Below are 57,671 nucleotides of genomic sequence, written 5' to 3'. Positions count from 1 at the left end.
AGAGAAATCTGGGCTTTTTTTGTTTCCACTTAGTTTTCATCAAAACACTTCCCCTCGTATTATACTTCAACTCAGCTTTTGCAGATTTTTGAAATCAAACGTTTGCATGGGAATCGAACGGTATTGAGGGTTCACTTCCAATTGAATCGAGTAATTTTGATTATACTTGACCCAACATGAAACCAGAAATCAAGAAAATTGGTGTGCTTACCAGTGGAGGTGATGCGCCCGGAATGAATGCAGCAGTTCGTGCCGTGGTAAGAGCTTCCATCTATTATGATATAGATGTTTATGGCATTTATAAGGGCTACGATGGCCTGATCAAGGGTAATATGGAACAGCTTTATGTGCGTTCCGTCTCCAATATTCTGAGTCGTGGTGGTACATTCCTGCTATCTGCCAGAAGTAAAGAGTTCAGAACCAAAGAAGGGAGGGCTCAGGCTTATGAGCATTTTAAGTCTAATGGTCTGGATGCACTGGTAGTCATTGGTGGTGATGGTTCATTCACAGGGGCTGATATTTTTAGTCAGGAGTTTGATGTGCCAGTGATTGGTATTCCCGGTACCATTGATAATGACCTGGCAGGAACTGATTTTACCATTGGTTTCGATACAGCCTGCAATACCGCAAGAGAAGCGATAGATAAGATTCGTGATACTGCCTCTTCTCATGAGAGGCTATTCTTTGTGGAGGTAATGGGTAGAGATGCCGGTTTCATTGCTCTTAACTCCGCCATAGGTGGTGGTGCTGTGGCTATGATTGTCCCGGAACATAACTGGAGCATAGAGTCCCTGATCAACCGATTGAGAAAAGGTGCAGCAAATCAGAAGACCTCTAACGTGGTTATTGTGGCCGAAGGTTGTCACCTGGGTAGCTCATACGAAATTGCAGAAAAGGTAAAGGAGCAGATTCCTCAGTACGATATCAGAGTGAGTGTGCTTGGACACATGCAGCGAGGAGGTACACCTACCACCCTGGACAGGGTGCTGGCCAGCAGAATGGGTGTTGCTGCGGTTGAAGGGCTTAAGAATGGCCAATCGAAAGTAATGGTAGGTGTCGTCAAAAACGAAATTGTCTACACTCCGATTGGTGAAGCCATCAAAACGGTGAAGAAGCTCGATAACGAGGAATTCCGAATCGCGAAGATTCTTTCAATTTAATCGTTAACGAGCCTTTAGAGTCCGATAAGTGTCTTGGTGTTTCTCAGCAATTGGCGTCATAAGCTTGTTGGAACCAATCCTCAAGACCGTCAAGGTCATCGACAGAAGATGCTTTAATACGATGTGACACCATACCGTTCCAACTGCCGGCAGCTTCTACTTTTCCCTCTGGGTCCACGCCTTTCAGGTTAAGGCCAATGTCTACCCGTGTTTTAGTACTGGGTTGTAAAATGGCAAACTGTTTTTTAGGCGTTCTCAGGCTGATATAAGTCTTCTTATACGAGAATTCAACCTCTCCATTGACCGATTCAAACATTGACTTAGTCTTATTGAAAACCTCAGTCATATCTTCCTTGCCTTTGAGCAGTTCAGTATCCAGGTTCTCGGCAGAGGTTGTTTGAGGTTTCAATAATTCCGGCTTCAGATAAAGCTGGGCGATGGTATTCGCAAAACCATGGCTTACCCCATGATCACCTTTCAATACTTTCATTAGTTCTCCATGTTTCTGAAGGCCTGTCTTGCTCAATACGTCATGCCATTCTGTGAGAGATTTGCCAGTCTTTTCTGGCATATTAGCAATCATTGTCTGGAGCATTTCTTCTGGTGTCGCCATTATTCTGAGTTTTGTTCGATTTTCAATATAGCACGTTGCAGGTTTTCTGTCCATCAGAAGGCGTATTTTTGCCTATATTTCAACTGTGAGAGTACCTTATCTTGATTTAAAAGCCTTACACGATCCGATCCAGGATGAACTGAATGCCATTTTTCATCAGGTATTAGGAGAGTCTTACTTTGTCTATGGTCAACAAGTCACGGACTTTGAAAAGGCCTTTGCCAGGAGATTAGGGATCGATCATTGCCTGGCCGTAGGTAATTGCACCGATGCCCTCTTCATTACTTTAAAAATGATGGGGATTGGTGAAGGAGATGAGGTAATTGTACCTGCTATGACCTGGATTACCGATGCTGAAGTGGTCAGTAATCTGGGAGCTCAACCTGTTTTTGTTGATGTAGATCCGCAGACTTATACTTTGGATGTCTCTCAAATCGAAGAGAAGTTAACCTCCCGAACAAAAGCTATTATTCCTGTGCACCTGTATTGGCAAATGGCTGATATGATGGCTATAATGGAAATGGCTGAAGTTCATGATCTAAAGGTCATTGAAGACTGTGCTCAGTCTCATTTTGCTCAGTCTCATGGTAGGCTGGCAGGCACATTTGGGCATGCAGCGGTTTTTAGCTTCTATCCCACTAAAAATATGGGCGCTCTCGGAGATGCCGGATGCATGGTAACCCATGATGAAAGGCTATATCTGGATTGCAGGAAATGGGCCAACCATGGAGCGGCCGATAAGCATAGTCATGAGTTTCCCGGAGGCAATAGCCGCATGGATACACTGCAGGCGGCCGTGCTCTTACTGAAGCTGAAATATATTGATGGCTGGAATAAGGAAAGAGTCATGTTAGCTGAGAGGTATGGAAAGTCCTTTTCGGTACTCAATGATATAGAGACTCCCAAAACTGATTCAGAGAATGAACATGTTTTTCATGTCTATAATGTACTCACTAAGGAAAGAGATTCACTAAAGAAGTTCTTGAAAGAAGAGGGTATTCAAACTCAGGTTCATTATCCCAAGGCCCTGCCATTTACCAAAGCTTATGCTTATTTAGGTTCAAAAGCTTCTGATTTTCCCGTTGCTTACCGAATGCAGGAGGAGGGACTCTCATTGCCCATTTTTCCCGGAATGGAAAAGAGTCAGCAAGACTATGTCATTGAGAAGGTGATGCGCTTTTACGGGATATAACAAAAAATGTAATTCGCAGGCTCGGCAGTATAATCACCAAGCCTGCAAAGTACATCCTTGCTTATAAATCATACATAACGCTGAACAGCCAATACCTTTTTTGAATAAAGTATTCGTAAGTGCTGATCAAGCTGTCTGAGAAAGAATCTCTTCTGATCCCTGTGGTATTCATGAGGTTCATACCCTCTACTTTAAACTCCCATGGAGAACCTTCTTTTCTGTATCTCAACTCAGCATCCAGTAAGTCGAACTGCTGCGTTGGATTGGCCTGAGAAACATAGCTGTTGTACTCATAATCGGCATCCAGTGTAAACCCTTTCAGGAAGTTAATCTGAATACCAATAAACGGCTGATGATTCTCAAATTTACTGCTGGTATTTCTTCCTTCATAGTCGCTTAGGGTTACCGTATAACCGAAGTCCATGAAAAGCTTTTTGAAAAGGGTGGTTCCAATGGTTGTTTTATAAGTTTGAGTAAAGCTCACATTCTCATTAGGAGTATCACTAATAATATTGTTGCTCACGCTTCTGCTCAAGTTCGCATTTACACTTACTCTGAAGTCATTGAAACGCTTGTCAATATTGGCGTAGCCGGAAAGCATTTCATTCGCTGTATTGATATTTACAGGCGAATTAACCCTTTCAAGATTATTGAACTGCACCACATTGGTCACATCATCAAGCCTTTTTGAGTAATTCATGCCGCCATAGACGTTGAGGAAGTTGTACATGTTAAAATTCATGTAGTTCACATTCACACTATGGTATAGGCTGTTCATCAGGTTTTGATTACCCCGGAAGAGCGAGTTATAGCTTCTCACAATAAGGCCTTCAGCAAAATTCTGAATATCCGTAAAGTCTGCCGCTACGTTGTAAGTTAGATTCAGACTATGAGAACCTCTGAACTTGTACTGGGCATTTAATGCTGGCAGCAGAAGGGTTTTATCGAAACCACCTTCAGTATTATTCTGATCTGTGCTTACCCTGTAATAGTGCAGGTTCAGTGAAGGCGTTAAAATCAACTTGTCCAGTTTAGTTTTATAGAGCAATGAAGCATAGTAATCCTCAAAAGTGTAATCTACCAGGTTCACTAATTCGCTTTCACCGAAGGTATTGATGGTGCCATCACTTAGTCTTTCATACAAACTGGAGGTCAGGGTTTGACTTGAATAAGTATTTCCGACTTTCAGATTAATGTGATTGGTTTTGTTCAACACTCGGTAATAATTCAGTGCCGCTTCCTGCTTAATGGTTTCCACATCTCTCAACTGAGTTAAGTCATAAGGACTGTTGCCTGTCATTGGAATAATAGAAGCGAAAGGCTGTCCTGAGTTAATCAGGTTGTAAGTAGGGTCCTGCTTTTGAGCCTGAAATGAGCCTTCAAAAGAGAAGATGTTTCTGTCACTCTGTGCCCAGAATGCCCTGAGTTGCTGCTCTATTGAATAAGGTCGTTGGGTAGTTGTACCTCTGATGTCATTAGACAGATTACTGAATGTAGAGTTTTGTGTATCCAGATTTTGTATATCAGCCAATCTACCAAAAGCACTGTAGTCTATTTGAAGGTTATAGTTTGGTGTATACTTCAAAGCTATTTTGGCTAGTCCCGAAGAACTCTTTACCCTTTGCTCTGAAGTCAACACTTCCTGATTCAAATTGGGCTGGAGGATGTAAGTTCTGTTAGAAACTGAACCCAGCGTATTATCTACTTTCGATCCAATAGCGAAACCTGAGATGGACCACTGCTTATTCGGAGTGAAATTGTAATTCAAAGCGGCTAATTCATTCTTCAGACTTTTGGCATTATTCCTTTCCGCCATAGGGATACCTAATGAACTGGAAGTCGTTCTGAATGATGAACCAGCACTTCTTGAGAAGCTTCCAAAGCCACCGGTGAACCTGAAGTAATCATTCATGGTAAATGCCAGTTCCCCAATGTTATTGGCATCAGCAATCAGGTTAATATTGGTTTTGGCATTGTAGAAAAATGAATTCAGGTGACCCAAATATCTGTCTTCAGGTCCCCCGCCTGCACGGATATCCCCAAAGAGGATGTTCTTTTTGTCTTCCTTCAATTGAATATTGAGTGCCAGTTGTTCACTGTTATTCACCCCACTCAATGGACCAATGTTGTTGTAATTCTGAAGCACCTGTACTTTGTCTACTACATTGGCGGGAAGGTTTTTGGTAGCTAGTTTAGTGTCTCCTTCGAAGAACTCTTTGCCATCAACCAGAACTTTGTCTACGCTTTTGCCTTGAATTTTGACTCCTCCATCTTCATCAACCTCAAAGCCCGGTAGGTCTTCGAGTACTTCACCAAGCTTCCTTTCATTGCCCTGGGTGAAGACCTCCGTCTTATAGGTAATTGTATCACCCTGAATAAGCACCGGCATTTCGCTGACCACTTCCACATCACCCAGGTTGGTGGCATCGGCAGACAATTGAATTCCGAAAGGAACCTCATTAGATTCTGTAGCCTGATAGACTTTTTCAAAAGGAAGGAAGCCAATGAAGCTTACCTTGATATTGTAAACCTTGTCCTTTTCCAGAGATAGTCTGAAAAGACCCTGTTCATTGGTTACTGAGAAGGCTGCCATTTTTTTGGAAACAGTATCGATGGCAATAACATTGGCGAAGCTAAGCGCTGCCCCGGTTTCATCTCTCACTTCTCCACTAAAGGACACTTTTTGCTGAGCTTTGGCAAAGGTACTCAATGCCAGAGCCAATAGAGTAAGCAGTAAATATTTTCGCATAATGCTGAGTTTTTGACCTTTTGGGATTAATTACCGCCAATTTTGATGGTTACACCACCGCCACCTTTGCCCTGATTGAATTTCTCTGCCATCTCGGCTGTTTTGGCATCTATTTCTGCTCTCAGCTCTTCACGGGTTACTTTCTTGCCTTTGCTGGGCTGTTTAATTTTTACCTCATCTTCGGGGTTTAAGACCACTTTAGTACAGGCATAAGTGGTGGTGCCGTCAGAAACTTCTAGAATAAGGCCCGGAAGACCCCAGTAATCATCAGGACCTTGTGATACAGGTATTTGAGGAGTATACCATGCCTCAATTTTAATGGTATCGGATACTATTTTAGGCTCCATTTCATCATCAGTCTCATCACCATCAGAAGAGCTGCCGAATGAAATGGTTCTTCTTTCTCTGATGTCGGTAAAGATGGCTTTATATGCCTGATAATTACCTATGGTTTTTACCTCATCAGTCAGCTCCCATTCGCGGGATTCCAATTCATCTTTGACCAGAAATGGCTTACTAAAGACTTCAGTTTCTTGTAGGAACAGGTTCTCGGAAGTGTTTTTATAAGTAACACCTCCTCCGGCTGACATGGTAATCACCATACCGCCAGAGCTGGCGGTGGCCGGTCCACCATTCAGGCTTTCAACCTCTGACCAAACAGACTCAGTCAGATTAAACTTTAGTTCGTACTCTTTTTGGAATTGCTTTTTCATTTGTTCCTGTATCTGTTGCTCCATGGCCGGAGTCATACCCTCTCCTTTAAAAGAGAAGCCATCCATTTTTCTTGATGACTGATAAGTCGCAATGCCTTGAAAGTTTTGTGCATTGATTGAAATGACCAGGGCTACCATCAAGCCGATAACTAGTGTGATCTGTCTTTTGAGATTTTTCATTTTGAATGATTTTTATGCACTACAAATGAAAAGTGATTAGTGAAAACAATGAGTTAACCAGTGTTAACGTGTGTTAAGCTTCAAATCCACTGAATGGTAAGTCCGTATATTTGAATCGTGAATGCTCTGAAATTCAAAAGGATAATCTATATCATTGCTGCTACAGCAGTACTGACTATTGCTACTCAGGTGTACAGAAATACTCAGAACTATCAGCTGAATAAGCTGCAGTATATGAATGATGTGCAGCAAGCTCTGGACTTAAGTATAGAGTCGTACTTCGCTGATCTGGCCAGACAGGATATTCTCTTTTATACCAGTCTCAAAGACAGTGATTCCATTCGGGCAACAGGTAAATCGTTTATTTCCGGAGCCTGGTCGACCAGTAACACTTTCGAGGACTTTAATGGAGAGACCTATAGTATTATTACCAATGGAGAAAGGACTGATACCATTAGACATAAATTAAATGGTGAGCAGGGCTTAAACTTTGACTCCGTATTTTCTCTGGTAGGTTCTCATGCTGTTTCAAGGATTGATATTACTAATAACCTGGATATCCAGGACTCCATCTTCGATTTGCCAGACTTTAGGAATGAAGTAAGGTTGAATTTTACGGATTCACTGGAACGACTAAGGGGCTTTGCCAAGCAGATTATCATTTCCATGAGTTCGAACTCTCTGGATTTTGAAAGACTGGAAGGCTATCTGCAAAGTGAACTAGAGAGAAAGAATCTGGACGTCAATTACCTGCTTTTACTCTACAAAATGGGTACACCCAGGAGATTTGAGTTGAGGACTAAAGAAGCTGACAAACGCTTTGTTCAGGTTAATGCGGATAAGCCGGATACTTTATTATCAGATCCTGATGCCGAGATTTCAGATTACCCATTAGAGGTTTATTCCAAAAGTACCTACCTGTCGAATGATCAGAAACTCGGTATCAGATTTCAGAATGCGTCACTGAATATTCTAAAGAGAGGGGGGGTAGACCTTTTTATATCCCTTATGATCTCTATGGTAGTCATTGGCTCACTCATGTATCTCTACGGAATCATCAATGAACAAAAACAGCTGGCTGAGATAAAAAACGATCTCATCAGTAATATCACACATGAGTTTAAGACCCCAATTGCTACCATTTCTACCGCAATTGAAGGGATTTCTAATTTCAATCAGGCCAATGACCTTGAAAAGACTAACAAGTACCTGGGTATTTCCAAAGACCAGCTTAAAAAGCTGAATGGTATGGTTGAGAAGCTTCTGGAGACGGCCAGTCTTGATTCCAATGAACTGGAAATCTCCAGGGAAGAGGTGGAAGTAGTCTCATTTACCCGACAGTTATTTGAAAAGTATCATGTCATTAAAGGTGATAAGAGTCTTTCATTTCAAACCGATATGAGTCAGAAGTGGGTAAATATTGATTCCTTCCATATGGAAAACGCCCTGGGTAACCTGCTGGATAACGCCATCAAGTATGGAGGGGAGAAAATTTCCATGAGATTGATAGAGAGGGGTGATGCTGTGGTCTGGGAGGTGGAAGACGATGGCGGTAAAATTGATAAGCTGGAGCAACAGCGCATATTCGAAAAGTTCTACAGGATACCTACCGGTAATGTGCATAATGTAAAAGGGTTTGGTATAGGCCTTTACTATACCAAAACTCTGGTTGAAAAACACGGAGGTAAGATTGACTTACAGGTGAAACCCGGTTCTACACTCTTCTCAATCGAATTATTAAATGACAAAGCATAAGATTCTACTGGCCGAAGACGAAATGGCCCTAGGTACTATTGTAAAGGAAAGCCTTGAAACAAGAGGCTTTGATGTGATTTTTTGTACCGATGGTGAAGAGGCGCGGGAGGCCTATGAAACCCACAGACCTGAGTTGATGGTGTTGGATGTGATGATGCCGAAGAAAGATGGGTTTACACTCGTGAAAGAAATCCGCAAAAAGGACGACAGAATACCCATCATCTTTCTCACCGCAAAAAGCCGTACCGAAGATGTGGTTGAAGGCTTCGGATATGGAGCCAATGACTATCTGAAGAAACCCTTTTCCATGGAAGAGCTGATTGTAAGAATCAAGGCCTTGCTCGATCGTAAAGGAGGAAAGGAAGCTTCAGAAGATGTTAATATAGGAGCTTATACCTTCAACTTTTCGCGACAAACCCTTCGTTTCGGAGAAGATGAATCATTGCTGACCCACCGTGAAGCACAACTGTTGAACGAGTTGTATTTGCATAAAAATGAGCTTACCGAAAGAACGCTGATCCTCAATACACTATGGGGCAGTGATGACTTTTTTAATGCACGGAGTATGGACGTGTTTATTACTAAACTCCGTAAAAAACTAGCTAAGGACGACCAGATTCAGATTCTCAATGTGAGGGGATATGGGTACAAACTCATCTGCTAGTCTCGCTTTGAACTTCATATTTAGCAGATCAAAACAGATAAATTCCATCTGTCAATCCCATCGACATTAATTGTTGAGATATTTTTACTTTCGTAGTGTTTCAAAATGACTCAACGCTCGAGAGAAATAACGGCTGCCCTTTTTTTACTGTGCTTTTTGGCACCGTTGGGGCTGACTTATGGCTTGTTGAAAGTGAAGCAGTGGAAGGTGAAGACCGAGGTGGAACAGCAAATCTTACAGGGAATTGATAAAGGAGAACTGCTTGAGTTAACCTTCAGTCTGGAAGAGGCTGCCAATCTTGATTGGGAACATGAGCGTGAATTTGAATACCAAGGCCAGAGCTATGATGTGGTAGACAAAGTAGTGAAAGATGGCTATGTCACTTACCAGGTCTGGTGGGATAAAATCGAAACCAGAATTAAAAACCAACTGGCACAATTAGTCTCAAGAGCATTAAGTCAGGACGAACAGCAACAGGGAAATCAGGATAACCTCGAACGCCTGTTGAAAGCAGTTTACTATCAGAATTCGGAAAACCCGGTTCAGGTTGCTGGGCAATCGGAACAAGTAAGGTTCCACTCATTTAGTCAAGGCTATAAATCCATGGAGTGGGCACCGCCCGTTCCCCCTCCCATTACTTCTTGATCGATATTTTTTGACATGGCCCTGATAATTCTATCCGGGTCCAAAATCCTATTCTTTAATCGATTAAGAGAAACAATTCTATGAAGAAAATAATGTTTCTGTGCCTGTTCGGCATGAGTTTCATCATGTCTCAGGCACAGGTTATTACTGTGGTAGATCAGGAGAATAATACTCCTTTAGAACTGGTAACCATAGTAAGTAATTCAGATAATGTGGTGCTGACTACCAACCATAAAGGTCAGGCAGATATAACCATTTTCGAAGGAGCCCGGGCTATTCAGATCAGAATGGTGGGCTATGCCACTGTGATCATGAGTTTCGATGAGCTGGAAAATCAGGGCTTTCAGGTGGCCCTGGAGCCCACCTCTGTTGAGATTGACCAATATGTGGTTTCAGCTACCCGTTGGAGTCAGTCGACCGCGGAGGTTCCTCAGAAAATCATATCAGTAACCCCTAAAGAAGTTGCTTTTATGAACCCGCAAACCGCAGCCGATTTGTTGAGTATTTCAGGACAGGTATATGTGCAAAAAAGCCAGTTGGGTGGAGGTAGCCCTATGATTCGGGGCTTTGCTACCAACCGATTACTCTATACTATTGACGGTGTTCGAATGAATACGGCTATTTTCAGGGGGGGCAATATTCAGAATGTAATCTCGCTTGATCCTTTTGCCATTGAGAGTACTGAAATTTCATTCGGGCCCGGATCAGTGATTTACGGAAGTGATGCCATAGGAGGTGTTATGAGCTTTCAAACGTTAACACCTCAGTTCTCATTGGAAGATAAGCCGACAATAAGTGGCAAGGCGAACATGAGGTACGCTTCTGCCAGCAATGAGCAAACCATTCATGCTGACTTAAATATAGGCCTGGAGAAATGGGCTTTTGCAACGAGCTTTAGTGGCAACGATTTTGGTGATCTTCGTATGGGCAGCAATGGTCCTGATGATTACCTTAAACCATTCGTTGTAGTCAGAGGTAACGGAGAGGATCTTGTGTTACCGAATGAAGATCCAAGAATTCAGAATCCAAGTGGTTATACTCAGTATAACATCATGCAGAAAGTGAGATTTCAGCCTAATGAGGCCTGGGATTTTCAATATGGATTTCACTATTCCCAAACCTCATCCTACGGACGTTATGACCGTCACAATAGAATGAGAAATGGTGCTCCTCGTTACGGAGAGTGGAGTTATGGCCCACAAGTATGGATGATGAATAACCTGAATGTGTTTCATAATACACAGAACGCTCTATTTGATGGGATGACCATTAGAGTGGCTCAACAGCATTTTGAGGAGAGCAGAAGGGATAGAAACCTAAACAGTACCGAAAGATCTGTAAGAAACGAGGAGGTAGAGGCCTATTCCCTGAATCTCGATTTTACTAAGTCACTGAGTGGCAAAAGCAGGTTGTTCTATGGTTTGGAGTATGTTTTGAATGATGTCAACTCTACGGGTGAAGATCAGGACATTGTTTCCGGTACTTCGCAACCTGGTCCTTCCAGATATCCTCAGGCCAATTGGTCGTCTTATGCGGCCTATATCACTCAGGAGTTTAAAGCTTCAGAGCAACTGACTCTTCAGGCAGGGTTGAGATATAATCGTTTTGACCTTGATGCTACTTTCGATACCAATTTCTATCCCTTCCCTTTTTCAAAGGCCGAGATTAATGAAGGGGCATTGACCGGAAGTGTAGGGGCTGTGTTCAGGCCAACCTCTTCGTGGGTCATCAATGCCAATCTGGCAACTGGTTTCAGGTCTCCGAATGTAGATGATGTAGGTAAGGTTTTCGATTCAGAGCCTGGAGCCGTGGTAGTACCCAACCCCGATTTAGAGGCCGAAACTGCCTATAATGCAGACTTCGGCATAGCTAAAATTTTCTCAAACCTCTTGAAAGTGGAGGTAACAGCATTCTACACTTATCTGGACAATGCTATGGTGAGGAGAGACTTTCAACTAAATGGTATGGATGAAATCATCTATGATGGAGAGTTGAGTCAGGTTCAGGCTATACAGAATGCTGCCAGTGCAGAAGTGTATGGCTTTCAGCTGGGGGCTGAATTGAAACTACCTGCCGGCTTCAGCTTATCTACTATGTACAACTATCAGCATGGTGAAGAAGAGTTAGATGATGGCACAAAAAGCCCTATGAGACATGCCGCACCCTCCTTTGGTATGACCAGACTGAACTACAGTGCCAGTAAATGGAGGTTGAGTTTATATGCTGATTATCATGCCGAAGTAGCTTATGAAGACTTACCTGAAAGTGAAAAAGGTAAAACCGAGATTTATGCAGCAGATAGCAACGGGAATCCATATACGCCAGCGTGGTATACGCTCAATTTCAAAGCCCAATACCTTCTGAACAGAACAGTGACTTTGACATCAGGGGTGGAAAATATCACCGATCAGAGATACCGTCCTTACAGTTCGGGAATTTCTGGTGCAGGTACCAATTTTATAATTGCATTGAAGGTTAATTTCTAGTCAGATTCGGAGCTTGTCCGGACCTGGTTCGGGCAGGCTCTATTTCCTGTATCAATGGCCTGAATGGTCTCAAATAAAAGTCAGATTTCACCCTTTCAATACCTTTTTTCAGTGTGTGAGGAACCACCTGAACCCCTGCAGTAGACGTGTATTGTGTAAGGACTTTGATTTTTTTACATACATATATTCGCAATTGAGAATTATAAAAAACACTTTTTACAGCTAAAAAGCTGAAAAACAGCGCAAATGAGTTAGCCAATCTCTAGGAAATGCAGTTCCATTCTCTTTATATTTGGAATACCTAACACCAGACGAACTAACTTATTGTGACTACGTGTGACCCCAGATTTAGGAGTTATATCTCCTTTATGGTTTGCGCTAGCTGTGTCCTTCTCTGTATGATGCTGGCTTTCCAGGCCAACGCGCAACAAGGCTCAGCCAGTGGCCTCACGCTCCAATTTTTAAAATCCCAAACAAGTGGTTCTGTAGATGAAGTAGCCTCCAACGTATTGAAGGTGGTTAACCGTACAGGAAGAACTTCAGTATTCAAAGTTGAGATTGCTACTCCTCCAAACTGGTCAAGGGTACGTGCAGATGACAAGATGTACAACGTGGCCAATAACGACAGCTTATTTATTCCAATTCGTGTAGTTCCTGATAAATCAGCCACAGGAAACGTCAATTACTTTATTAATGCGACAGCGCTCACCGGTAACGGTATCCCGCTGGCATCAACACCCTGGTCAATGCAGGTAGTTAAGGTTTCACGTTGGTATGCTTCCATTGTGGATTCAGAAATTTACTTCCCGGCAGATAAGAAAGAAGCACAGTTTCAGATTAAGCTGAGAAACGATGGAAACTCGGCAGAAGATGTGATGATTCTCTTCAATCCGGATGTTAAGGTGAAGATTCTCGATATGCAGGGAAACCCCTTTTCCGATAATTCATTGCCCATGAAGCTACCGGTTGATATTGACACCACCCTGACTTTCACGGCTCAACTCGATGAAGAGGCTAAAAAGGAAAACTTCTTCACAGCCGGAGCGATTGATCAGGAAGAGACAGATGCTTCTGAATACAATGTCAATATTCAGGTGAAAGATGTCGCTGGTCAGAGAGCCAGCTGGGGTGGACGTGTAGATTTCAAAAAATTAAATCAGGAACATAAGTTTAAATCGAATTATGGAGAGTCGACTATTCCCATCAATGTTGAATTCAATACATACAATGTACTCTCTCAGTTTACGAATTTCAGTCTAGATCTCAGCGGGGAAGCAGATCTTGGAGAAGATCGCTTCCTTCGCTATTACTATCAGACCATAATTTCCAGCAACAGCATAGCGGGAACCCAGTTTCTAGGATCCTATCGTTTTGCTGAATACCGAACCAATCAATATTCCATATCTGCAGGAGACATTGGACAGAATATGGAGTTGCTGTTGAATGGTACAGGAGTGAAGGGCTCTTACTATTTCGACAAAGTAGGTGTCAGTGGTATATATGTTACCAGACCTCAGAATGGTAACCTGAACAATAACCTGAACAGCATTGGGGCTTCAGTCAGGTATCAGGTAATGCAGGGATTGAATGCTACAGCTGAACTGGTCAATCAAGATGATCAGTTCAATCAGGTAAGCCGCAACCTGGCCACAGTTAGAGCAAACTATCGTTTACCCAACCAAAGCATACTGGACGTGAAAATGGGTTACTCCATGGAAAATCATGAGCCTACCACCGGAGATGCATTTACCACTCCTGGTTATGGTGTCACGGCCAGATACACCGGGAGAATTCAGGGGGTAAGCATTTCGGCTCAGGGACGTTACAATTCGCCAAATTATTCATCGCAGTTTAGAGGTTCATCAGACTTCAATACTAATGCCCGTTACAATCTCACCGACTCCAAGTATGTAGGTGTCAGGGTGAATATGAACAGTCGAAACCCGGAGATATACAGTAAGGGAGTACTTTTCCCGAGAAGACAATTTACCAGAAACTCCTTCGAGGGGCAGTTTGGCTGGACGAGTGAGAACGGAAACTTCGTGCTTTATCCAAGGTATCAGTATGATGAGGTATTGGAGTTAAGAACTGCCACAACCGGGATGGGGTTGAGTTTTGCAACGAATAAAAGTCAGGATGCAAAAATCTATACCAGATTCTTTACCGGTTTTACCAAGGCTCTGGACTATGAGAACAAACCTTACATGGTTGCCCGTTGGGAGAACTCTATCCGCTATAAAAACCTGAATGTCTCTGCCAGATATTACTACGGTCCATTCAATGTGCTCGATAACCTGAGGGTAGTTGAAGATGGTATCAACCCACAATCCCTGTTCTTAAGTGCATTTGCGCAATTGAACTTTACCAAAGCAAGGGTATCTATCAGACCTATGTTCACCATGGGATATGAGTCTGTGTTGGCCCGCTGGAGAGCAAACATTGCCCCTCAGATTACCTATTTCTCAAAGAATGGGCTGGAATTCAAAATGGCCATTGAATACTTCAGCATAAAACAAGGAGAGAGTCCATTAGCCAACGTGAGTGAGTTTGGTACTCAGGCCTTTAATCCATTTAGTCAGAGTAATGCATTCCTGAGATTCGGACTGAAGAAACAGTTCAATATCAAAAAACCGGGTAAAAAAGCCCATGATTTAGAAGTGGTTGTTTTCAAGGATCTTAATGGCAATAACCTAAGAGATCAGGGTGAAGAGTTTGAAAAGAATGTAATCGTTAAAGTGAATGGCGAAGCGTTGATGACCAACGATGATGGTATAGTTTATTTCAGAAACCTTCCAGAAGGTTCTTATGTCATCGAAAACGAATTATTGAGTAATGCTGAAGGATGGTTCAAATCAAAAGGCATTGAAGTAGACATTAAATCAGATCAGGCTGTGTATGTGCCGCTGAAAAGAGGCGTACAGATTACCGGAAATATCATTCTGCAGAAGGCACAGTATTCTTCTTTGGGAGATGGCAATATGAAGTTGGATGGAATCAGGGTAACTGCTACTGATAATAATGGCGAATCTTTTACTTCTCTGACAGACTTGTCTGGTCAGTTCAGACTCTATGTGCCATTCGGTTCATATACAATCAGGGTGAATGAACAGGCAATAGATAGTCAGTTTGAATTTGCACAGTCATCCTATACGCTGGATGTGAATAATCAGGGGGGGAATTATCAGCTGGCTTTCTATCTGATAGAAAAGAGGAGACAATTGAATATCAAGCGATTTGATAATAAAGACAACTAACAATCAACAATAATGAAAACTATTATTCAACACAATCGAACGAGAGGAGCAGCGCTCATAGCAGTGATGTTGTTCCTTACATTTTTTGATGCTTTCGGTCAGAAAATCTCCACGTCACCGACAAGGTTGAACTACAAGGTGAGTCCGGGCGGGTCTGCCACAGGACTGATCACGGTAACTAATAATGCCGATCGTAGACAAACCTTTACTGTAGACTTCGGAGACTTTGATGCTTCAAGAGCAGGAAAGAGTAAGTTTCTCGATAAGGGAGTCTTGCCTCGCTCATGTGCAGATTGGTTAAGTGCTACTCCGGGACTTTTTGAATTAGATCCAGGGGAATCACAACAAATCAGGGTTGTAATGGATGTACCACAGGATTCTACTGCATTGATTGCCCGCTGGGCTGTGGCCTATATCAGGCTGAGCGAAGAAAGGCAGGCGCAGCAGGAAGCCAATGATGGTCTCATTGTAAACCTGAATCAGGCATACCGTTTTGGGGTATACATTTTTCAAACACCACCTAATGCAGTATATGCTAAAGGAGAGCTGATTGATTTCACACAGAATGAAGATCAGTTAATCTTAAGGCTTAGAAATGTGGGTGAGACATTTTTAAAATGCGCCTCTTATGCCGAGTTCACCAATTTGCAAACGGGAGAGATAAGCCGTCTCAAGCCAAGGAACTTTACAGTACTGCCTGCCAGTAACCGCGATGTCACTTTCATTATTCCAAAAGATTATCCACCGGGTAAATATTCTGTCCTGGGTGTGTTGGATTACGGGAATAGAGATGAAGTGGCCGCAGCAGAAATAGAAATAGAAATTAAAGAAAAAAGTAACGAATAGGTGGACACCCGAAAATCTTCCATATGGCAGTTTTTTGCATTCCTTTTACAAAAGGCTGTAAAAAAAGTTGGAAAATTTTTAAGGGATATTTGTATATATGAATATAAGTCCATATATTCACATGTCTAAACTTTTAACCTAAACATTAATACTCATGAAAAGATTAGTAAACATTAAGGCCTTTGTCGTTGTGGCATTGCTAGCCTTGACAATCGGAAATCGTGCAAACGCACAAGTTTTACCAGACGATAACGAATTCGTCTATGTAGCCATGGACCTTCAGGGTGTATTGGATCTAACACTAGCTACTGACCCTAATGTTGAGTTCACTTTCAACACTATTCCTAGCTATGTAAATGGTATCATCAAGCCTAACGTGACTGAATTAAGAGTTGAGTCTACTGTGCCTTGGGATCTTTACGTACAAGCGGAAACTGCTAACTGGGCTCAGTTACAAGCTTTCTCTAGTGCTGGTACTTCTACAGTTCCTTCTACTTTGTTGGAAGTTAGAGTAATCGATGGTGCAGGCTCTTCTGCGCTTAACAACTTTACTGCTTTAACTGATACCAGATTGGATATTGTAGGTACTGTTGCTGCTGGTGACGGTGTATCTGCCGGATCTTACCTGACAACTCCTGATTCTCACTTCTTCAGAGTGGATTATAGAATTATCCCTACTCTGACTGCTCAATATCAGGCTGGTTACTACGGTTTGAACGTGATCTACACTTTGGCAGAAGATCTTTAAGAAATAAAGAAATACAGATTTACTAATACGTAGTAAATAAGTTAGTTCGATTTATGTTGATTGGTAAAAGGGGTAACATCTAAATGTTACCTCTTTTTATATTTATATTACTTATTTTTGTATATGATCAGAAGGACCTTCCTTCTTATTACTTTTCACCTTTTCACCTCTTATTGCTTTGCCCAGTCGCTGGACATTTCTATTACAAGAGGTACAGATCTCGATTTTACCTTTACTACCATACGCCAATACACTAACGGAATTATTCGCCCCAATGCCACTGAGTTCAGGGTTGAATCTACTGCCGAATGGGATTTGTATGTGGGAGCTCAAACCATTACTCCCGGTCAGTGGGACCTGATTACTTCTTATTCCAGTGCCGGCTCATCAACGGTTCCGGTATCCATACTCGAGATAAGAGCGGTAAGCCCCGGGGGAACTTCACAACAGAATACCTTTTTTCAATTACAGGATGTCTCTAATCCGGTCTATCTCATTGGTTCTGGTGCAGATGATGCCTTGGTGAATTCAGGTGTAGGTACCAATGCTCCCGGTGATGGCTCCAACAATCCATTTACACATCGTTTCAGGGTTGATTATAAGCTTACTCCCGGCATGGGATACCGACCAGGTGTCTATTCGCTGACTGTAGTCTTTACAGTTGCGGAAGATTTATAATTCCTCCTTTCAAAGACCTGCGACAAGCTTTATATTCGGCTTAAAATTTTTACTTATGGCCATTAATGTTTCCCTGCTAAAAAGAATCTGTGAAGTTGCCGGAGCTCCCGGTTATGAAAAGAGAGTGCGAGATCTGGTGATTGAAGAGGTTAAGTCATACGTAGATGAATTAACTGTCGATAACCTGGGGAATGTTATCGCCCTTAAAAAGGGAAATAACAATCCGGAGGGTAAGAAGGCCATGGTAGGCGCACACATGGATGAAATAGGCTTTATTGTTACGCATATTGACGACAAGGGCTTTGTACGCTTCCATACTTTAGGTGGCTTTGACCCTAAGACACTCACTGCGCAAAGAGTGATTATTCATGGGAAGCAGGATATTGTTGGTGTGATGGGGAGTAAACCTATTCATGTGATGAGCCAGGAAGAGCGGGGCAAGGTAGCCAAGACTACCGACTACTTTATCGACTTGGGTATGTCCAAAGAAGACGTGGAAGCAGTAGTCTCTATTGGAGATCCGATTACCCGTGAGCGCGAACTGATTGAAATGGGCAATTGTGTGAATTGCAAATCCATAGATAACCGTGTATCTGTTTTCATTCTCATTGAAGCACTTAAGAACCTGAAAGACCATCCTTATGATGTTTATGGGGTCTTTACCGTCCAGGAAGAAGTGGGAATCAGAGGGGCTAATGTTTCTGCCCATAGCATTAATCCTGATTTTGGTTTTGGTTTAGATACCACCATCGCTTTTGATTTACCGGGAGCACAACCCCATGAAATGGTGACTCAACTGGGAGAAGGTGTAGCTATTAAAATCATGGATGCGTCAACCATATGCGATTATCGAATGGTTGACTTTATGAAGAAAACGGCCGACCAAAAACACATACAGTGGCAACCTGAAATTCTGACTGCCGGTGGTACTGATACTGCCGGTATTCAGAGAATGGGTAAGGACGGGGCCATTTCAGGGGCTATTTCCATTCCGACTCGTCACTTGCATCAGGTGATTGAAATGGCCGACAAAGATGATATTCGGGGAGCTATTGATCTACTGATTGCTTGCCTTCAGAATCTGGATCAGCATGACTGGAGTCACTAAATCTCTTTAACTATTAGGATTTATAAATAATTTATTTTTAAATTTCTCATGTTAAAATGGTTGCGCGCTATTTTGCGATGCAACCTTTTGACATCCTACCATAATACACCACATCCTTTTTCTTCAATTGATTAATCAACACCTGAGGTATTAAATTCATTTAGTACCCATGACTGTTCTGGTATGCAGTGTATTACTGCCGATGTATTCCCTAATGTTATTCCAGGGGGATGCCGAAAACCCATAATAGAGTAGGCTCATCTTAAATTTTAACCAATGAATAAGTTAATCAGAAAGGCTGTGGTGCTTTCAATTCTATTAATGGTGTTTGTGGCTTCATTCTTAACTATGAAGGCTCAGACTATTGAGACAACTGGAAAATTTGACAGGCATTTTAGGGTGTCAGAACGTCCGATAATCGTGTACAGTATTGATGCTCATACTGATAAGGTTAGTATGTACGAAATGTGGGTGAAAAGCTATGACTGCGATAGTTCAGGAACTAACTGTATGGATATCAAGGTGATTGACTAATCAACTAAACCAGTTTAGGATGATCAAGTACTATTATTCAATAGCACTGGGAGTCCTTCTTTTTTCGTGTAGTAGTGAGCATTCAATTAGTTCGAATGGTCACTACTCACTCGAAAACTATAAAGAAGGAGACGTGGTATTTAATCTCGATGAGTATACTTCTTTCCATTTACGCAGCATACGTTATCTATATGATCAATCAGGAGAAGAGTTTCTTTATCTGCTCAATGACCAGAACAACAGTATCTATCGATACTCTTTAGCAGATTCAAACTACACCCATCGGGTGAAATTTCCAATCGATGGTCCCCTGGGGGTAGGACAGCTTAATGGCTTTGATATTAAAGGTCCTGACAGCTTATTTCTTCTGGCCAGATATGATTACAAACTCAGTCTGGTGGTTAACCCATTAGATTCTGTCAGAAAGGTCACGGTCTATAAGTTGATAGACTCAAAAGCCGATATGGACATGACGGCCTATGCTGATACTTATGCACCTATGTACTTGGAGGGTGATACGCTCAATATTTTATCTGTTCCATTCTTTTACGTTCAATCCAAAAGCTACTATGAAGCGGGGAATTGCCTGGTCAGGCTCAATCTGAGCGATTCAGCTATAAGCAAGGTAAACCTGTATAGTGATCTTTACAGGAATAGATATACACCTTATTATGCCCGGGCAAGCACCACTAAGAACAAAGCAGGTGAAGTGATTATAAGCCTACCGGCTGACCCTTATTTATATCGCTATGATTCACATTATAATTGGATTGGGAAGTCTTTATCGGTTACACCGACAGTACCTGAGATTAAAGCCTTTAGGGGAGAGTTTATAATGGAAGAAGAATTGATCCATATGTATCAAAATACCCGATACATATCTATACAGTATGATCCTTTTAGAGAAGTTTACTATCGGATTGCTGAACTGCCCAACAGGCAGGCATTGTCGAAGGGAGATAGGAAATATTATTCTTTAAGGTCTTTTGCCGTCATTATTTATGATAAGGATTTAAACATAATTGGCGAGCAAATATTACCACCACATTACATGATAGAGATGCTATTCGTAGGAAAAAGGGGTTTATACCTTGGTCAGCCAGTAGGCACAAGTAGTGGGGTCGATGAAAACAAAGTTAGGTTCGTGTGCTTTCAATTGACCAATAAAAATGAATAAACGTCTGTTGTTATTATTACTGCTTCTTTGTTTCGGTTGCCGGAGTAATCCTATCAAAGAAGATACGGCATGCAATCCACCGGAGTTGAGCACCAAGAGTTACGATTTTGTTATTCATTTACCATTGGAGGGTTGTAGTCCGTGTATTGGCAAGACCATTGATTTTATAAAGGACAATGCCGATGCAGCAAATCTCGGAGTGATTTTGCACGCGAGTTTACAGAAGCAGAAGGAGGTTTTGAAAAGAGAGTATTTTCAAAACATTGATTTTGTTAAGGTAGGTACTGCTTCCACTTTGCAAGTGGATGGATTTCCTCAACTGCTTATAAAAACCAGAGATCAGTGTGAAAAGCTGGTCTTAGATGCTTCTAATCTTGAACTGGAATTGGGTAAGCTGAAATTGAAACTTGAAAGGAATAAGGATGGGATAGACTAAGACTTTCCGAGTTTGAGCCCAACATAAGCCAGGGCCATACCTACCATGACACTGAGGCCTATATAAATGATGGCCTGTACTGGTTTGTGATCGAGCATGAGGCCATCGCTCTGCATAGCGAAGGTAGAAAACGTAGTAAATCCACCACAGAATCCGGAAATGAGCAGGAGGTTGGTAGTCTCAGTCAGGTATTTTTCATTTTCTACCCAGCCCATAAAAAGGCCAATGAGAAAACAACCCATCATATTCACCACAAAGGTTCCATAGGGGGTAATATGGTCGAATTGCTTATGAATGGTCTCCTGAATGAGATAGCGCAGGGCGCTTCCAACGCCACCACCAAGGGCCACTATAAGCAAGTTACGCATCATTCTTTCACCTCAAGTTTAGGGGCTTTTCTTTTAATGTACTTATATACTTTGTCATACTCACTGTTTTCCTGGTTAGTGATTTTGACAAAGCCCTTGTTGTTAAATACCAGCTTGAGTTCTCTGAACTGAGTCTTATTTGTTTCAATGACTACTTCCTGCCAGGCGCCCAGTTCTTTAATACCCTGAACCGATTTGAAAAAACGAAATGGATAGTACACATGAACCTGATCATGGCTAATCTTTATTACCTTATAATTGAAGAGGAGCTTGTAAATGAGAATAGAGGTGCACAGTAAAAGTATACCCAGTACAATGTATTTCCAGGTGGCAGGTTCGGCCAAAACCTGACGCATAAAATAAAGGGAGCCCATACCGCATATCAGAGTGGAGGCCGTCAAGGCAAAAATCGTTTGACGCTTTGGGCGGGAAATAATCATAGCTTCGAAATAATCAAATCTTCACGGAATTGAGAAATGTGAGCCTGAATTTCAATGAAGAACTGCCTGAATTCTTCTTCGAAGCTTTCATAATGCATGATTAGGTCCTGAATGGCCAGCTCCAGTCCTGAATCGAACTTGGTCCTTCTCGAAAGTCCGGTGAGTGATCTGTGAATTCCTTCTTTTCTGGCATAATTAGTCAACCAGTCGCCTTTGATCATGTAGGGTAGCATGTTTTGACCTTTTGGAGGAATCAAGTCCATATGGTTTTGCAACAACTCATATTTCTCCTGTGCATAAGTCTTTAATGGAACCGGGTGATAGTCTTGAAAGTGAATGGCCAGAAAATGATCATAATACATGTCTACAATGACACCCGAATAGTGCCTGTATTTATCCCTAAGCTTGTCCTTACTTTGGTTAACTATAGCGTGATTATCAGTGTAGGAATCAATTTCTCGATGAAGAATGATGCCCTTGGCTACGAGATCCGGCAAATGATCTAAGCGGCTTCCCTTTACAAAGTCTCCCATAAAATTGCCAACTGCAATCTGGTCATGTTCACCTGAAAGGTATAGATGGGCTAGGAAATTGATGACTTATGCTTTTTCTTCTGCCGCTTACTTGCGAAAGAGGTTTCTGATTTTAAGATAGTCAACAAAGTACACCATTCTAATAGTTATGGTGTCAAAGTTTGGCGCTGAGAATGTATTTCCGAAGTTATTGAAGAAATCCAGCTGAGTATTCAGGTCATCAGTACCGATGGCTCGTTTCCAGATGATTCTAATTTCACTTCCGGGACGGAACTGCCAGTTATACTCCATATCAATATTAAACTGGTTGAAGTTCCTGTCGTGCCGAGGATTCCCTGTGTCGGCATCAATACCATCGTAGGTAGTGTCAATCAATCGATCATCTTCTGTCAACTCAAGGAAGTCACTATATTCCACTCTACTCCAATAATGTCTCATTCTGAAGGTGAGTCCCATACGATTCGTGAAAATATAACTGGATGAAAGTGTGTTAGTGAGATTTTTCACATCTCGGACTCCCAGAATAACACTCTCCAGAGCTCCTGAGTTATCGTACAGTCGGGTAGCATACCCTCTTTCTTTTGTTCTGTAAGAGAAGTCTATGTTGTGATCCAGTTCTATTCTTGAACCAATTCTTAATCGACCTGACACATTCATGAATCTGTCTGTCTGATCCCAGTCAGGTCTTTTCCAATATCTACCTCTTAAAGACAGTCTGAAGTTTTTACGTCCATCTGTCCCCAGACGGCCTCCGATGGAATAGCTTTCAGGTCTTTTGAATACATAACCAAATACCCTGGATTCAAAGAAGTCATTTGAGGTGGTAGGGTTGGCATTGCCATCAATAGAGAAGTTCCAGAAGTTCCTTAATGTACCGGAGAAACCACCACTAATCTGGAATTCGGAGAACATGTCAGGATCAAAAAGCTTATTATGCTCCAACTCTATACGGTACCTATAGTCATTGAATGCCCCTTTTGGCTGGAACTGGTTGTATGACATTTCGAGTCGGTGATCTATTCTGTTAGCCCTACGTTGGAAACCCAGGTCATTGATGTCATAATCGTCAGATTCAACATTACGGCTCAAATCAAACTGGAAATTCCCTCGTGTTTTTGAGAATCTTAGATTGTACTTAAAACCAGTTTTATTGCTGTTGGCACCAGTTTCCAATCCGTGCGAAGTAATATGGCTGTAGGCGTAAAAACCTCTTAATCTCCAGGTGAGCGTTTGATCATTGAGATTGAAATTAACGCCTGTTACATTAGCATCATCAGCATTCTTTCCTCTCCAGACATTGGTGTTGGTTAGTGTTACACTGGAGTTGTTTTTCAGGTTCTGATCAAGCACCAATACATTGAAGTTAGTGAGAGGGTCGGCCTCTACTTCCCTTCTCTCACCAGTTTCATCATTTTCTACGGAAACAAAGGTTCTGTCCGTGACTGCATTAAAAAAGCCAATGCCTAAACCTCCATTAGTTCTACCGGTAATCTTCGAGGCATTGATAAGTTGGGCTGCCTGAGGTCTTGAAACGATGCTTTCATTATCTGCCAGTTCTTCTGAAACATGTCCGAAAGTCGCACCAATCCGTCTCGAATAGAATAAGCCGGCTTTATTGAATAACTCAACACCCTCCGTAAAGAACTGCCGGTTTTCATTAAATCTTACTTCAAAAGGAGACAGGTTCAATACCTGATTGTCGGAACGCACACCGCTAAAATCAGGAATCAACGTTGCGTCAAGCGTAAAAGCATCATTAATACCGTACTTAATATCCATACCACCGTTCAACTGAGGGGTTACAAAACCCGTTTCAGTAGATCTGCTGACGACTGTTGAGATGTAAGGATAGAAGAATAACCTTGTGGGAGTTTCAATATTTCTTAAATCAGTGACAACACCCGACTGGTTGAGATACCCATCAATTTGAGGATCAATTGGGTTCCAGAATGAGTCTTCATTCAGGAAGGTAGACTTTCTCATAAAGTTGATGCCCCATTCCTGAATATCCTTTGAGTTAAATCTCAAAACAGCATAAGGGATTTTATACTCTACAGTCCAGTGATCTTCATTAATCTGGGTATTTGAAAGCCAGACAGCATTCCAGTCATTGTCATTTCGCCAGATGCGCTCGTTTCCACCATTGGAGTATAGCGCATCATATTGTACACCTGCCACGGTAACAAAGAGTCCCACACCATTAAGTCCTGCTTTAAAAGGATCTATAGTAACTCCGAAATAGTCAGAGTTTCCAATATTATCCCTGTTAGTAAGAAGGTCGAAGATTTGATCTCTCTGCTCATAGATTTTGGCTGCCACATAGATAGCCTCATCATCATAGATAAAACGAACTTCAGTTTTTCTTTCTGATGGAGCTCCTGGATCAGGTCTTCTTTGCACAAAGTCCGAAAGTATGGGAGCATTCTGCCATGATGCCTCGTCAAAAACACCATCGACTTTTATTTTGTCTGTTGCACGCACAGCCTTGAAGCTCTTCTTCTGAGACTGAGCGTAATTAATGTTTACAATTAGTAGTAGTGATAGTAAAAGAAGCGTTCCTCTCATTTCGGGCAACAATATTCCAATGTATGAACACACAAACCTCGTTATTGTTGGGCTGCTACCGAATTACAATTATCAAATTGGTCGATTTTGGGTTTGAATGGTTGCCGTTCATGTAAGTATCTGTAATACTGATATTTACCTAATATAATGTAGGTGTTAAATAGTCTTAATAAATCGATTGTCATAAGTTCCGTCAAGGGGCTTAAATGGTGGTTTTAAATTGCCTTTGCAGAATATTATTTGGTGAAGTATGCTGTTGAAAATTACTATGTTTGAGCCTCGAAATGAAAGACCCTTACAATACCGCATTATCTGAATTTTATTCAGGGAAGACTGAAGATGGATTATGGCTGAACACCTCTTATGGAGAACCTGAAGAGATGCCACTCTGGTACTTCTTTAGATCTTATGACGAAATGCCTGATCTGGAAAAAATGGCCTTAAGTGTTTGTGAAGGAAGAGTTCTGGATGTGGGATCCGGCACCGGCTGTCATGCATTGATCCTTCAACAATTCGGAAATGACGTGATGGCCATTGATACCTCTGAAGAGGCTGTAGCCATTATGAAGGATTCGGGTTTGAAGGAGGCGTATGTCAAAGATTACTTTAAACTGAAAGACCAGAAGTTCGATACGCTCCTGTGCTTAATGAATGGCATTGGTTTCATTGGTAAGCTCAATAAGCTAGAGGCATTTTTGAATAAGGCTGATGAACTTCTGAATGAAGAAGGTCAGATCATTTTCGATTCAAGCGATATCTCCTACCTCTATGAAGAGGCCAAACCAAGTGATCATTACTATGGGGAGGTCAGCTTTCAGTACGAGTACAAGGAACAAAAAGGGGAATGGTTCGATTGGGTATACATTGATCACCAGATCTTAACCGAAACTGCAGATAAATTGGGTTGGTACACCTACATCTTACACCAGGAGAATGATCAGTATTTGGCTCGTCTGATAAGAAAGTAAGCCAGACGATCAGTAGGATAGAAGACTTCTTGTTGACAGACTAATTTCTATATTTAAGGATCAAACAAGTCTCCTATGAAAAGAATATTCATTGCCTTATTGCTCATTTTCAGTGTTTCAACAGTTTTTGCTCAAAAGAAGCTCATTCATTGTGGTAAGCTAGTCGATGTTAACTCCGGGCAGGTGCTCAAGGAAATGACTATTGTAGTAGAAGGCAACAAAATTGTTGCCGTAAACAATGGATACACCAGGGCTTCAAACGGAGATGAAGTAATTAATCTGAAAGATAAAACAGTAATGCCTGGCCTCATGGATATGCATGTACATATTGAGAGCCAAAGCAGTCCTAACTCTCAGATTGAGAGATACACTCTGAACCCTGCTGATATTGCTTACAATGCCCAGGTATATGCCGAAAGAACGCTTATGGCAGGCTTTACTACAGTAAGAGATTTGGGAGGAAGCGGTGTGAACGTTTCGCTTCGCAAAGCCATTGATGCCGGCAAAGTAGTAGGTCCGAAGATATTCACAGCTGAAAAAACCATTGCCACCACTGGTGGTCATGGCGACCCAACCAATGGTGGACGTGCAGACCTGATTGGAGATCCGGGGCCTAAAGATGGGGTAATCAACAGTTATGATGATGCCAAGAAGGCTGTTCGTCAGCGATATAAAAATGGTGCTGATGTTATTAAAATAACCTCAACAGGAGGTGTGCTTTCTGTAGCCAAAGATGGTCAGGGTCCGCAATTTCAAATGGACGAACTAAAGGGGATTGTAGAAACAGCTAAAGAATATGGTTTTGTCACTGCAGCACATGCCCATGGCGATGAAGGGATGTACAGAGCAGTAGCTGCCGGTATCACCAGCATTGAACACGGCACCTTTATGAGTGAGAGAACCATGGAAAAAATGATTGAAATGGGTACTTATTATGTGCCAACCATTTCAGCAGGAAAGTTTGTGGTGGAGAAAGCACAGATACCGGGTTATTTTCCACCAGTTGTTGTACCCAAAGCACTGGAAGTAGGCCCACAAATACAGGAAACCTTTGGCAAAGCTTATCAGAAGGGTGTGAAGATTGCCTTTGGTACCGATGCCGGTGTCTTCCCTCATGGTGATAATGGGAAAGAATTCATCTATATGGTTGAAGCGGGAATGAAGCCTTTGGAAGCCATTCAGGCCGCCACTAAAACTGCTGCTGAGTTACTCAGAATATATGATGTGGTTGGTTCTTTGGAAGCAGGTAAACTAGCCGATATAGTGGCTGTAGATGGAGATCCCACTGAGAATATCGAGACCATGACCGAAGTGACTTTTGTAATGAAAGGCGGGAAGGTGTTTAAGCAGTAAGTTATTGAACGGAATTATTCTTAACGCTTTTGAGCAGAGAGAAAAGAAAGCACGTTGCCGAAATGTTCTATTTGATCCATAGTTTCCTGGGGAACCTCTTTCCCATTCATTCGGGCAATGAGTAAACCAAGCACACCATTCAGGCAGGCCTGGATTGGGTTTGTGATTAATCCTTCGGAAGCCTGAATATTTTCTCTGATAGCAGGTCTGGCAGCATTGAATATGACCTGATAGTCTTCGTTTTCAACCAGAAGCTTCATGCTTAGGTCAGTCAACTGTTGAACTTCATCCTGAACATAAGATAAGTGCCCTTCGTTTTCCAGGCCTTCAGTTTTCATCTGATCAATTATCTGTGCATACCATTCAAGGGCAGCTTCTCTTTTTTCTTCACTCAGTTTTTCGGCAGGGATGTTTCCGAATACATGGATTTTGATTTTTTCAATGTCGAAATCAAAATTCCTTACCAGCATTTCTGTTTGGTACATATAGATGATGTACTCCGAGATATTTTCCTGTTTTTTCTTTTCGGCCAAAAGCATGGGGCAAAACTATGTAATCTAATCTAAAAATGAAGCCAGTTGACCCGTCTGACTTTATGAACTGTTAACATACAGTCCTTGTGTTTGTTAGTTTAAATAGTCTTGTAAAATGTGTAAGCAACAACATCATAGAATTGCATCACTTTTTTCTATTTTTGCGGTTCGTTTAAGAGGTATATGAAGAGAATTCGGAATTTCTGCATTATTGCGCATATCGATCATGGTAAAAGTACATTGGCTGACAGACTACTGCAGCACACGGGTACAGTGAGCGATCGTGAAATGCAAGATCAGTTGTTGGACGATATGGATTTGGAGCGTGAGAGAGGGATTACCATCAAGTCACACGCTATCCAAATGAACTATAATTATAAAGGAGAGGAATATGTGCTTAACCTGATCGACACTCCAGGTCACGTAGACTTTTCCTATGAAGTGTCAAGGTCTATTGCGGCTTGTGAAGGTGCTTTACTTATAGTTGATGCTTCACAAGGTGTGGAGGCCCAGACCATTTCTAACCTCTACCTGGCTTTGGAACATGATCTGGAAATTATTCCTGTGCTCAACAAAATAGATCTTCCGGGTGCCATGCCCGATGAAATGACTGACCAGGTAGTTGAACTACTCGGTTGCGATAGAGAAGATATCATTTTAGCCAGTGGTAAGGCAGGTATTGGAATCGATGAGATTTTAGAGGCCATTGTTGAAAAGATACCAGCTCCTCAGGGAGACCCTGAAGAACCTCTTCAGGCCATGATTTTCGATTCTGTTTTTAATTCATTCAGGGGAATCGAGGTGATCTTCCGTGTTTTCAACGGAACGATTAAAAAAGGAGATAAGGTAAAGTTCGTGAATACGGGCAAGACTTACGATGCCGATGAAATTGGTATTCTTAAGCTTAAGCAATCTCCCCAGCAGGAAATTCAGGCCGGAAATGTTGGTTATCTAATCTCAGGTATCAAAGTGGCCAAAGAGGTGAAAGTGGGTGATACCATTACCCATGTGGACCGGCCCACCCAAAGAATGGTGAAAGGCTTTGAAGATGTAAAGCCTATGGTTTTTGCCGGTATTTATCCGGTAGACACGCAAGACTTCGAAGAGCTGAGAGCCTCAATGGAGAAGCTACAGCTAAATGATGCTTCTTTGGTATGGGAGCCTGAAACATCGGCAGCCCTTGGTTTTGGTTTTCGTTGCGGATTTCTGGGGATGTTACACCTGGAAATTGTTCAGGAGCGCCTGGAGCGTGAATTTGACATGACCGTGATTACTACGGTACCATCAGTGCAGTTTCACGCCATCATGAATGATGGAGAAGTCAGAAAAATCAATGCCCCTTCTGAAATGCCAGAGCCCAATAAAATGGCTCACATGGAAGAACCTTTCATTAGAGCTCAGATTATTACCAAGTCAGAGTATGTAGGTGCTATTATGGGGCTTTGCATGGAAAAGCGGGGTATTATCAAGAACCAGGTATATCTGACTTCAGATCGAGTAGAGCTCTCTTTTGAGATGCCGCTGGCCGAGATTGTTTTCGACTTCTTCGATAAGTTGAAGACCCTTTCTCGTGGATATGCTTCACTGGACTATGAACTGATTGGTTTCAGACAGTCCAACATGGTGAAACTGGATATCCAATTGAATGGAGATAAAGTAGATGCACTTTCTGCGATTGTACATAGAGATAAGGCCTACGAATGGGGTAAGAGACTTTGTGAAAAGTTGAAAGACCTGATTCCAAGACAGATGTTTGAAATTGCGGTTCAGGCATCTATAGGCACAAAAATTATTGCCAGAGAAACGGTAAAAGCCATGCGTAAAAACGTATTGGCTAAGTGTTATGGAGGTGATATTACCAGAAAGCGAAAGCTTTTGGAGAAACAGAAAAAAGGTAAAAAGAGAATGCGTCAGGTAGGTAATGTGGAGATTCCACAGGAAGCCTTCATGGCGGTTTTGAAGTTAGATTAAATAGGCAATAGTGCTTGGTGCATAGTGAATGAAGACCATATTACGATTTAGATGTTTGGAAAAAATCTCGTGAATTGGTTTCTAAAACTTACGATGTACTAAAGAATTTTCCTGAATTGGAAAAATATGCACTGACGAGTCAAATTCGAAGAGCGGCTATTTCCATACCTTCAAATATTGCTGAGAGTATAGGAAGACAACATGATGATGAAAGAATTCAGTTTCTTTATATAGCCAGGGGTTCGTTATATGAATCAGAGACTCAATTGTTCCTATCTTTTGATCAGGCTTATCTTGAGGAAGGTAATCTCAATTTTTTGCTTGATTTGATAACAGAATGTAAAAAGTTGATTCACGGGTATGTGAATTATCTCAAAAGAAATAAGAACTAATTATTGACTAAGCACTAGGCACTAAGAACTATGAAGCTACTAGACGGAAAAGCTACCGCCCAATCGATTAAAGATGAACTGGCAGAAAAAGTAAGTGAAATCAAGTCGAAAGGGGGAAAGGTCCCTCATCTGGCTGCCGTATTGGTGGGAGAAGATGGAGCCAGCAAGACCTACGTCAATGCCAAAGTAAAAGCTTGTGAGGCTATTGGTTTTGGATCGACATTGATTCATCTGCCAGAAGAAACTTCAGAAGAAGAAGTAATGGCTACGGTTCAGCGTCTGAATAATGATCCCGAGATAGATGGGTTCATCGTACAGGTTCCATTGCCCAGGCAAATTGATGAACAAAAGGTAGTAGAGGCTATTCTTCCTGAAAAGGATGTTGATGGTTTCCATCCGTCCAACCTGGGTAAGATGTTATTAGATCTTCCTACACTTCTGCCTGCAACGCCAAAGGGTATGATGTTGCTGATGGAAAGAAACGGTATTGAAACGTCAGGGAAGCATTGTGTGGTAATTGGGAGAAGTCATACGGTAGGAACACCCATTAGTGTTCTCATGTCCAGAAACGCAAACCCGGGAAATGCTACTGTTACACTTTGCCACAGTAGAACAAAGGATTTGCCAGAAGTAACCAGGCAGGCAGATATTCTAATAGTGGCCATAGGAAGAGAAGGCTTTGTAACCGGTGATATGGTGAAAGAAGGAGCTGTTGTTATCGATGTGGGTATTCACCGAGTGCCGTCTACCGAAACGAAGTCAGGGTTCAAATTGAAAGGCGATGTCAGGTTCGATGAGGTAGCACCTAAATGTAGCTACATTACACCAGTACCTGGAGGTGTGGGTCCGATGACTATAGCCTCTTTACTTTGGAACACTTACCTGGCCAATCAGAAGTTAGTTTAAAACTTTCTCTCAACCGTCATTCCCGCGCAGGCGGGAATCCTTCTTTGGAAAGGATAGAAGGGATGAGGCGCGGTTAGATTGAATAAATCAGCAGTTTCAACACCTGCTATAAAAAATTGATTATGACAGAAAACAAACAAACAGCCGGACTCAACAGCAAGCTTCCCGTAATGGAAGCCTTTTATACCATTCAGGGTGAAGGTCATTTCACAGGTAATGCTGCCTACTTCATCAGACTCGGAGGCTGCGATGTGGGCTGTGTCTGGTGCGATGTTAAGGACAGTTGGGAAGCAGAAAAGTGGCCGTTACAAACAGTGTCACAAATAGTAGAAGGAGTTGCTGAATATAAAAGTAAGTTGGTAGTCATTACCGGAGGCGAACCACTCATGTACCCTCTTGATGAGCTTACTGATTCTTTGAGAGCTAAAGGATTTCATGCCAACATTGAGACCTCTGGAGCTCATCCACTGTCAGGCACCTGGGACTGGATTTGTTTCTCTCCTAAAAAGTTCATGAAGCCAAGAGATGAGTTTTATGAAACGGCTGACGAACTAAAAGTAGTCATCTATAATAAGAGTGATTTCAAATGGGCAGAGGAGCATGCTGCCCTCGTCAGACCTGAGTGCTTATTGTATCTTCAGCCCGAATGGGATAAGTCAGAAACCATGTTGCCACAAATAATAGAGTATGTAAAAGACAACCCCAGATGGAAAATTTCGCTACAAACACATAAGTTTATGCAGATTCCATAGTCTTGAGGTTCTCTTTTATCATATTGCTCCTGTTCGTTTCTTCCCTTTGCTGGGGGCAGGAGCAACTTCACACCAAAAGATCCAGATTGGTTGAAGCATACAATGAAGCCAAAGAATTGGTAGCTGTTGGCAACTTCTACAAGTCAGAAACAATTCTAACCGAGATACTGGATAAGGATGAAAGCTTCGATGAAGCAATAGTTCTTCTGCATGAAGTTTATTTAAAAAGAAGTGAACCTCAGAGAGCTAATGCCATCATTGCTCAATATGCCAAAGAAATTGAGGATGCCTTTTTAGGTAGACTATTAGTGCTACAAGCTAATCATGCTTATCAATCAGGAGATTATCAACAAGCCAATAAGCTTCTCTCTAATATAAAAGGGGATGTTTCGGGGATAGATTCAGTGGGGGTGGAATACTTGAAGCGTTTGGTAAGCTTCTCTATTGATGCAGTTAATAATCCGGAGGAGATTATTTTTGAAAAACTTCCTCAACCGCTTAATAAATTCACTCAACAGTATTTCCCATCGGTTACCGCGCGGGGGCAGCTCGTATTTACTATGAGAGACCAGCTTGGTCGTGGTGACGAAAATCTATATACGAGCCGGCTTGTTGCAGAGGGGCAATGGTCAGAGCCAACGAGTATCTCATTTAATATTAACACGGATCGAAACGAAGGAACGGCTTCAATCTCAGCAGACGGCAAGACGCTGGTCTTCACAAGTTGTAATAGGCCTGACAATATTGGTAGTTGCGACCTCTACATATCCTACCTCATCAATAGCAACTGGACTGAACCTGAACTGTTGGGTGAAGAAGTAAATAGTGAGTCCTGGGATTCTCAGCCATCACTGACTGCCACCGGTAACACACTTTATTTTGTGAGTACCAGAGAAGGAGGTTTTGGAAAGCAGGATATCTGGAAGAGCGAGAAGGTAGCAGGGGAATGGACTCAGGCAATTAACCTGGGAGAACAAGTAAACACGAAGGATGATGATTGCTCCCCTTTTATTTATCTCGATGGAGAGACACTCATTTATTCGAGTCGCGGAAGAATTGGAATGGGGGGGTATGACCTGTTTAAATCAACATTAACAAATAACACATGGTCTGAGCCTGAGAATCTGGGTTATCCTATTAATAATGCGTTCGATCAGATTGGCTATTGTATTTCAGCAGATCAATGGGCCTACTTCTCATCAAGCGATGAAAGTGGTCAGATTTACCTTCAGCGTTTTAAAGTACCGGAAACGCTTGTGCCTGAAGTTAATGCTGTAGAACCTGTTTATGGAAAGGTCATTAGTGCAGTTACAGGTAATCCCTTATCGGCAGAAGTCAGGTTCTTAAATGGGGCAGATACGGTAAGTCAGGAGATAGGCAATGAAGGAGGTGTGTTGCTGGATGAAACTGACTTTGAGTCCATCATTACGATTAAAAGAGGCTACTGGCAAAAGAGAATGAATAGAACTGAATTCCTAAAGGATTCAACAATCAGGTTGGAGCCAATCCAAACAGGAATTAATCTTCTTGAGACTCCCTTAGCATTTGAATTTGATAGCGATATAATACTGCCCGGGGCACATCAGGAATTAAACAGGGTAATAGAGGTATTATCCAGCTACCCGGAAATCTATGTGGAGGTTCAAGGCCATACAGATGCCGTAGGAGGCTCTGACTATAACCAGACCTTATCTGAGCGTAGAGCCAGGGCTGTATTCCAATACATTGCCAGTTACCTGGGAGACACCGGCAGAGTAAGTTGGAAGGGCTATGGAGAAACAAGGCCACGGTCGCAAGACAGGGTAGATAACCGAAGGGTAGAAGTTGTTATCACCGAAGTGGATCACTAAACTGTTCATCTTAATTCAGAATCTGCTGGTTTTGGGCCTGAAGGCCCACCTCTATTCCAACTAGGATTCCCCTCTTCTCTGATTCCGGGGAGTTGTCATCTTCTTTTTTGAGAGTTCAAAAAACTGTTTTCCGGCTGTTGATTTTTATAGAGAGACAGAAAATAGGGCTCTTAGTGTGGACTTTTTTTGAAGGATGGACCCTGATGGGTCTTCAAATGACCAAATAGTTAAAAAAAGTTAAACCAAATTAAATTCTGTGTTTGACCGTGGTTTTTAAAAGCCTGAAATATTTTCGAAAGGCAAAAAAGCCGGAAACCCTTCATTTCTTATTTTTTCTAATCAGGCTTTGGTTAGTGGATAATGTTAAATTATAAATTGGATAAATTACATTATTGGTCTAATTATTGAATTTGAAGGGAATGTTATTTGGTCAAACTTGCGATGTTGCAATCGAATTCTTGCCAATTTTTAAATACCCTTACTCATCAGAAGAAAATTTTTTTTTAACTCTTATATAGGCTCTATTGCCAAAAAATGAAAGGTTTGAGGCTTACGGGAGGGTCTTCATTTTGTTTCGCCTTTATTATTAAAAGATGACATTTTCTTTTATGTTTGGCTTTCTAAACAAACTTTTTACTCATCAATTAAACTAAAACGAAAGCAAAATGAAGAGAATTTTACTGACTTGCGTCTCGTTGATGTTGCTGTTCTTGACAACAGCTGCATTTGCTCAAGACAGGACAGTCTCTGGTAAAGTGACAGGTTCAGATGATGGCCTGCCATTGCCTCAGGTGACTATTCTTGTTAAGGGTACAACCAACGGTACTGCTACTGATTTGGATGGTAACTATAGTCTTACCGTTCCGCAGGGCTCTACCCTTGTGTTTAGATACCTAGGTTATGTTACTCAAGAAATTGTAGTAAGTAACCAAACGGTAGTTAACGTTCAGTTAGCGCCAGATGCGACTTCACTTGGTGAAGTAGTTGTTACTGGTGTTGCTGCAGCGACTCCTGAGAAAAAACTGGCTTTTTCTATTTCTAAAGTAGATGAAGAGCTCATTCAGCAAGTACCACAAGCTAACGCTGGTGCTGCTTTGAGAGGTAAAGTAGCCGGTGTGAAAGTACGTCAGGGAGGTGCTCCTTTGACAACTCCTACTTTCCAAATCAGAGGTGCTGCTCAGTTGAGAACTTCAAACGATCCTCTAATTGTTGTAGATGGTATCTTGATTGAAGGTTCTTTGGCCGATATCAACATGCAAGATGTTGAGAATATTGAAGTACTTAAAGGTGCTTCTGCTGCTTCACTTTACGGTTCACGTGCTGCTAACGGTGTAATTGCTATTACAACCAGAAGAGGTAACAAAAACGCTGTAGGTGAAACTAAGATTAGATTCAGAAATGAGGTAGGGAAAGAATTCTTGTATGCTTCAAGAGCTCCTGAGAAAACTACTTCTCACCACTTCCTGACTAACCCTGATGGTTCTATTCAGGTTAACCCTGATCCAAACGGTTTCGGTCTTGGTGTTGATGATCCGGATTTGTTGCAAGACAACCCACTTCCTCAGGTAATTGATCACCTTGATCAGTTCTTCAAAGGAAATACTTTCTGGACTTCTTACCTTCAGGTAACTTCAAACTATGGTAATGGTAACATTGCTGCTTCATTTGAAAATACTTTGAATGGTGGTGTAGTTCCAATGAACGATGGTGGTTCTCGTCAAAACTTGAGAGTTAACCTTGATCAAAACATTACTGATAAATTGAAACTTTCTGTTTCAACCCTTTATGGTATCAGAAAATTAGATCAAAACTATGCTGGTGGATTGGGTACTAGAGGTACTTTAAGAAATTTGTTCATGATGGACCCTTCTGCTGACCTTTATGAGGATAACGTGGATGGAACTCCTTACAGATGGAATGTTAACAAATTCGGTAACTCAGAAGGTAACCCGCTTTACACTTTGAGCAGACTGGACAGAACATTCGAACAACACAGATTCTTGGCAAACTTGAGATTGAACTATGAAATCGTTGATGGTTTAACTCTTGAATATGCTGCTTCATTGGATAGAAGCCAGTCTCAGAACTACTCTTACCTTCCTAAAGGTCACTTAGACGTTTCTGCTGGTAACAACCCAGGTTTGGGTCAGAGATCTGATTCATTCGGTACTAACACTGCTATTATCTCTACTACTACTCTATCATATGTTAAGTCTTATGGTGATTTCAACTTGAGATCAAGAGTATTCTATCAGTATGAGGATAACCAAGGTGAGAGCTGGGGACTATCTGCTCAAGATCAGTCTGCTGCTGGAATCACAGCTTACAACAACTTTGTAACTACGCTTCCTCTTTCTTCAGGACAGTCTCAAATCACTGCTCATAACTTTGCTGCAGCGATCGCTGGTGACTACCAGAACAAATACATTGCTGACCTTATCGTAAGATATGAAGGTGTGTCATTGTTCGGTGAGGATCAGAGATACCAGACATTCTACAGAGGTTCATTCAACTACAGAATTTCTGAAGATGTTGAAATCCCTGGATTCCAGGAATTGTCAATCAGAGGTTCTTATGGTACTTCTGGTAACAGACCTAACTTCTCTGACCAATACGAAACATTCGGTGTTTCTGCTGGTAACATTTCTGCCAGTGGTTCATTGGGTAACCCTGACTTGAAAAACGCTATCACTACTGAGTATGAAATCTCTTTGAGAGCTGACTTCCTTGACAGATTCTCATTATTGGCTTCTTACTCTAACCAAGAGAACGCTGACCAAATTTTGACTGTACCAGTTTCTGGTGCTGCTTCAGGTGGTTTCAGCTCTCAAATTGCTAATGCCGGTACAGTAGAAAGTAACTCTCTTGAGTTCACTTTAGACTATGAAGCAATCAGATCTGAAGATCTAGGTTTGACTTTCGGTTTAGTTTGGGATAGATATCAAGGTGAGATCACTGAGTTCGACAGAAGAGATCAGGTTGTTGGTTTGAACATCTGGAAAGAAGGTTCTAAAATCGGTGACATCTACGGTGAAGACTTCGCTACTTCATTAGATCAACTTTCTGTTGATGCTAACGGATTTGTATTGAACGATCCATTCAGACAAGATGGTGTGTTGGCTGACTACAGCGTTAACGCTGATGGTTATGTAGTACACACAGCTTCTATCGGAACTGCTCAAGAGTCTGTATTGAGACTTATGGACGAAAATGGTGTGGTATTGAATGACCTTCTTTTAGGTAATGCTACTCCTGACTTCAACCTTGGTTTGAATACTAACTTCAGATATAAAGGTTTGAATGTTTACATGTTGTGGTCATATCAGAGTGGTGGATTGGTGTACAACCAGTCTAGACAGTGGTTGTCTCGTGACTTGGTTGACGTAATGTTCGATCAGGCAGGTAAAGCTGATAGCGAGAAGAAAACTACTGCTTACTACTTGTCTATTTACAACGTAAACAGATCTAACTCTCACTTCCTGGAAGATGCTACTAACCTTAGACTAGCTGAGCTTGCTGTTAACTATAACTTCAGCAAATCTGCTTTGGATAGAATGGGTCTTGGTAACATTTTCAAGAGTGCTAAACTTTCTGTGATTGGTCGTAACCTGTTGTTGATCTCTGATTACACTGGCTTCGATCCTGAGACTGGTAACTTGCAGAGACCTGTTGATGACTTCAACTATCCTCTAGTAAGATCATTCACTGGCTCTTTAGACCTAACATTCTAATAACTCAAAAAAAGAATGAGAAAAATGAAAAATTATAAATTACTGATTGTAGCATTAGCTTTTCTAACGATCATCTCTGGTTGCGAGGATCTCGAAGTAGAAAACCTGAACAACCCGAACAGACAAGCTTTGCTAGCTAACCCTGCTGAGTACCCTGCCAGTATTAATGGTGCGTACTCTGCTTTCTGGGCAGCATTGCAACAAAGTAGCCCTAACTTCCCTCTTTCTGTGATGGCTCAAGGCCCATCTATGTCTTGGGGTAACTGGGGTGCTAGAGACTTAGGTACTATTCCAAGACAGTCTTTACAGAACAACCTGACTTACTCTAACAGAGCAATTTTTACTCAGGCTTGGAATGGATTGTACTCTGCTATTGGTCCTGTTAACAACATTCTTGGAATTATTGCTGAGGATGATGTAACTGTACCTGATGCAAATGGTGTGGATATCACTGACCAAGTGGTTGCTAATGGTAAAGCACTTCAAGGTCTTGTTATGGGTTACTTGTCATTACTTTATGACCAGGCTTATATCACTGACGAGACTACCGATCCTACTTCTCTTTCATTCAGCCCTTATGGTGACGTGAATGATGCTGCAATTGCCAAGCTTCAAGAAGCTATCGCTTTGTTCGCTGGTTCGAACAATGTATTGACTGGTTTCAACCAGCTTACTTACACTGGTGACGATGCGGCTAACCTTCTTAGAGGTTTCATCGCTAAATTCGAAGCACTTCAAGCTAGAAATACTACTGAAGCAAGCGCTGTAGATTGGAACAGAGTTCTTTCTAACTCAGCTAACTCTGTAGATCTTGCACCTGTTGGTGACGGTGGTTTCACATGGTGGCACAGACTTCTGATCCAAGGTCAGGATGCACTTTGGGCCAGAGTATCACAGAAAGTGATCAAAATGATGAACCCATCTAAAACTGATGCTGAAGTACCTTACCCATGGCCTGATGGTTTGGCTGTTCTTCCTGAAATCTCTAACCCAGATGATTCTAGACTAGGAACAGACATTACTTATGCTGGTGCTCCTGATTTCTCAGCAGCTAGAGGTTACTACTTCTTCAGTACTTACGATTATAGCCGTTATGAGTCTTACAGAGCTGGATTTACCGATCCAATGGTATTCCTTTCATCTGAAGAGGTTGATCTTCTTCAAGCAGAAGCTCTTGTTAGAACTGGTGGAAATAAAGTAGCTGCAGCTGGCCTTATCAACAACACTAGAGTAAATAGAGGTGGTTTGGCTCCGCTTACAGGACTTGAGTCTGATGCTGACCTGTTGAACGCTATTCTTTATGAAAGAATTGTTGAGTTCACATGGCATGGATCATGTAACATCTGGTTCCACAGAAGAATGATGACTCCTGCAGGAAACACTGATGCAACTAACTTGTATTATCTGGAGCCTGCTTCGGCTAGACACTTGCCAGTACCTGCTGACGAATTGTCTATCTTTGGTCTTCCATTCTATACATTCGGTGGTAATCAGCCTGAGCAATAGAATTAATTGAAATAATTATAAAAGAGCCACTTCTATTAGGAGTGGCTCTTTTTTTATAGAATAATTTATTATATCTCCTTCCGCCTCTGGGATAACTTTCTTAAGTTCAGGAACTGACAGTGTTGCTTGACACTATTTTTTCAACCTTAAAACTAACTCATGAATTTTCAAAGGCTTCTTGGAGGTTCACTGCTATTGCTATTGCTGACTTTAAGTTGTCAGAAAGAGGAAAATGGCAATGCCTTATTCTCCCTGGAAAACGAGTCTGGAATTAAATTCACCAACCAACTCTCTGAAAGCGATTCTCTAAATGCATTTCGGTTCCTTTATATCTACAACGGTTCTGGTGTAGGTGTCGCTGATCTGAACAATGATGGATTAAAAGATGTGGTCTTTGCTGGTAACATGGTTACAAGTAAGATTTTCATCAACAAAGGTAACTTCAAGTTTCATGAGCTGGATCCGGTTGAGTCAGGCTTTGAAACCAAATCCTGGGTACATGGAGTAACAATAGCTGATATTAATAATGACGGTTATGACGATATATACTGTAGCGTTGGGGGAGTTGGGGCGAGTACAGGTAACCTACTGTATATAAATAATGGAGACTTAACCTTTACAGAAAAGTCTATAGACTATAATTTACACGACAAGTCTCTGACAACACACTCGGTCTTTTTTGATTACGATAATGATGGAGACCTTGATGCTTACCTCATGAACTATGAGAATAACCCTAATAAAGATCCAAATACTATCAGGCCTAAAGACCAGACAGGAAATACAATAAGTCAGGATAGATTATATAGAAATGATGGAAGCAGGTTCACGGAGGTAACCGCTCAGGCAGGAATTCATGAAGAAGGATATGGCCTGGGTATTTCCGTAAGCGATTTTAATAATGATGGCTGGCTTGATCTTTATGTCAGTAATGATTTTATCTACGATGACCTCCTATACCTGAATAACCATGATGGTACCTTTAGCGAGTCCCTGGATAAGTATGTGGCGCATACCAGTAATTTTGGGATGGGTATAGATGTGGCGGACCTTGACAACGATGGTAATACGGATATTGTGCAGGTAGATATGCTACCTGAAGACAATAGGAGGCAAAAGAAACTTTTGAGCGGACTGAATTACGATCGGCATCAGATGCTGGTTCAGCGGGGGTACACGCCTCAATACATGCGTAACTCTATGCAGCTCAACACAGGTAGGGGCGGCTACCAGGAGATTGGTATGTTAACTGGTATTAGTAATACGGACTGGAGCTGGAGCCCATTAGTTGCTGATCTTGATAATGATGGAACGAGAGATATCTTTATCACTAATGGTTATGTTAAGGATGTTACTGATGTCGACTTTAGAGATTATATCGTTAATGAGAGTCGAAACTCAAACATGCCATTCGATCCCAGTGTTATCGTTAGTTCATTGGAAGAACTGAACGGTGAAATGGTTCCCAACTATGCCTATAAGAACTTGGGGGGGCTTCAATTTGAAAATGTGGCGACAGCGTGGGGGCTTGGTACACCATCTTTTTCTACCGGGAGTGCCTATGCTGATCTGGATAATGACGGTGATCTTGACCTCCTGGTAAATAACCTCAATCAACCATCATTTGTCTATAAAAACAAGGCCGTAGAAAGAGATAGTACTAACTACATTCAACTTAATCTATCTGTTAATAATAATTCCTTATTGGCCATAGGATCAAGGGCCGAGGTCTATTTTGACGGTAAGGTAATGGTGGCTGAGATGAGTCCATTCAGAGGATTTCAGTCAAGTGTTGACCCGGTTTTGCACTTTGGATTGGGAAGTAGTACTACTATTGATAGTTTGGTAGTTATTTGGCCTGATCATACAACGGAAATCATTCTTCGACCCGAATTAAATCAAAGGATTGAGTTGAATAAAGACGGTTTGGTACTTCCTGCTATTAAAGCTAGCAATGAACCAAGAATCGACCTCTTTACCAATAAGTCCTCACAACTAAACTTCAATTATAAGCATAAGGAATCGCCATTCGTAGACTTTAAAAGAGAAGCTCTGTTACCTCATAAACTATCCACAGAAGGTCCCATATCTGTTGTTGGCGATGTAAATAATGACGGTTTGGATGACATCTATATAGGCAGTGCAGCAGGTCAGAAGAGTAAATTATTCATTCAGGTGCACAACATTCAGGAAGCCACTTTCAGGGAGGTAGATTTTCCCGAGAGTCTTAGCTTCGAAGATGCTGACGCTATCTTTGTTGATATTGATATGGATCACGATCTGGACTTATATGTTGTGAGTGGTTCTAATGAATTTAAAACAGAATCAGCTTCATACAAGGACAGGCTCTATTTAAATGATGGGAAGGGTAATTTTTCCATTACGAGTGACAGGTTACCTGAAATCTATGTTAGTGGTAGCAAAGTGGTTTCAAACGATTTTGACCACGATGGCGATTTGGACCTGTTTGTGGCTGGTCACGTCCTGCCGGGCAGTTATCCAATGCCTGGCACAAGTCAATTGCTTGTCAATGAAGGTGGTATACTGATAAACAAGATAAAGGAGATTGCACCTGAGTTGGAGCACCTGGGTATGATTAAAGACGTGATTTGGAGTGATATTGATAACAATGGAGAGGGTGAACTGATTCTTGCCGGTGAATTCATGCCTATCTCTATTTTTAAGTGGACCAATGGGAAATTTGTCAATCAAACCAAACAAGCTGGTCTGGCAGCTTATTCCGGTTGGTGGAATTCCATCGAATTGGCAGATTTAGATCAAGATGGCGACCTGGATATTATTGGAGGAAACCTGGGACTGAATAGCAGATATAAGGCTAGTCAGAATGAACCACTTTCAGTTTATGCGAATGATTATGACGCGAATGGTCAACTCGATGCTGTAATTGGTTATTACAATAATGGCCAGGAATATGTGATTCATGACCGTGTTACTCTGACCCAACAGATTTCTGCTATCAAAAAGAAATTCCCTAAAAACCTGGCTTTTGCAGAGGCTACCTTAGACCAGGTGTTCGATGAGAAGTCTTTGAATGAGGCATATGTAGTACGGGCTACTCATTTCCAGAGCTCAGTCTTCATCAATAATGGTGATGGACAATTCCAAATGGTACCGCTTCCTGTGAGAGCACAGTTTTCACCGGTTAATGATATCCTCGTTTTTGATTATGATAAGGACGGTCAGCTTGACATCCTGATTGGAGGTAACTCCTACGCACCGGAAGTCTTTAATGGAAATATTGATGCTCAGGCTACTCTATTGTTGAGGGGTCTTGGAAATGGTCAGTTTCAGGCTAACCCATTATTTGGCTCAGGTTTTGTCGAGAAGGGAGTGGTGACCGATTTGGATGAAGTTGTAATTGATGATAAGCCTTATCTGCTGGCTTTAAAAAATAATGAAGCCGCAGGATTATATGCAATTTCAGACTCTAAGTCTTTCCGAAGATCAGGCTTTTAGAAGGGCATATCTTAGCATAATTCTTATTTAAATCACTTTTAACAGGTATCTTTGGCCACCAAAGTATCTTATGATAGTAGTAACAGGAGCAGCAGGATTTATTGGGAGCGCGTTAGTACAAAGACTCAACGAAGAAGGGTACAAATCCATTATTGTCGTTGATCATTTCGATAACAGCGAGAAGAATAAAAACCTTCAGGGAAAGGCTATTCAGGAAAGAGTGGATAGAGATGTTTTCTTTGATTGGTTAGATAATAATGGTGAGCAGGTAGAGTTCATTTTCCACTTAGGCGCTAGAACTGATACAACAGAATTCGATCTGGACCTGTTGAGCAAACTCAATACGGAATACACCAAAACTATTTGGAATCTTTGCATTAAATATCAGATACCATTGGTCTATGCTTCATCTGCAGCTACCTATGGTGGTGGAGAAAATGGCTACGATGACGACCATGAAGTGATACCTAAACTGGAGCCATTGAACCCATATGGCGTTTCGAAAAATGAATTCGACAAATGGGCACTTCAACAGTCAAAAACACCATTCTTCTGGGCCGGACTTAAGTTCTTTAATGTTTATGGGCCTAACGAGTATCACAAGGGCAGAATGGCCTCTGTAGTGCTTCACGCTTTTAAGCAGATTTCAGAAACGGGTCAGATGAAACTTTTCCGTTCACATAACCCAGATTATAAGGATGGTGGACAAATGAGAGATTTTGTTTATGTAAAGGATGTGGTTGATGTATGCTTATTTCTGATGCATCATCGAAAGGATTCGGCTATTTATAACTTGGGAAGTGGCAAGGCGAGAACATTTCTGGATCTGACTAACGCTACATTTAAGGCCTTAGACAAATCCGAGAATATTGACTTTATCGATACACCAATCGATATTCGCGATAAATACCAGTATTTTACAGAAGCGAATATGAACAAGCTGAAAGGTATTGGCTATACTAAGGAATTTACTACCCTTGAAGAGGGGGTGAAGGATTATGTTAGTAATTATTTGATTCACGGTAAACATTATTGAAATGAAGAGACTATTTGTTGTTTTATTGATGCTGGGTTTATCAGTGAACTTAATGGCACAAAATAAACCCGTTAAGCAAAAAGGAGATAGTACTGTATACTTTTATGGTACTATGAAATTAAGCTCAGGCATGCATGTCATGACCAAGATTGATTCAATATCAACTGAGTCAGAAAAGGTTGAACAGTTGTTGCTGACTATCAATGAGTCTAACAAAGCCCGTGTCCTGGGTTTTGCAAGAACGGAATTAGGCAATAACAGGCTGTCTGCAAATATTAACAAAAAGACCAATATACTTGAAGTCAAGCCTACTTTGAGAGAGCTCAAAGCCGCGATGGATGAGTTTCTTAGAGTGAACGATGGAAAGGTATATACCCTAATGCAGTTCATGTTTAATAAGCCGGGACAAAACGAAAAAATAAGAGTTCAGAGGTATGAAGAGTAAGATAGCTGTCCTACTGTTAGTAGGAATGATGGTTTACTCCTGCGGGAGTAAGCAAAAGTATGTTGTTTCAGAAGAGATAGACATAGAGTTCTGGGGAGATATTGAAGACGGAGATTGGATTGAAATTGATGGAATGAAAATCTATCACGTCACAAATGACACCTTGGGAGATTGTAATCTGGACTATGAGCACAATTACCTTGTCCTTAATGAAGGATCTGATGATAAAGTATATATGCCTTCTACAAGTTATTTCACCTGTCTTGATGAAGGAAACTGGGTGACTAGAAAACTCACCTTTGGCGATTTGGCTCAAAACCTTATTTCAGTATTGAATGAATTCGGGCAGCAAGATTCTAATTCGTTACAGTTGCCATATAGAAATGAAAACAATACCCTGCAAACTACCTTGGGGAAGCTTCGAATAAGAAGGACAGACGGTAAGAAAATTAGGGTGACCACTAGTGAGGGCTATAAAGGCGCTGTTCAAAAAGTAAATTCCGGACAAGCAGGATGAAAAAATCCAAGAAGAGGCTCTTTTACCTGATTACCGTTTCTATTCCATTTGTCTTCTTCTTGTTGTTGGAGGTAGTTCTTCGAATCTCGAATTATGGAGAACAACCTCCTGTGTTTATATCTGATGTTGCTGCTTCTGAATATCTCATCTTTAATCCGAAAGTTTCTGAGCGCTATTTTGCACAAAAGGAGTTCAGCACTCAGGGACAGTATGATGTTTTTCTGAAGGAAAAGAGCCCGAACACGGTTCGCATATTTGTTCAGGGAGCTTCGACATCAGCTGGTTTTCCGTATAATCATAGCGGATCTTTTCCTCGTTTGCTGGAACAGAAATTACAACATCAGTATTCAGACCGGAATATTGAAGTGATCAACACCAGCCTGGCCGCTACCAATAGTTTTACCCTGCTCGATTTATCAGATGAAATTATAGAGCAGAAACCCGATATGGTAATTATATATGGAGGGCACAATGAATACTACGGAGCACTAGGAGTAGGTTCCAGTCAATCCTTTGGTAAGTCAACCGCTGCGACTAACTTCTATCTGCGACTTAAGAATGTAAGAATCGTCCAGTTGATGAAAAATATTGTCAAAGGAATTTACAGTGTTCGCATTCAGGAAGATGATCAACAGACTTTGATGGCCAAGATGGTCAAGAACGAAAGTATTCCATTCGATTCAGATCTCTATCACCGAGGCATAGATCAATATAAAACCAATATCACTGCTTTACTCACTAAATATAAGGAAGCGGGAATTCCGGTTTACATATGCACCCTGGTGAGTAACCTGAGAGATTTTGAGCCTTTTGAGTCGGCAGAAGATTCAGAGTACAATGCAGAAGAAGCCTTTAAACAGGGTAGAAGCATATTGGATACTGATAGTTTAGGCGCTAAAGCCAAACTATCCGATGCCCGCGATTTCGATCTGCTTAAGTTTCGGGCACCGTCCGCCATTGAGCAGGCAGTGGTGGAAATAGCACAGGAGCTGAATGTTCCAGTGATTGATACTCATGATGCTTTCGAAAAAAACAGTGACGAGGCAATCATAGGTAATGAGTTACTTTTGGAGCATGTTCATGCTAACCTCAATGGACAACGCCTTTTTGCAGAAACTATCTACAACTCAGTTAGTGAATTATTGACTCAAAAGGGGATAAGGGAAAGGCCACTAGCTGAAGAGTTTGACTATATAACTGCAGAAGTTGATAGCCTTTACGGTACTACATTGTTAAAGCAGTTACTCAACAACTGGCCGTTTACAGATAATGCCACTTCTCCTTCAGCTCCAACCAATGATATAGAAAGATTAATTATTGGAGAAACTCCCTGGGTAGCAGTGATGAACTCGAAGTATGTAGAGCAGATTCAGTCAGAGCCTGCTAAGGCCTTAAGAACGGCAAAAGTTCTGATGCAGGAATATCCACACCAAACTCAACCATACATCATGGTAGGAGAGTCTTACAACAAGATGGGGGACTATGAGAAGGCAGAGATATTTTTGAGTAGAGTGCCTAAAAACCTGGCTACTCTCGATGTATATAAAGTCAGGCTCACAAACCTGATAGATATGAAAAACTATAGAGGGGCCATTCCTATTGCAAGAGTGATTCAGCAAACTGAGGCTACTCTTCCTAACCAATATACGCTCCAGGCATTATCAGATATTTCAGCAGTCAACTGGACTGACCTGAATACTCAAGCCATTCAGGCGGAACCCGATAAACATGTAAAGGCTTTGGGAGCTCTCTTTTATCTAAAGAGAACTGAAGAGGTCAATACATTGTATCAAAAACTCAAAGTAGCTCTACCAGACAACGAGGAATTAAAACGACTGGCAAACACTATTCAGCTCAAGTAGTTAAGTATAATATTTATTTGAACTGATTAATCCTTTCTGTTTCAGAATTGTCAATAAGACGACATGAAACTAAGCTACTATCTAATCACAGCACTGGTGCCCGTGGTTTTCTTTCTGTTATTTGAGGGAGTTCTAAGGTTGTTGGGTTATGGACAAGATCAACCTGTGGCTTTTATCTCCGACCCCATAGATTCTCAATACCAGATTATGAATCCGCAGGTGTCAACCAGATACTTTTCCGATGCAGCTTTTGCACCCGTTGGGGCATACGACCTTTTTAGAAAGGAGAAAACTGATTCCACGTTCAGAATCTTTGTACAAGGCGCCTCTTCATCTGCAGGCTTCCCCTTCCGCTCTGCTTCATTCCCCCGATTATTGGAGCAAAAATTACAGGCTTATTATCCACAGCTAGATGTTGAGGTAGTCAATACCAGCCTGGTAGCCACCAATAGCTATGCAATACTCGACCTGACAGACGAAATCATTGAGAAACAACCTGACCTGGTTATTATATATGGAGGTCACAATGAGTACTATGGTGCATTGGGCGTAGGGTCAAGTCAGAGTTTAGGAAGGTCACCAGTAGTTACAAACTTTTACCTCAGGCTTAAGAATGTGAGGATAATGCAATTGGTCAGGAATATGGTCAAAGGAATATATGCCACTGGAGCTACAAGCGATAGAAGTGAGACACTGATGTCCAAAATGGTTAGAGAAGAATCTATCCCACTGAACTCGAAACTATATGAAGCCGGTCTGAACCAATACGAATACAATATTGCTAAGACACTCGAAAAATATAAGGAGAATCAGGTTCCTGTTTTCCTGAGCACTCTGGTGAGTAATTTGAAAGATTTTGAGCCCTTTGAGAGTTCAGTACAAGACAGTGCCATGTTCTTTTTCAATAGAGGAAAGGAGTTTCTTAACAAGGGCCAGGCTAAGCCCGCAAAGGAGGCTTTCACTCAGGCAAGAGACAGAGATCTGCTTAAGTTTAGAGCAACTTCTGGGTTTCAGCAAATCGTACGGAAGCTAAGCAATGAGCATGATGCGCGCCTGCTAGATATGTATGATGCTTTTGAGAAAGCCAGTCCAAATGAGATTATAGGTAACGAGCTCTTAGTGGAGCATGTGCATGCCAACCTGAATGGTCAAAGACTCTTTGCGGAAACGGCATTTCATGAAGTAGTGAACTATCTCGATTCGCAAGGAATTGAACCAAGTGCTCCTGAGAGTTTCGAGTTTGCCATTGCCGAGCTGGATAGTATGTACGGTTATCAATTGGCTAATCAGCTGATGCAGAACTGGCCATTTACCGAAAAGGCTGTTGATCCACAGGCCGAACCAACCTTTTTAGATAGACTTACCTCAGGCGAAATTTCATGGGTTGGCATAATGAATGAGAATTTCTATGAGAATATCGGTAAGAATCCTAAACAGGCCCTATCAACGGCTAGAGTGCTTCTACAGGAATTTCCAAATCAATTGCAGCCATACCTGTTTGTAAGCCAGGCATACACTGCCTTAGGTCGCTTTGATGATGCTGACAGGATATTGAATTCAGTTCCTGATCGCCTCATTACAAGAGAAGTGCTTGAAAACAAAGTGAATAATAGCTTAAGAGCGAAGAGATATTCTGCGGCCTTATCGTATGTAAGTGATTTACTAAAAGGCCAGTCCGATATTCACTATAACAAAGTGAAAGAGTCTCTTGAAGTTATAACAAACCAGCATAGTTTACCCTTCAACCGGAGAAACGTGCTGGCAAATGCTGATCAGTTTATTCAAAAACTGGAAGCTTTGATTTTCCTTCAAAATTTGGATGAGGCCAAAGAACTTAATGATAATTTACTTAAGTTGATCCCTCAAAATGATGCTTTAAAAAGGATCAACCAGAGAGGAGTTTTTTAATATGAATCAGTTTAGAGAGTTACTACAATTCATGGCCGCTCGAAAGAGACTTTGGCTGGCACCAATCATCATCGTACTACTTCTGCTAGGCCTGTTAATTGTTTTTGTAGAAGGCTCCGCCATAGCGCCATTCATTTACAGCATGTTCTAAACTTGCTTGTTGATGTACATCTTAGGTATTTCTGCTTTATATCACGATTCTGCTGCCTGCATCATTCATAATGGTGAAATAATAGCTGCAGCGCAGGAAGAACGTTTTACACGACTTAAGCATGATTCTGGTTTTCCTGTTAATGCTATTCGTTTCTGCCTGGACTATGCCCATATCAGTTTAGATCAGGTAGAAGAAATAGCCTTCTATGAGAAGCCATTGTTGAAGTTCGAAAGGGTACTGGAGAACTTCTTTCATATTGCTCCCGGAGGGTTTACCAGCTTTGTGAAATATATTCCTGCATGGATTAAGCAAAAGGTGTTTTTCAGAAAGTTTCTGAATGACCAGTTGAAGGCGATGAACCTGGGAGGAGTCAAACACCTGAAGGTAAACTTTGTAGAACATCACTTGTCCCATGCCGCCTGGGCATATTATACCTCGCCATTCAAAAGTAGTGCTGTACTCACTATTGATGGAGTGGGTGAGTGGACAGCGTCTTCTCTTTATCGGGCTAAAGAAGCAAAGTTTACAGTCTTAAAGGAACAGCATTATCCACACTCCCTCGGTCTCCTCTATTCATCATTCACCCAGTACCTTGGGTTCAGGGTCAATGATGGTGAATATAAAATGATGGGATTGGCTCCTTATGGTAGTGCAGACTCTGATATTTATAGAAGAGTTAAGGCGGGCCTTGAAGAGCATATGGTTAAGGTGTTCAATGATGGTTCTATTGAATTGAATCTGAAATACTTCAGGTTTCTTTATGGTGAGAGTATGATCGATGCAGATCAGTGGAAGGCTCTCTTTGGGCTCGCTGTCCGAAAGGAAAAGGAGGGCTTAACACAAGCCCATTGCGATGTGGCGCTGGCAGCACAAGACTTCACAGAAGAAGTTGTAGTGAAACTAGCCCGTCACATTAAAGAAATCACCGGAGAGTCAAATCTATGTTTAGCCGGAGGAGTAGCTTATAACTGTGTGGCTAATGGCAGACTCATTAGAGAAGAGATATTTGATAATATCCATATTCCCCCCGCAGTGGGAGATGCTGGATCGGCTGTGGGGGCGGCACTTTTTTGTCACCATGTTTCAGGCAATGGGGCTGCTAAACAGGATAAGTTCCTGAAAAATAAAATCTCATTCCTGGGCCCTGAATTCAGTGATCAAGTGGTGAGCTCACTTCTTCAATCTAAGGGGCAACTAAGTACATACTTTTCAGAGGACGAACTACTGGCACAGGTTGTTGACAGCCTTGTTCATGGTAAAGTAGTAGGCTGGTTTCAGGGAAGGATGGAGTTTGGTGCGCGGGCATTAGGTGCCAGGTCAATCCTGGGGAACCCGATGAAATCCGATATCCAGAAACAGATTAATCTAAAAATTAAGTTTCGGGAGTCTTTCAGACCTTTTGCGGTGATTTTACTGGAAGAAGATCTCAAAGACTATTTTGAGTTGAAGATGGCCTCACCCTACATGGCCATTATTACCGATATCTTAGAGTCAAGAAGAAAACCTCTACCGAAGAACTTCAACACTTTGTCAATCAGAGAAAAGTGTGACTTCGTTAACTCTGAATTCCCTGGCATTAGTCATGTCGATTATTCAAGTAGAATTCAGACAGTAGATGCAGAAACTAATCCATTGCTATATAAACTGTTAGTGGCTTTTAAGAGGGAGACAGGCCATTCTCTACTCATCAACACAAGTTTTAATGTGAACAATGAGCCAATTGTTTGTAGTCCGGAAGAGGCGTATCAGTGTTTTTTAAAGACAGATATGGATGCGCTTGCCCTGGGAAATCATTGGATGGTTAAGTCAGGAAAGGAGAGTAATGAAGCTTAAGAAAATAGCCAATCCCCACGGAATCATTGTTGGCCTATTGGCAGGTTTGCTGGTGATTCAGTTGATCATGGCGAAAAAGTACCCCGAGGAAAGTGAAATACTGGGTTATGTTATCATAGGAATTGCTGTTTTGAGCGCCTTGTTTAAATCATTTGCTTCATGGCTGGCCACACTTTGGATGGCGTTTGGAATGCTCTTAGGTAAGATCAATGGTGCTATCTTACTAACTCTGGTTTACTTTCTTATTCTTACCCCTTTGTCATGGCTTAAGAAGTTATTTTCTCCATCCACTACTTTCAAACCCCTAAAGGAAGGGGATACGAGGTTCATCAACCGAGATCATACCTACTCTGAAAAGGATATTCAGCATCCCTGGTAGAGGAAATATTCCAGGTTGAAAATCCCTTTGTCTCTAAAACCATTATATTTGCAGCCAATTTGATAATCAATGGTTTACGTCAGCAGAAAAGAACATTTTAACGCAGCACATAAGCTTTATAACCCCAATTGGAGCGAAGAGAAGAACGTAGAGGTATTTGGACCATGTGCTAATGCAAACTGGCATGGCCATAACTTTGAGCTCATAACTACGGTAAAGGGATTGCCTGACCCAGAGACTGGTTTTGTGGTAGACCTGAAGCAGCTTTCTACCCTTATTAGAGAAGAAGTGGTAGACAAGTTAGATCATAAGAACCTAAACGTAGATGTTGATTTTATGCTGGGGAAAATGGCTAGCTGCGAAAACCTGATTATTGAAATCTGGAAAATATTGGCGCCTAAAGTAGATGCGATTACTCCTCAAGGTCAGCTGCATTCTCTGAAACTTTATGAGACTCCAAGAAACTATGTCGAGTACTTCGGAGAGTAAGAGAAAATCAGAAAACCAACATCTTACAATTCAGTTGGCCTTATCTGACATCTGACATCTGACATCTGACATCTGACATCTGACATCTGACATCTGACATCTGACATCTTAAGCCACCTTCAACTTCTTGAACTTCGACTTTTCAAATTGCTCACGGGCGTATTTCTTGTCGATAACCAGCTCATGGGTTTCCTTGTCAGAAGGAAGCTCGAACATGGCATCCGTCATAATAGCTTCACAGATGGACCTTAACCCTCTGGCTCCGAGCTTATATTCAAGTGCCTTTTCTACGATGTAGTCTAATGCACCCTCATCGAAAACGAGCTTCTTCTCCTCCATATCAAACAGTTTTGTGTACTGTTTAATAAGAGCATTTTTAGGTGCTGTAAGAATGTTTTTAAGGATTTCAGGGTTCAATGGATTCAGGTGGGTTACAATCGGCAATCGACCGATTAATTCAGGTATGAGCCCGAAGTTCTTTAAATCCTGAGCATTCACATATTGATGCAGATTGTCCTTATCAACCAACATCTGCTCGTCCTTGGCTACCGAGAAGCCCAGTGGTTGGGTATTCAGTCTGCTCGCAATATGGCGGGCTATTCCATCAAAGGCACCACCACAAATGAATAAGATGTTATCTGTATTAACAGAAATCATCTTCTGATCAGGGTGTTTTCTTCCCCCCTGAGGTGGAACATTAACAGCTGTACCCTCTAGCAACTTCAAGAGAGCCTGCTGAACACCCTCTCCACTCACATCTCTGGTGATGGAAGGGTTATCAGATTTTCTGGCAATCTTATCGATTTCATCAATATAGATGATACCTCTCTCGGCAGAGTCTACATCGTAATTGGCTGCTTGCAGTAGTCTGGTTAGAATGCTTTCCACATCTTCACCCACATATCCTGCTTCAGTAAGAACAGTAGCATCGGCAATACAGAAAGGTACCTGAAGTATTTTTGCCAGAGTTTTGGCAATGTATGTTTTACCTGTACCCGTTTCACCAACCATGATGATATTGGATTTTTCAATCACAATATCATCATCGTTAGATTTCTGAATCAATCGTTTATAGTGATTGTAAACAGCAACAGAAATTACCTTTTTAGCTTCATCCTGACCAACAACATACTGATCGAGATACTTTTTCATCTCAACAGGTTTGATCAGATTGAATTTAGGAGAGTCTTCTGAAGATTTGGTTTTCATCTCTTCAGCAAGAATCTGGTTGGCCTGAGTAATACAATGATTACAGATATGAGCATGTATGCCCGATATCATCAAGTCAACATCCTTTTTATTTCGTCCGCAAAATGAACAGGTAACCTCTGCCATAAAATTATTTTTTAGTGAGCACTTCGTCAATCAGACCGTACTCTTTTGCTTCAGCCGCACGCATCCAGTAGTCTCTGTCAGAGTCCTGCTCGATTTTATCATAAGGCTGACCTGTGTGTTTAGCTAATATTTCGTACAAATCTTTTCTCAGCTCCTGCATTTGTTTGAGAGTTATTTCCATATCTCTCGATTGCCCTTGCATACCACCACTAGGTTGGTGAATCATGATTCTGGAGTGAGGAAGAGCCGCTCTCTTTCCTTCTGCACCTGAGCTCATGAGCACAGCCGCCATTGAAGCAGCCATTCCTACACAAATGGTTGAGACATCAGGTTTCACCAATTGCATAGTGTCATACATTCCTAATCCTGCATATACCGAGCCTCCGGGGCTGTTGATGTACATGGTAATGTCTCTGGTCGGGTCTGCTGATTCCAGGAACAGCAACTGAGCTGTTATAATATTGGCGATATTATCATCAACGCCCATGCCCAAAAAGATGATGCGGTCCATAATCAATCTGGAGAAAACATCGATTTCTGCAAAACGAGTAGGTCTCTCCTCAATTACAGAACGGGTCATGTTCTCTACATGGTTGGTATAAGCATCAAATGTACTTCCGCTAACTCCTTGATTATGAATGGCGTATTTTCTGAATTCTTCCTTGTTGATCATTAGTTTCTATAACCTTTTAACTGAACAAAAATAAAAAAAAAGCCCTTCCGCAAAAGGACTTTATCTTAACATCTTACTCCGGTCAAAGGTTCGGTCTATGCATTGACAATCTCCTTGAACTTATCAAGGCTTACCTTTTTAGACTTGATATCTATCTGAGACTTAATATGCTCCAACACTTTTTCCTGTTGAACCTGCTCAGCCATCTTCATGTAATTCTGACCATTCTCACCTTGTAAATAATGCTCAACGAATGAATCCATTTGATCTGCCATTTGCCCAAGACCAGACCCCATAAACTGGGCTTCGATCATTTTTCTGGTGGCTTCCTTGATGTCTTCATGTTCAGCTTTTACCTCGCTATCCTTCGAGATTTGACCTGAAATAAGATTCCATCTTAGTTGGTCAGCATATTGATCATACTCGTTTTCCAGGTCAGCATCGGTGATTTTACCTTCACCAGTTAGCTTAAGCCAATCTTTAAGGAAGGCATCAGGCAAGTTGATAGTCGTGTTTTTGATCAGCTCATCCTGAATGGTCTTATTCAACCAGGCATTGGTTTCTCTCTCGTAGTTTTCAGAAATGGTATCAGAAACTTTGGCTCTGAATTCCTCTTCAGTTTTCACGGTATCCGGACCGAATGTCTTATCGAAAAGCTCCTGATCAATTTCTGCCAGTTCTCTTCTGTTTACATTCTTCACCTCAAAGTTGAACTTCAGATCAATACCTTCGAGTTCATCTTCTGTTTTACCCAATTGAGCTGCCTGCTGAGATTTTTCTTTGTAAAGTTTAGCAAGATCGACCGCGATTACATCGCCTTGTTTCTTGCCTACAAATTTCTTCGCATTGGTTTTTGTGAACTCTGAAGGATCGATTGTGGTGTCATGCGTGATGTCTGAAGACTCCTGGCTCAATGTACCGAAAAGCATATCTCCTTCTTCGCTCACTTCAGGATTGGTCATTTTACCAAACTGAGTTCTTACATTTTCTACTGTTTCGTCAATCACCTGATCATTTACCTCAATTTCGTACTGGGTAACTTTTACTTTCTTACCAAGATCAACGGTGAAGTCTTCAACCAGACCAACATTGTATTCAAACTCAAAGTCCGACTGAGTATCCCAGTCAATCGCTTCAATTTGTTGCTGGTTTGGAATAGGCTCTCCAAGAATCTTTAGCTCATTGTCTCTGATGTAGTCCTGAATGGCATGACCAACCATGTGGTTAATCTCATCGACTAGAATAGACTTGCCATACATTTTCTTTACAAGGCCCTGAGGTACCTTGCCTGGTCTGAATCCTTTGATCTGGGCCTTCTTGCTGTAGTCCTTGATCTTTTCATCTACCTTCGATTGATAATCAGCTTCGTTTAATTTAACTTTAATTGAAGCGATGTTAGAATCTTTTTTGTCCAGAGTAATATCCAATGCTCTACTGTTTTTGTTCATAAATAAAAACCCTCCAATCTTGCGACCGAGGGTTCAATTTGTGCGGATGGAGGGACTCGAACCCCCATGCCCTGAGGCGCTAGATCCTAAGTCTAGTGCGTCTACCAATTTCGCCACATCCGCTTGCTGTTTTGAAATGGACTGCAAAGGTATATTATTTCCGATTGAAGTCAACAAATAGTTTGCTTATTTTTTTAAAAGTTTTGACCTTTCTCTTAAGTAACAGAATTATATGATAGCAGTTGATCTAGAAGCAGAAAGAAAAGAGATATTAAGGAGGTATAGAAGACTGCTCAGAAAGGCTAAACCTTTTCTGAAAGACAATGACGCCAAGCTCATCAAAAAGGCTTTTAACTTATCGGTAGAGGCCCACAAGGAGATGAGACGCAAGTCAGGAGAGCCATACATCTTTCATCCTTTGGCCGTTGCCGAAATATGTGTTGAGGAAATTGGGCTCGGCACAACGTCTATAGTAGCCGCACTTTTACATGACGTAGTAGAAGATACCGAAATAGAACTCGATGAGATTAAGGAATCTTTTGGTCCAAAGGTGGCCAAGATCATAGATGGTCTTACTAAGATTTCCGGTGTATTCGATCACGGAAGCTCGCAACAAGCAGAGAATTTTAGAAAAATGCTGCTCACCCTGTCAGAAGATGTGAGGGTCATTCTTGTGAAGCTGGCCGACAGGTTACATAATATGAGAACGCTGGGCAGCATGCCGAGACATAAACAGTTGAAGATAATTTCGGAGACTATTTATTTATATGCTCCACTCGCTCACCGTTTAGGACTTTATGCCATTAAATCTGAACTGGAAGACCTCTGGCTGAAATATACAGAACCGGAAGTCTATGAAGAATTGGTAGCTAAAATTGCCGAAAGTAAGACGTCAAGAAACAGATTCATTAAAAGCTTCATGAATCCAATTCTCGATGAGCTAAATAAAACAGGGTTCAACTTTGAAGTAAAGGGCCGGCCAAAGTCTATCTATTCCATTTGGAATAAGATGAAGAAGCAAAACATTCCTTTCGAGGAAGTTTATGATCTGTTTGCGGTAAGAATCATTTTGGATACCCCTTATGATCAGGAAAAGGCAGCCTGTTGGCAAGTGTACTCTATCGTGACAGACTTCTATACCCCTAATCCTGACCGACTTCGTGACTGGGTGAGTACGCCCAAGGGAAATGGATACGAATCACTGCATACAACGGTAATGAGTAGAACAGGTAGATGGGTTGAAGTGCAGATCAGGACTCAGCGCATGAATGACATTGCAGAAAAGGGATATGCAGCTCATTGGAAATACAAGGATGGTATGAACCCGGCCCATGAATCCGGCTTGGAGTCCTGGATCCAGAAGGTTAGAGATATGCTGGAGCAAAATGATACAAACGCTATTGAGTTTGTTGACGACTTCAGGTCTAACCTCTTTAATGAAGAAGTCTTTGTTTTCACTCCTAAAGGAGATCTTAAAATATTGCCAAGTGGAGCAACGGCACTCGATTTTGCTTTTGATATTCATACAGAAATTGGGGCCAAATGTCTTGGTGCTAAGGTGAATAACAAACTGGTACCGCTCAACTATCAGTTGAGAAATGGAGATCAGGTAGAAATATTAACCAGTAATAAGCAACGGCCCAATGAAGATTGGCTGCGCTTTGTGGCTACCTCAAAGGCGAAATCTAAGATTAAGGAGACACTAAAAGAGTCGAAGAAGCAGGCCGCCATTGACGGAAAGGAAATCGTCCAACGTAAGCTCCGTCAAATGAAAGTTCCATTCGATGGAGATGTGGCCAATCAGCTACGAGCCTATTTCGATGAGAAAACAGTCACAGAATTCTATTATAAAGTAGGAAGAGGAATTATTGATCCCTCACAGATCAAGAACTTCAAAGACTTCAAGAAAGAAAGGCAAAAAAGTCAGCGAGTAAAAACCAAGAAGTTTGAGTACTCAGACGACATTAAGAAAGTCGAAGAGCTCGGCAAAGATATTCTGCTCATTGGTGAAGATATGGATGTGCTTGATTATCGTTTTGCCAGATGTTGTAACCCAATTCCTGGCGATGATGTATTCGGTTTCATAACGGTCAATGAAGGAATAAAGATCCACCGAACCACCTGCCCGAATGCCCCGGAGTTACTGTCAAGGCATGGCAACAGGATTGTGAAGGCCAAATGGATGTCGCAGCAGCAGAACGCCTTCCTTGCTGTCTTGAGAATTATTGGTACTGACAGGGTCGGGCTAATGAGAGATGTAACCGATATTATTTCCAACGAGCTAAAGGTGAATATGCAGTCCATTAGTATTGATACCGAAACTGGTATTTTCGATGGTCAGATTCGACTCTATATCAATAACACTAAGCACCTGGATGAACTCATTAAGAAGCTCGAAAAGGTAACGGGTGTCATGAGAGTTACCAGGCATGATTCAACTGAAGTGAACTAGCTCCGTTGTATTAACTAAACTATCTTATATTTGCACCCTAACCCAGACAAATGGCGCTAAATCCAAAGGTTTTTGATCAGGTAAAGCAGATATTCACAGCATATCTGGAAAATAAAGGTTTGCGAAAAACCCCTGAGCGCTTTGCTATACTAGAAGAAATCTACACACGAGACGGACACTTCGATGTAGAGTCGCTTTATATTAGTATGAAGAATAAAAACTATCGTGTCTCAAGAGCAACAGTGTATAATACACTCGACCTGTTGGTGGAATGCGATTTGGTTACTAAGCATCAGTTTGGTAAAAATATGGCCCAGTATGAAAAGTCTTACGGCTTTAAGCAACATGACCATATATTAATGATGAACTCTTCGGATGTTATCGAGTTTTGCGATCCAAGAATTCAGAATATAAAGAATACGCTGGAAGAGATGTTTGATATAGATATTATGCATCATACACTATACTTCTTCGCAAAACCAAAATCAAAAAACACCAAGGCAGAATAATATGACATTCAACAGTGCAGAGAACAATGGAGTGCTAGTGCTCAAATTGGAAGGGAATCTTATTGGTGAAGAAGTTGGATCAGGTCTGCTTGATGCCGCAAATGATGCCATTAATAAAGGAACATTGCTTTGTGCTATTGACATAAGCGATGTTAAATACATCAACAGCAGTGGTATTGGTGTTTTGATTACATTACTTACAAAATTCAGAAATAACGAAGGAGAGGTGGTGATTGTCAATCCTTCAGAGCATGTCAAAAAACTGTTGATCATAACTAAATTGACAGCCATATTCAAAATAGCCGATTCTGTTGAAGAGGCCATTCAACAATTAAAATCCTGAGAGAA

Annotated in this window: 46 protein-coding genes, 1 tRNA gene and 1 pseudogene; 36 read left to right on the top strand and 12 right to left on the bottom strand. The window is 41.5% G+C overall.

What is annotated here, in order from left to right; all coding sequences use genetic code 11:
* Positions 1-176 precede the first annotated feature (176 nt).
* Positions 177-1,160 carry a 6-phosphofructokinase gene (pfkA, locus tag ACOOEY_RS07700; protein ID WP_420388085.1) on the top strand — a complete coding sequence of 328 codons (984 nt, stop codon included), beginning with the start codon at positions 177-179 and terminating at the stop codon, positions 1,158-1,160.
* A 43-nt stretch (positions 1,161-1,203) separates the two neighbouring features.
* Here pfkA and ACOOEY_RS07695 read toward each other — a convergent pair whose 3' ends face one another.
* Entirely contained in the window at positions 1,204-1,773 is a 570-nt protein-coding gene (locus ACOOEY_RS07695; RefSeq protein ID WP_420388084.1) for a DUF4287 domain-containing protein, read from the bottom strand.
* Between the two features lie 85 nt (positions 1,774-1,858).
* On the opposite strand from ACOOEY_RS07695, the gene ACOOEY_RS07690 reads away from it, so the two are divergent.
* A complete protein-coding gene (locus ACOOEY_RS07690; RefSeq protein WP_420388083.1) occupies positions 1,859-2,965 on the top strand; it encodes a DegT/DnrJ/EryC1/StrS family aminotransferase in 1,107 nt (368 codons plus the stop codon).
* A gap of 61 nt (positions 2,966-3,026) precedes the next feature.
* Here ACOOEY_RS07690 and ACOOEY_RS07685 read toward each other — a convergent pair whose 3' ends face one another.
* Entirely contained in the window at positions 3,027-5,714 is a 2,688-nt protein-coding gene (locus ACOOEY_RS07685) for a carboxypeptidase-like regulatory domain-containing protein (protein WP_420388082.1), read from the bottom strand.
* 26 nt (positions 5,715-5,740) lie between these two features.
* Positions 5,741-6,607, bottom strand: coding sequence for a GLPGLI family protein (locus ACOOEY_RS07680; protein WP_420388081.1), 867 nt, complete (start codon positions 6,605-6,607; stop codon positions 5,741-5,743).
* Positions 6,608-6,724: 117 nt separating this feature from the next.
* Here ACOOEY_RS07680 and ACOOEY_RS07675 point away from each other — a divergent pair, with 117 nt between their 5' ends.
* From ACOOEY_RS07675 to ACOOEY_RS07620, 12 genes are all read left to right on the top strand, one after another.
* Positions 6,725-8,362: a sensor histidine kinase gene (locus tag ACOOEY_RS07675; RefSeq protein ID WP_420388080.1), complete on the top strand. Its 1,638-nt coding sequence runs from the start codon at positions 6,725-6,727 to the stop codon at positions 8,360-8,362.
* Positions 8,349-9,026, top strand: a complete 678-nt coding sequence (locus ACOOEY_RS07670) for a response regulator transcription factor (protein WP_420388079.1) — start codon at positions 8,349-8,351, stop codon at positions 9,024-9,026. The genes ACOOEY_RS07675 and ACOOEY_RS07670 overlap by 14 nt, the downstream gene beginning before the upstream one ends.
* A 105-nt stretch (positions 9,027-9,131) precedes the next feature.
* A complete protein-coding gene (locus ACOOEY_RS07665) occupies positions 9,132-9,671 on the top strand; it encodes a hypothetical protein (RefSeq protein WP_420388078.1) in 540 nt (179 codons plus the stop codon).
* Between the two features lie 80 nt (positions 9,672-9,751).
* Positions 9,752-12,157, top strand: a complete 2,406-nt coding sequence (locus ACOOEY_RS07660) for a TonB-dependent receptor plug domain-containing protein (protein ID WP_420388077.1) — start codon at positions 9,752-9,754, stop codon at positions 12,155-12,157.
* 398 nt (positions 12,158-12,555) lie between these two features.
* Positions 12,556-15,411 (top strand): hypothetical protein, encoded by a 2,856-nt coding sequence (locus tag ACOOEY_RS07655; RefSeq protein ID WP_420388076.1) that lies wholly within the window; start codon positions 12,556-12,558, stop codon positions 15,409-15,411.
* A 12-nt stretch (positions 15,412-15,423) separates the two neighbouring features.
* Entirely contained in the window at positions 15,424-16,257 is an 834-nt protein-coding gene (locus ACOOEY_RS07650; RefSeq protein WP_420388075.1) for a molecular chaperone, read from the top strand.
* Between the two features lie 154 nt (positions 16,258-16,411).
* The gene (locus ACOOEY_RS07645; protein ID WP_420388074.1) at positions 16,412-17,005 is read left to right on the top strand and encodes a hypothetical protein; all 594 of its coding nucleotides are present in this window, start codon (positions 16,412-16,414) and stop codon (positions 17,003-17,005) included.
* A 123-nt stretch (positions 17,006-17,128) separates the two neighbouring features.
* Complete coding sequence (locus tag ACOOEY_RS07640; protein ID WP_420388073.1) at positions 17,129-17,683, top strand: hypothetical protein; 555 nt, start codon at positions 17,129-17,131, stop codon at positions 17,681-17,683.
* Between the two features lie 55 nt (positions 17,684-17,738).
* Positions 17,739-18,791 (top strand): M42 family metallopeptidase, encoded by a 1,053-nt coding sequence (locus ACOOEY_RS07635; RefSeq protein ID WP_420388072.1) that lies wholly within the window; start codon positions 17,739-17,741, stop codon positions 18,789-18,791.
* Between the two features lie 276 nt (positions 18,792-19,067).
* Positions 19,068-19,325, top strand: a complete 258-nt coding sequence (locus ACOOEY_RS07630; RefSeq protein WP_420388071.1) for a hypothetical protein — start codon at positions 19,068-19,070, stop codon at positions 19,323-19,325.
* A 19-nt stretch (positions 19,326-19,344) separates the two neighbouring features.
* Positions 19,345-20,502, top strand: a complete 1,158-nt coding sequence (locus ACOOEY_RS07625) for a DUF4221 family protein (protein WP_420388070.1) — start codon at positions 19,345-19,347, stop codon at positions 20,500-20,502.
* Positions 20,495-20,938 carry a hypothetical protein gene (locus ACOOEY_RS07620; protein WP_420388069.1) on the top strand — a complete coding sequence of 148 codons (444 nt, stop codon included), beginning with the start codon at positions 20,495-20,497 and terminating at the stop codon, positions 20,936-20,938. Before ACOOEY_RS07625 ends, ACOOEY_RS07620 begins: the two co-directional genes overlap by 8 nt.
* Here ACOOEY_RS07620 and crcB read toward each other — a convergent pair.
* The 4 genes from crcB to ACOOEY_RS07600 are packed head-to-tail and all read right to left on the bottom strand — an operon-like array spanning position 20,935 to position 24,844.
* Entirely contained in the window at positions 20,935-21,309 is a 375-nt protein-coding gene (gene crcB / locus ACOOEY_RS07615) for a fluoride efflux transporter CrcB (protein ID WP_420388068.1), read from the bottom strand. The two genes, ACOOEY_RS07620 and crcB, sit on opposite strands and share 4 nt — an antisense overlap.
* On the bottom strand, positions 21,306-21,707 hold the full coding sequence (locus ACOOEY_RS07610; protein ID WP_420388067.1) for a hypothetical protein: 402 nt from the start codon (positions 21,705-21,707) through the stop codon (positions 21,306-21,308). The genes crcB and ACOOEY_RS07610 overlap by 4 nt, the downstream gene beginning before the upstream one ends.
* Before the next feature lie 35 nt (positions 21,708-21,742).
* A complete protein-coding gene (locus ACOOEY_RS07605) occupies positions 21,743-22,342 on the bottom strand; it encodes an ACP phosphodiesterase (RefSeq protein WP_420388645.1) in 600 nt (199 codons plus the stop codon).
* A gap of 24 nt (positions 22,343-22,366) precedes the next feature.
* Positions 22,367-24,844 carry a DUF5916 domain-containing protein gene (locus tag ACOOEY_RS07600; protein WP_420388066.1) on the bottom strand — a complete coding sequence of 826 codons (2,478 nt, stop codon included), beginning with the start codon at positions 24,842-24,844 and terminating at the stop codon, positions 22,367-22,369.
* A gap of 284 nt (positions 24,845-25,128) precedes the next feature.
* On the opposite strand from ACOOEY_RS07600, the gene ACOOEY_RS07595 reads away from it, so the two are divergent.
* Positions 25,129-25,812 (top strand): class I SAM-dependent methyltransferase, encoded by a 684-nt coding sequence (locus ACOOEY_RS07595; RefSeq protein WP_420388065.1) that lies wholly within the window; start codon positions 25,129-25,131, stop codon positions 25,810-25,812.
* Positions 25,813-25,887: 75 nt separating this feature from the next.
* Entirely contained in the window at positions 25,888-27,165 is a 1,278-nt protein-coding gene (locus tag ACOOEY_RS07590) for an amidohydrolase family protein (protein WP_420388064.1), read from the top strand.
* A 20-nt stretch (positions 27,166-27,185) separates the two neighbouring features.
* Here the strand turns inward: ACOOEY_RS07590 and ACOOEY_RS07585 are convergent, their stop codons facing one another.
* Entirely contained in the window at positions 27,186-27,704 is a 519-nt protein-coding gene (locus tag ACOOEY_RS07585; protein WP_420388063.1) for a DUF4924 family protein, read from the bottom strand.
* A gap of 177 nt (positions 27,705-27,881) precedes the next feature.
* On the opposite strand from ACOOEY_RS07585, the gene lepA reads away from it, so the two are divergent.
* From lepA to ACOOEY_RS07500, 17 genes and pseudogenes are all read left to right on the top strand, one after another.
* Complete coding sequence (gene lepA / locus ACOOEY_RS07580) at positions 27,882-29,669, top strand: translation elongation factor 4 (protein ID WP_420388062.1); 1,788 nt, start codon at positions 27,882-27,884, stop codon at positions 29,667-29,669.
* A gap of 56 nt (positions 29,670-29,725) precedes the next feature.
* A pseudogene (locus ACOOEY_RS07575) lies at positions 29,726-30,061 on the top strand (four helix bundle protein); the annotation flags it as partial.
* 30 nt (positions 30,062-30,091) lie between these two features.
* Entirely contained in the window at positions 30,092-30,967 is an 876-nt protein-coding gene (folD, locus tag ACOOEY_RS07570; protein ID WP_420388061.1) for a bifunctional methylenetetrahydrofolate dehydrogenase/methenyltetrahydrofolate cyclohydrolase FolD, read from the top strand.
* Positions 30,968-31,089: 122 nt separating this feature from the next.
* Positions 31,090-31,719, top strand: a complete 630-nt coding sequence (locus tag ACOOEY_RS07565) for a 7-carboxy-7-deazaguanine synthase QueE (protein WP_420388060.1) — start codon at positions 31,090-31,092, stop codon at positions 31,717-31,719.
* A 2-nt stretch (positions 31,720-31,721) separates the two neighbouring features.
* Positions 31,722-33,569, top strand: a complete 1,848-nt coding sequence (locus ACOOEY_RS07560) for an OmpA family protein (protein ID WP_420388059.1) — start codon at positions 31,722-31,724, stop codon at positions 33,567-33,569.
* A 665-nt stretch (positions 33,570-34,234) separates the two neighbouring features.
* Entirely contained in the window at positions 34,235-37,300 is a 3,066-nt protein-coding gene (locus tag ACOOEY_RS07555; RefSeq protein ID WP_420388058.1) for a SusC/RagA family TonB-linked outer membrane protein, read from the top strand.
* Positions 37,301-37,324: 24 nt separating this feature from the next.
* Positions 37,325-38,806, top strand: a complete 1,482-nt coding sequence (locus ACOOEY_RS07550; RefSeq protein WP_420388057.1) for a hypothetical protein — start codon at positions 37,325-37,327, stop codon at positions 38,804-38,806.
* A gap of 159 nt (positions 38,807-38,965) precedes the next feature.
* The gene (locus tag ACOOEY_RS07545; RefSeq protein WP_420388056.1) at positions 38,966-42,283 is read left to right on the top strand and encodes a VCBS repeat-containing protein; all 3,318 of its coding nucleotides are present in this window, start codon (positions 38,966-38,968) and stop codon (positions 42,281-42,283) included.
* A gap of 70 nt (positions 42,284-42,353) precedes the next feature.
* A complete protein-coding gene (gene rfaD, locus ACOOEY_RS07540; protein WP_420388055.1) occupies positions 42,354-43,319 on the top strand; it encodes an ADP-glyceromanno-heptose 6-epimerase in 966 nt (321 codons plus the stop codon).
* 1 nt (position 43,320) lies between these two features.
* Positions 43,321-43,764 carry a hypothetical protein gene (locus ACOOEY_RS07535; protein WP_420388054.1) on the top strand — a complete coding sequence of 148 codons (444 nt, stop codon included), beginning with the start codon at positions 43,321-43,323 and terminating at the stop codon, positions 43,762-43,764.
* Positions 43,754-44,281: a hypothetical protein gene (locus tag ACOOEY_RS07530; RefSeq protein WP_420388053.1), complete on the top strand. Its 528-nt coding sequence runs from the start codon at positions 43,754-43,756 to the stop codon at positions 44,279-44,281. Before ACOOEY_RS07535 ends, ACOOEY_RS07530 begins: the two co-directional genes overlap by 11 nt.
* Positions 44,278-46,143 carry an SGNH/GDSL hydrolase family protein gene (locus tag ACOOEY_RS07525; RefSeq protein ID WP_420388052.1) on the top strand — a complete coding sequence of 622 codons (1,866 nt, stop codon included), beginning with the start codon at positions 44,278-44,280 and terminating at the stop codon, positions 46,141-46,143. Before ACOOEY_RS07530 ends, ACOOEY_RS07525 begins: the two co-directional genes overlap by 4 nt.
* A 63-nt stretch (positions 46,144-46,206) precedes the next feature.
* Positions 46,207-48,051, top strand: a complete 1,845-nt coding sequence (locus ACOOEY_RS07520; RefSeq protein ID WP_420388051.1) for a hypothetical protein — start codon at positions 46,207-46,209, stop codon at positions 48,049-48,051.
* Position 48,052: 1 nt separating this feature from the next.
* Entirely contained in the window at positions 48,053-48,202 is a 150-nt protein-coding gene (locus tag ACOOEY_RS07515) for a DUF5989 family protein (protein ID WP_420388050.1), read from the top strand.
* A 12-nt stretch (positions 48,203-48,214) separates the two neighbouring features.
* Positions 48,215-50,038 (top strand): carbamoyltransferase, encoded by a 1,824-nt coding sequence (locus ACOOEY_RS07510; RefSeq protein WP_420388049.1) that lies wholly within the window; start codon positions 48,215-48,217, stop codon positions 50,036-50,038.
* Positions 50,028-50,417, top strand: coding sequence for a hypothetical protein (locus ACOOEY_RS07505; RefSeq protein ID WP_420388048.1), 390 nt, complete (start codon positions 50,028-50,030; stop codon positions 50,415-50,417). Before ACOOEY_RS07510 ends, ACOOEY_RS07505 begins: the two co-directional genes overlap by 11 nt.
* A gap of 69 nt (positions 50,418-50,486) precedes the next feature.
* On the top strand, positions 50,487-50,906 hold the full coding sequence (locus ACOOEY_RS07500) for a 6-pyruvoyl trahydropterin synthase family protein (protein ID WP_420388047.1): 420 nt from the start codon (positions 50,487-50,489) through the stop codon (positions 50,904-50,906).
* Positions 50,907-51,014: 108 nt separating this feature from the next.
* On the opposite strand, the gene clpX is transcribed toward ACOOEY_RS07500, so the two are convergent.
* The 4 genes from clpX to ACOOEY_RS07480 all read right to left on the bottom strand — a co-directional run bounded on the left by clpX (position 51,015) and on the right by ACOOEY_RS07480 (position 54,485).
* Positions 51,015-52,241: an ATP-dependent Clp protease ATP-binding subunit ClpX gene (gene clpX / locus ACOOEY_RS07495; RefSeq protein ID WP_420388046.1), complete on the bottom strand. Its 1,227-nt coding sequence runs from the start codon at positions 52,239-52,241 to the stop codon at positions 51,015-51,017.
* Between the two features lie 4 nt (positions 52,242-52,245).
* Positions 52,246-52,914 (bottom strand): ClpP family protease, encoded by a 669-nt coding sequence (locus ACOOEY_RS07490; protein ID WP_420388045.1) that lies wholly within the window; start codon positions 52,912-52,914, stop codon positions 52,246-52,248.
* Positions 52,915-53,009: 95 nt separating this feature from the next.
* Complete coding sequence (gene tig / locus ACOOEY_RS07485; protein WP_420388044.1) at positions 53,010-54,362, bottom strand: trigger factor; 1,353 nt, start codon at positions 54,360-54,362, stop codon at positions 53,010-53,012.
* Between the two features lie 41 nt (positions 54,363-54,403).
* A tRNA-Leu gene (locus ACOOEY_RS07480) sits at positions 54,404-54,485 on the bottom strand.
* Positions 54,486-54,594: 109 nt separating this feature from the next.
* On the opposite strand from ACOOEY_RS07480, the gene ACOOEY_RS07475 reads away from it, so the two are divergent.
* The 3 genes from ACOOEY_RS07475 to ACOOEY_RS07465 are packed head-to-tail and all read left to right on the top strand — an operon-like array spanning position 54,595 to position 57,666.
* Positions 54,595-56,814 carry a RelA/SpoT family protein gene (locus tag ACOOEY_RS07475; RefSeq protein WP_420388043.1) on the top strand — a complete coding sequence of 740 codons (2,220 nt, stop codon included), beginning with the start codon at positions 54,595-54,597 and terminating at the stop codon, positions 56,812-56,814.
* 50 nt (positions 56,815-56,864) lie between these two features.
* Entirely contained in the window at positions 56,865-57,323 is a 459-nt protein-coding gene (locus ACOOEY_RS07470; protein WP_420388042.1) for a Fur family transcriptional regulator, read from the top strand.
* Position 57,324: 1 nt separating this feature from the next.
* Positions 57,325-57,666 (top strand): STAS domain-containing protein, encoded by a 342-nt coding sequence (locus tag ACOOEY_RS07465; RefSeq protein ID WP_420388041.1) that lies wholly within the window; start codon positions 57,325-57,327, stop codon positions 57,664-57,666.
* Positions 57,667-57,671: the final 5 nt, after the last annotated feature.

The organism is Roseivirga sp. (assembly GCF_965216855.1).
In the GTDB taxonomy this organism is placed as follows: Bacteria; Bacteroidota; Bacteroidia; order Cytophagales; family Cyclobacteriaceae; genus Roseivirga.
Note: the sequence above shows the minus strand (reverse complement) of the source record. Positions and strands in the feature narration are given on the sequence as shown.

Excerpts from the sequence above, each read along its gene's own strand:
- pfkA (WP_420388085.1), top strand. The coding sequence starts at position 177 with ATGAAACCAGAAATCAAGAAAATTGGTGTGCTTACCAGTGGAGGTGAT.
- ACOOEY_RS07695 (WP_420388084.1), bottom strand. The coding sequence starts at position 1,773 with ATGGCGACACCAGAAGAAATGCTCCAGACAATGATTGCTAATATGCCA.
- ACOOEY_RS07685 (WP_420388082.1), bottom strand. The coding sequence starts at position 5,714 with ATGCGAAAATATTTACTGCTTACTCTATTGGCTCTGGCATTGAGTACC.
- ACOOEY_RS07680 (WP_420388081.1), bottom strand. The coding sequence starts at position 6,607 with ATGAAAAATCTCAAAAGACAGATCACACTAGTTATCGGCTTGATGGTA.
- ACOOEY_RS07670 (WP_420388079.1), top strand. The coding sequence starts at position 8,349 with ATGACAAAGCATAAGATTCTACTGGCCGAAGACGAAATGGCCCTAGGT.
- ACOOEY_RS07665 (WP_420388078.1), top strand. The coding sequence starts at position 9,132 with ATGACTCAACGCTCGAGAGAAATAACGGCTGCCCTTTTTTTACTGTGC.
- ACOOEY_RS07660 (WP_420388077.1), top strand. The coding sequence starts at position 9,752 with ATGAAGAAAATAATGTTTCTGTGCCTGTTCGGCATGAGTTTCATCATG.
- ACOOEY_RS07655 (WP_420388076.1), top strand. The coding sequence starts at position 12,556 with ATGATGCTGGCTTTCCAGGCCAACGCGCAACAAGGCTCAGCCAGTGGC.
- ACOOEY_RS07650 (WP_420388075.1), top strand. The coding sequence starts at position 15,424 with ATGAAAACTATTATTCAACACAATCGAACGAGAGGAGCAGCGCTCATA.
- ACOOEY_RS07645 (WP_420388074.1), top strand. The coding sequence starts at position 16,412 with ATGAAAAGATTAGTAAACATTAAGGCCTTTGTCGTTGTGGCATTGCTA.
- ACOOEY_RS07640 (WP_420388073.1), top strand. The coding sequence starts at position 17,129 with ATGATCAGAAGGACCTTCCTTCTTATTACTTTTCACCTTTTCACCTCT.
- ACOOEY_RS07635 (WP_420388072.1), top strand. The coding sequence starts at position 17,739 with ATGGCCATTAATGTTTCCCTGCTAAAAAGAATCTGTGAAGTTGCCGGA.
- ACOOEY_RS07630 (WP_420388071.1), top strand. The coding sequence starts at position 19,068 with ATGAATAAGTTAATCAGAAAGGCTGTGGTGCTTTCAATTCTATTAATG.
- ACOOEY_RS07625 (WP_420388070.1), top strand. The coding sequence starts at position 19,345 with ATGATCAAGTACTATTATTCAATAGCACTGGGAGTCCTTCTTTTTTCG.
- ACOOEY_RS07620 (WP_420388069.1), top strand. The coding sequence starts at position 20,495 with ATGAATAAACGTCTGTTGTTATTATTACTGCTTCTTTGTTTCGGTTGC.
- crcB (WP_420388068.1), bottom strand. The coding sequence starts at position 21,309 with ATGATGCGTAACTTGCTTATAGTGGCCCTTGGTGGTGGCGTTGGAAGC.
- ACOOEY_RS07600 (WP_420388066.1), bottom strand. The coding sequence starts at position 24,844 with ATGAGAGGAACGCTTCTTTTACTATCACTACTACTAATTGTAAACATT.
- ACOOEY_RS07595 (WP_420388065.1), top strand. The coding sequence starts at position 25,129 with ATGAAAGACCCTTACAATACCGCATTATCTGAATTTTATTCAGGGAAG.
- ACOOEY_RS07590 (WP_420388064.1), top strand. The coding sequence starts at position 25,888 with ATGAAAAGAATATTCATTGCCTTATTGCTCATTTTCAGTGTTTCAACA.
- ACOOEY_RS07585 (WP_420388063.1), bottom strand. The coding sequence starts at position 27,704 with ATGCTTTTGGCCGAAAAGAAAAAACAGGAAAATATCTCGGAGTACATC.
- lepA (WP_420388062.1), top strand. The coding sequence starts at position 27,882 with ATGAAGAGAATTCGGAATTTCTGCATTATTGCGCATATCGATCATGGT.
- folD (WP_420388061.1), top strand. The coding sequence starts at position 30,092 with ATGAAGCTACTAGACGGAAAAGCTACCGCCCAATCGATTAAAGATGAA.
- ACOOEY_RS07565 (WP_420388060.1), top strand. The coding sequence starts at position 31,090 with ATGACAGAAAACAAACAAACAGCCGGACTCAACAGCAAGCTTCCCGTA.
- ACOOEY_RS07555 (WP_420388058.1), top strand. The coding sequence starts at position 34,235 with ATGAAGAGAATTTTACTGACTTGCGTCTCGTTGATGTTGCTGTTCTTG.
- ACOOEY_RS07550 (WP_420388057.1), top strand. The coding sequence starts at position 37,325 with ATGAAAAATTATAAATTACTGATTGTAGCATTAGCTTTTCTAACGATC.
- ACOOEY_RS07545 (WP_420388056.1), top strand. The coding sequence starts at position 38,966 with ATGAATTTTCAAAGGCTTCTTGGAGGTTCACTGCTATTGCTATTGCTG.
- rfaD (WP_420388055.1), top strand. The coding sequence starts at position 42,354 with ATGATAGTAGTAACAGGAGCAGCAGGATTTATTGGGAGCGCGTTAGTA.
- ACOOEY_RS07535 (WP_420388054.1), top strand. The coding sequence starts at position 43,321 with ATGAAGAGACTATTTGTTGTTTTATTGATGCTGGGTTTATCAGTGAAC.
- ACOOEY_RS07530 (WP_420388053.1), top strand. The coding sequence starts at position 43,754 with ATGAAGAGTAAGATAGCTGTCCTACTGTTAGTAGGAATGATGGTTTAC.
- ACOOEY_RS07525 (WP_420388052.1), top strand. The coding sequence starts at position 44,278 with ATGAAAAAATCCAAGAAGAGGCTCTTTTACCTGATTACCGTTTCTATT.
- ACOOEY_RS07520 (WP_420388051.1), top strand. The coding sequence starts at position 46,207 with ATGAAACTAAGCTACTATCTAATCACAGCACTGGTGCCCGTGGTTTTC.
- ACOOEY_RS07515 (WP_420388050.1), top strand. The coding sequence starts at position 48,053 with ATGAATCAGTTTAGAGAGTTACTACAATTCATGGCCGCTCGAAAGAGA.
- ACOOEY_RS07510 (WP_420388049.1), top strand. The coding sequence starts at position 48,215 with ATGTACATCTTAGGTATTTCTGCTTTATATCACGATTCTGCTGCCTGC.
- ACOOEY_RS07505 (WP_420388048.1), top strand. The coding sequence starts at position 50,028 with ATGAAGCTTAAGAAAATAGCCAATCCCCACGGAATCATTGTTGGCCTA.
- ACOOEY_RS07500 (WP_420388047.1), top strand. The coding sequence starts at position 50,487 with ATGGTTTACGTCAGCAGAAAAGAACATTTTAACGCAGCACATAAGCTT.
- clpX (WP_420388046.1), bottom strand. The coding sequence starts at position 52,241 with ATGGCAGAGGTTACCTGTTCATTTTGCGGACGAAATAAAAAGGATGTT.
- ACOOEY_RS07490 (WP_420388045.1), bottom strand. The coding sequence starts at position 52,914 with ATGATCAACAAGGAAGAATTCAGAAAATACGCCATTCATAATCAAGGA.
- tig (WP_420388044.1), bottom strand. The coding sequence starts at position 54,362 with ATGAACAAAAACAGTAGAGCATTGGATATTACTCTGGACAAAAAAGAT.
- ACOOEY_RS07475 (WP_420388043.1), top strand. The coding sequence starts at position 54,595 with ATGATAGCAGTTGATCTAGAAGCAGAAAGAAAAGAGATATTAAGGAGG.
- ACOOEY_RS07470 (WP_420388042.1), top strand. The coding sequence starts at position 56,865 with ATGGCGCTAAATCCAAAGGTTTTTGATCAGGTAAAGCAGATATTCACA.
- ACOOEY_RS07465 (WP_420388041.1), top strand. The coding sequence starts at position 57,325 with ATGACATTCAACAGTGCAGAGAACAATGGAGTGCTAGTGCTCAAATTG.